Source organism: Streptomyces sp. NPDC059994 (assembly GCF_042737755.1).
GTDB lineage: Bacteria > Actinomycetota > Actinomycetes > Streptomycetales > Streptomycetaceae > Streptomyces.
The window spans coordinates 56,265-104,078 of record NZ_JBHWUR010000019.1 but is presented as its reverse complement, the minus strand read 5'-3'; the positions used below and the strand labels follow the sequence as shown (position 1 = coordinate 104,078).

Sequence of the window (47,814 nt, the reverse complement as noted above, 5' to 3'; positions counted from 1 at the left end):
CCGTGGAGGTCTTCGCGGCCGGGCGTTCCGGCGTGCTGTTCCGGCTCAGGCCGAGCGGGCTCCGCTGTGGGCCAGCAGGTCGAGCGAGAGCAAGGGGGTGGTCTCCCTGGGAGCGTCGATCACCGGGTCGCAGGCCAGCACCGCCTGGTGGAGGCGGTTCATCCGGGGAGACGGTTCGAGCCCGAGCTCGTCGCCCAGCATCCTGCGCAGCCGCTGTACGACCTCCAGCGCCTGGGTGCGCCGGCCCGAACGGCTCAGCGCCAGCATGAACTGGGCGTGCAGATTCTCATGGGTGGGATACGAAGCGCACAGCGCGCTCAGTTCACCGAGAAGGTCATGGTGCCTGCCGAGCCTGAGATCGGCGTCGATGCGCTGTTCCTGGACACTGATCCGGGTTTCCTCCAGACCCGCCAGATGAATACGCAGAACGGGTCCCGCCTGGACGTCGGAGAGCGCCGATCCCTGCCACAACCCCAGTGCGGTCGACAGCAGTTCGGAAGCGTCGGCGTCATTTTTGCCGAGTTCGGACCTGCCCTGTCGTACGAGATCGTGAAAGAGAGTGACGTCGAGTTCGTCGGGGTGGACGGCGAGCAGATATCCGCCGTCCCTGGTCTGCAGCAATTCGCGCGCCGCCTTGAGGCTGCCGATGCGCGGCACCCGCTTCAGGATGCGCCTGAGCTGCAGAACGTACGACTGGAGCGTGGAAAGCCCGGTATCCGGGGGGCTTTCTCCCCACAGCTCCTCGATACAGGTGCCGACCGTGACGACTTGATTGGCGTTGAAGACGAGCAGCGCGAGGAGCTGGCGCTGTTTGGGCGCCGTGGGGGCGTAATCGTGACCGTTTTCACGCACACGCAGCGAACCGAGCACCGAGAATTCCATGACGACCTCTCGCTTGTTTCCCCGTAATAACGAAACCGGCGACGACCGACGGCTCCGTTGTTCAGCGAGACTATCCCCGGGGCCCGGGCAGCTCTCCCAGGAGAGTTCAGGATCCGTCAACTCGCTCCATCGCGGCCCCCCATCGGGAGTTCAGTCAGCCTCCCTCGGGATTCCGTAACGTCGGCCCCCGTCGACACGATCCCCGAGGAGGCACACGTGCGACTCGCAGGGAAGGTCGCCATCGTCACCGGTGGCACCAAAGGCCTGGGGTACGCGATCGCCCAGGCATACGCCAAAGAAGGGTGCCGCGTCGTCTGCGCCGCCCGCGAGCCCGACGAAGGACGCGAACTGCCGCCGGTGGGCGAGGGCGACCTCGCCTACCATCCCGTCGACGTCCGCGACCCGGACTCGGTGGAAGCGCTGATGCGCGGCACATACGAGGCATACGGCCGCCTGGACGTCCTGGTGGCCGGCGCGGGCGTCAGCCGGGCCGGTCCGGCCGAACGGCTGGACGCCGCCCACTGGGCGGACGTCATCTCCACCAACCTCAACGGTACGTTTCTGTCCGTGCGTTCAGCGGTGCCTTACCTCTTGCGCGACGGCGGAGGCCGCGTCATCACCATGTCGTCGGCGCTGGCGACCCGAGTGGCCCCCGGCTCGTCGGCGTACGCGGCGTCGAAGGCCGGGATCGAGATGCTCACCCGGGTCGTCGCCGTCGAGCTGGCAGGACAGCCCATCACGGTGAACTGCCTGAGCCCCGGCTTCATCGACGAGGGCATGGGGCGCCAGCTGGCCCGCAACGAAGCCGTCTGGGACTACTACCGCGGCAAGATCGCGGCCGGGCGCGCCGGGCGGGCCGAGGAGATCGCCGATGCCGCGCTCTTCCTGGCCGACGACGGCTCCGACTACGTCAACGGCCATGTCCTGGAGGTCAACGGCGGGCTGAGGTGGTGACCGACGACCACCCCGGCCCGGACCTCACAGGCACTGCCGACCAGCAGCCCTCGTGACTTTCGCAACCACCCTCGTAACCTTCCGACAAGGAGATCCACAACCATGTCCCCATGGACCAAAGCGACTTCGGCGGAGGCCTCGTGAAGGCACTGGTGTCCGGTGACTCCGGACTGCGCCTCGACTCGGTCGCCGAGCCCGAGCCGCGCCCCGACCAGGCGCTCGTGGAGGTGCACGCGATCGCCGTCAACCGCGGTGAGCTCGCACTGATGGGGCAGCTCCCCCCGGGGTCCCGGCTCGGCTGGGACGTGGCGGGCACGGTCCTGCGCGCCGCCGCCGACGGGACCGGGCCCGTGGCCGGCACCCGCGTCACCGCGCTCGCCGAACGCGACGGCTGGGCCGAGCGGATAGCCCTGTCGCCGACCCGGCTGACCCCTGTGCCCAGCGGCATGGACTGGCCCGCCGCCGCGGCCCTGCCGGTGGCCGGACTGACCGCGCTGTACGCACTGGAGTACGCGGGACCGCTGCTCGGCAGGTCCGTGGTGATCACCGGCGCGGGCGGCGGAGTGGGCCGGATGCTGGTGCAGCTCGCCGCCGCGGCCGGCGCCGAGGTGATCGCCCAGGTCGGCTCCCCGGACCGCGCGGAGGGACTGCGGTCCCTGGGCGCCCACACCGTCGGGACGTACGAGGAGGGCGACGCCGCCGGCGGTCCGGTGGACGTCCTCGTCGACAGCGTCGGCGGGCAGGTGCTCGCCGGTGCCTTCGGGCGCGTACGGCCGGGAGGCACGGTCGTCTGCTACGGCAACACCGTGCGCGAGGAACTGCGGCTGCCGCTGGACTGGGGCCACGCGCGCCCCGGACTGCGGATCAGCTATCTCCACCTCTTCGACGAGGTGACCCGCCGCAGCGTCGCCCGGGACCTCGCCTCGCTGGTGCGTCTGGTGGCCGAGGGGCGGCTCACTCCCGAGGTCGCGGCCGTCGGGTCCTGGAGCGATCCCGAGCCCGCGCTCGACGCGCTGCGGCAGCGGCGGGCCAACGGCAAGGTCGTCCTCACCCTCTGAGACCTTCCTCCCCGGGGCCCGGCGGTTTGTGCGGACCGCCGGGCCCCACCCCTGCCGTGACGCGGCCCGGGTCCCTCCAGCCGCCGGTCATCGGCGCACCTTCTGTCCTCCAGGAGGTCCGGCCACCGTGGAACGCATGAGCCTGCCATCCACAACGCCCTCCGACACCCACCTCGCCCAGGTCCCGCCGCCCCGCGTGGAGGAGGTGGCCGACCGGATCTTCGCGTACGTCCAGCCCGACGGGGGCTGGTGCCTGAACAACGCCGGGATCCTCGCCGGCCCCCACTCGGTGGCGCTCGTCGACACCGCGGCCACCGAGGCCAGGGCCCGCGCCCTGCGCGGCGCCGCCCTCGAACTCGGCGGCGCCGAGCCGCGGACCGTGCTCAACACCCATCACCACGGCGACCACACCTTCGGCAACGCCGTCGCCGCCCCGCACGCCACCGTCATCGCGCACGCGCACACCCGCGCCGAGATGGCCGAGAAGGGCGAGGGCCTCAAACACGTGTGGCCCGGCACCGACTGGGGCGACCTCGGCGACCTCGGCCGGTCCCTGCCGATGGTGACCTTCGAGGACCGGCTGACGGTGTACGTCGACGAGCTGGCGGTCGAGCTGCTGTACGTGGGCCCGGCCCACTCCAGCAACGACGTCGTGGTGTGGGTGCCCGAGCGCCGGGTGCTGTTCGCGGGCGACGTCCTGATGCCCGGCTGCACACCGTTCCTCCTCGGGGGGTCGATCCTCGGCACCCTGGAGGCGATCGCGCGGCTGCGGGCCCTTGAGCCCCGTACGGTCGTCGGCGGGCACGGGCCGGTGGCCGGGCCCGGGGCCCTCGACGAGGCCGAGGCGTATCTGCGCTGGCTGCAGAAGGCCGCCACACAGGGGATCGACGCGGGACTCACCCCGTTCGAGGCGGCCCGGGACACCCCGCTCGGCGCGTACGCGGAGCTGCGCGACCCGGAGCGGCTGGTGGCCAATCTGCACCGCGCCTACTCCGAGGCGCTGGGCGAACCCCTGGACACCCAGATCCGCTCGGCCCCGGTGATGGCCGAGATGGCCCGCCTCAACGGCGGGAGCGCCCTGGCCTGTCTGGCCTGAGCACACGCGCATGACATCGCCCCGCCGGTTCGACCGGCGGGGCGATGTCACGTGCAGCTAGGCGCGCTCGGACGACGCCCCGGAGGAGGGTGCGACGGTGTGCAGGGCGCCCCGGTGGAAGACCAGCGGCGGGCGCGCGGCGTCCACCCCGAGACCCACCACCTCGGCGACGGCGAAGAAGTGGTCGCCGAGCCGCTGGACCTGGCGCACCAGACAGTCCAGCCAGGCGGTGGTGCCCGGCAGCACCGGGTTGCCGTGCGGCGACTCCCACCACGTAAGACCGGCGAACTTGCCCGCGGTGTCGCCCGGTCCGCCGCTCTTGGCGAAGCGCGCGCACAGTTCCTGCTGGTCATGGGCGAGGATATTGACGGTGAAGGACCCCGCCTCGCTCATCGGCGGCCAGCTCACCGATTTCTCGTCGATGAAGATACCGACGAGCGGCGGCTCCAGCGACACCGACACGAACGACCCCACCACAAGCCCGGCGGGCCCGGCCGCCGTCGCCGCGGTGACCACGGTGACGGGGCTCGGGACGTGGCCGAGTATGTGCCGGAACAGCTGCGGCTCCACAAACGCACCCACAGGCGGTGCCCAGGACATGTCGACCTCCCAAATGGTGTTCTCCGGTCAACAGCCATGCTGGCGCAGGTGGTTGGGGAACCGGTCGGAGGCGGATGCAGAGCCGCCGATGAGCGCGTCGCGCGCCCCCGGCGTCGCCTTTCATCCTCCATCCGTCCCCTATCGGCCACCTCGACCATGGGGACACCCGTATATGGATGGAGGAGCCGGCCATGCCCGTGCCCCAGCAACGTGATCCCGAACTCACCCGGAAACATCTGACGACCTGGCTCGGCGAACGGCTGCCGGAGGCGGCGGACCTGCGCGTCCGTGTCGAGGTGCCCGAGGGCCTCGGCTTCTCCAACGAGACGCTGCTCGTGGACACCAAGTGGGGGCGGGCGGGCGCCGAGCACCACCGCCGACTCGTCGTCCGGGTCGCCCCCACCCGCTACCGGGTGATGCCGGGCTCCCGGCTCGACGAGGAGTACCGCGTCCTCGACGCCCTGCGGGACACCGATGTGCCGGTGCCCGGTGTCCTCGGCTTCGAGCCCGACCCCGGACTGCTCGGCGCGCCCTTCTACGCCATGGACCGCGTCGAGGGCTGGGTCCCGCCGGACCTGCCCTCGTACCACCGCGACGGCGGACCGGTGGCCGCGCTCGACGAGGGCGGCCGCGCGGCGGTGTGGTGGGGCGGTGTGGAGGCGCTGCACCGCATCCACCGCCTCGACGTCACCTCTCTCGGCCTCGACGGCCTGCGCCTCTCGGCCCACGGCCCGTACGGGCTCGGCGCCCAACTCGGCTACTACGAAGCCCATATGGACCACTTCGGCGGCGCGGACCCGGTCCCGGTCCGCGAGGCGCTGGCGCTGCTGCGGGACGGGCTGCCGCCGGAGCCGGAGCGGCCGAGCCTGCTGTGGGGGGACGCGCGCCTGGGCAACCTGATGTTCTCCGGTGTGGCGCCCGTGGCCGTACTGGACTGGGAGATGACCTTCCTGGGACCTGGCGAGGCCGACCTCGGCTGGTACCTCTACCTAGACCGGCACCTCAGCGAGGGCGTCGGCGCACCCCGGCTGGCCGGGCTTCCCGGGCGCGCCGAGACGATACGGCGCTACGAGGAGCTGGCGGGGCGGCCCGTCGCGGCACACATGGACTGGTACGAGGTGTTCGCGGGCTTCCGGTTCGCCCTGATCGCCTCCCGGGTGGGGCGGCTCCTGGTGGAGCACGGCCTGGTCGCCGCGGAGGCCGACGTCCCGCTGGCGCGCAACGCCGCCAACCTGCTCGCCCGCACGCTGGAACCGCTGGGCTGAGTCCCATGTCCCCGCTTCCCCCCACGCAACCAACTCACCCCACCTTTACGTATGTTCGGACCCGTTCAGAGAGGCCGTTCCATGGAAACCCATCAGCACCGCACCGACGCCCTGGTCGTCGGCAGCGGTTACGCCGGATCGATCGCGGCCCTGCGGCTCGCCGAGGCCGGGGTCGCCACGATCGTGCTTGAGCGCGGCCGCCGCTGGCAGGTCGGCGCCGAAGGCGACACCTTCGCCACCCAGCACCGGCCGGACGGCCGCGCGTCCTGGCTGAGCCCGAAGTCCCCGCTCACCGACCAGACGCTCGACATCTACCCCGGCGTCCTCGAATCCCTGGAGGGCGAGGGCCTGACGATGATCGCCGCGGCGGGCGTCGGCGGCGCCTCGCTGCTGAGCAACGGCACGATGGTCGAACCCTCGCCCGAGCTGTTCCGCCGGGCCTTCGGGGACTTCCTCGACCAGCGGGAGATGCACGACGTCTGGTACCCGCAGGCCCGGGAGCTGATCGGCTGCTCCCCGATACCGAAGGACGTCCTCGACTCGGACTTCTACCGCTCCTCGCGCGACTTCATGGACCAGCTGGAGCGGGCGGGCATCCCCTACGACCTGGTCGACCTGGCCGTCGACTGGGACGCGGTCCGCGAGGAGATGGCCGGCCGCCGGGCCGCCTCGCACATCGCCGGGCTCAACGTCTTCGGGGTGAACAGCGGCGCCCAGCGCAGCGTCGACCTCACCGTCCTTGCCCGCGCCGAGGCGACGGGCCGCGTCGAGGTGCGCCCGCTCAGCGTGGTCACCGGGATCCGTCCGCAGGGCGACGGCCACCTGGTCTCGTACGACGAACTGGACGAGCGCGGCACGCCGGTGGCCCGGCACCAGGTGCACACCACGCACCTGGTCCTGGCGGCGGGCACGCTGGGCACCACCCGGCTGCTGCTGCGCGCCAAGGCCGCGGGGTACCTGCCCGGCCTGGACGCCTCGGTGGGCACCAGGGTCGGCAACAGTGAGGTGATCACCGCCCGGACGGGGATGGCCCCCAACAACCCGGCGCAGGGCGGCCCGTGCTCGGTCATCGTCAAGGACTGGCGGGACAACCCGCACGCCCCGGTGACCCTCCTCAACTTCCCCTGGGTGGACGCCCCGTCCGACGAGGGGTGGATCACCACGATCGGCGCCTCGCCGACCGAACCGCTGGGCTCTTTCCGGTACGACGCGGGCAAGGACGACGTCGTCCTGAACTGGCCCGTGCAGGACCCGCGCGCGGTGCGGGCGACCCACGCGGTCCAGCACACCCTGGACCGGCTCAACGCGGCCACCCCGGGCAGCAGGACCGCCTTCAACCGCATCGGCACCACGGGCGGGAACGTGGTGGGCGGTGTGCCGCTCGGCCTCGCCACCGCCGCCGACGGCAGTGTGCACGGCGCGCGCAACCTGTACGTCGTCGACAGCTCGCTGCTGCACGGCTCGTCCGGCGCCGTACCGCCCGCGCTGACCATCTCGGCGGTCGCCGCGCGCGTGGCCTCGCTCCTGGTGGCCTCGGTCGCGGGCGCCTGACACACCGCGCCTGACACACCGCGCCTGACACACCGCGCCTGACACACCGCGCCTGACGCACCGGGTCCGCCGGCGGACATACGAGAGGGGCTCCCCCGATGGTTTCGGGGGAGCCCCTTCCTCGTGCCTCGCGGTGGTGCGAACCGCCATGTGCTTACCGGAAGTTCGGGATCACCTGCTCGGCGAAGAGCCGGGCGGTGCGGGCCGTCTCCTCGTAGGGCGGGTTGCCGGAGATCATCTGGAGGCTGATGGTGACGTCGCCGTACCACTCGCGGATGGTGCGCAGCCGCTCGGTGACCTCGTCGGGGGTGCCGACCAGCGTCTTGTTCTCGGCCACCGACTTGTCGAAGTCGGACTTCTTGATCTTGTCGACGATGGCTTCGTACCCGGCGTAGCCCTCGCTGCGGCGGGTGCCCCACGCGGCGACCGCGTCGACCATCACGGCGTTGGTGCGCTGCGAGTACTCACGGCCCTTGGCCATCGCCTCGGCGGAGTCCTCGCTCAGGTAGCAGCCGTAGCTCAGGTGCACCTCGTCGCCGCCCGGCGCGTGGCCCGCGTCGGCGTACGCCTTGCGGTACAGGGTGAGCATCTCCTGCACCTTCTCGCGCTTGGAGATGGACGGCACGAGCAGCAGCCCGTGGCCGTCGTGGCCGGCCTGCTCGCACGACGAGGGCGTGATGGCCGCGGCCACCAGGATCCTCGGGTGCGGGCGCTGGTAGGGCCGGGGGAGCAGGGTGACCGGGCCGAACTTGTGGAACTCGCTGTCCCAGACCACGTTCTCCTCGGACCACAGCTTCTGGCAGGCGCGCAGGCCGTCCAGGAAGCGGGGCCGGCTCTCGTCCATGGCCAGCTCGAAGGCGTCGAACTCGTCGGGCAGGAAGGCCCGGCCGAAGCCCACCTGGAGGCGGCCGTGCGAGATGTTGTCCAGCATGGCGAGCTTGCCCGCCAGCTTCAGCGGGTGCGTGAAGGCCGGGATCACCGCGCCGGTGACCAGCTTGATCCGGCTGGTCCTGGCCGCCGCGGCGGCCAGGAACGTCACCGGGTCCGGGCTGTAACCGCCGTACTTGAAGAAGTAGTGCTCCACGGTCTTGATGTGGTCGTAGCCGAGCTCCTCGGCGAGCTCCACCAGCCGCAGGGCCTCGTCGAAGTACACGTCGGCGGGCTTCTCCTCCGGACCGACGGTGGGGAAGAAATTGATACCGAATTCCATTGCTACTCCGTGTCGTTGCAGACGTGCCGTTGCGGACGTCTCGTTGTGGACGTGTCGTTGGGCGGTGCGGTCAGAACACGACTCCGGCGCCGCCGTCCACCGGCAGCACGAGGCCGGTGGCGAAGGACGCCTCGGGGCGGGCGAGGTGGACCAGCCACCAGGCGATCTCCTCGGGCTGTCCGACCCGGCCGAGCGGCACCCGGGCGCGCTGCCGCTCGCGCATCCGCTCGACGCCCGCGGGGTCGAGCCCGGCGTGCTCGCCGATGGGCGTCTCCACGGGGCCGGGGGCCACGGCGGCGACCCGGATGCCGCGCGGTGCGAGTTCGAGCGCCCAGGTGCGGGTGAGGAAGTCGAGCGCCGCCTTGGTGGCGCCGTAGACGGAATGGCCGGGCCAGCCGCGCTGGTTGCCGGCGGTGGTGACGTTGAGGACGGTGCCCCTGGCCGCTTCCAGGTGGGGGAGCGCCTCCTGGGTGAGGAAGAGCGGCGCGAGCAGGTTGGTGGCGACCTGGCGGTGGGTGTCGTCCGCCTCGATGGTGCCGAGCGGGGCGGACCGCATGGTCACGGCGTTGTTCACCAGGACGTCGAGGCCGCCGAGTTCGCGGACGGCCGCCTCGACGACCAGCCGCGGTCCGTCCGGCGCCGAGACGTCGGCGGCGAACGGGTGGATGCCGGGGCGCCCGGCCGCGGTCTCGGCGAGCCGGGCGGCCCCGCGCCCCACCACCAGGACCCGGGCGCCCTCGTCGGCGAACGCGTGCGCCACCGCCCGCCCGATGCCGCTACCGGCCCCGGTGACGACGACGCACCGCCCGGCCAGGCCCGTGTCCGCGCCGGTGGCCGGGCCGGTCACAGCTCCGTGCGCTCTCCGTCGGTGCCGACCGGCGACCACCACAGGTTGCCGCGTGTGACACCGTCGGCGAACAGGGCGCTGCGGCCCTCGACGATCTTGCCGTTCTCCCAGCGCAGCATGTGTACGCCCTCGACCTGGAGCCGCTCGTACGGGGAGACGGTGCCCTCCTCGGCGTGCGCGCGGTAGCCGTCGAGCCGGTAGATGTCGACGGAGATGCCCTCCGCCTCGTTGATCAGGATGCTCAGCGTCTCGGCCTGGATGCGGCCGCCGCACGCCTCGCCCAGCTTGCCCATCTTCTGGAGATAGTCGTCCAGGCCGTTGAACCAGCCGGCGAACTGGTGGTTGCCGGGCATCTGGAAGCGAAGGTCCTCGGACCAGTATTCGGTGATCTTGTTCCGGTCGCCGGTCATGAGGGCCGCGTAGGCAGCCTCCACCCGCTCACGTGTCAGATCGGCCATGGTGTTCCTCCTGCTCGGTGCCGGTGTGCGAACCGGCCACGCTGTCATGGGAGTTGACCCGGTGCCGGACGAGCCAGCCGTCTTCGTGACGGACCAGCTCGTCCCGCCCGGTGGTGCTCAAGTGGAGCTCGCAGGGCCCGCCTCGCGGGGTCTGTACGAGCACCGCGTCGTAGCGGGTGTGCACGGCGCCGTCCGGGGCGGGACGCACGGTCAGCATCCCGATCAGATACCGCCGCACCCGCCCGTCCGCCCGGCGCTCACCGACCGCCCCGCGGGCCGCCGCCGCGATGGCCGCGCGCCCGGTGCGTACGGGCGGCGCGTTCCCGGCGAAGACCTTGTCCGCCGGGGCCTCCTGCTCGAAGACGGCGTCCTCGGTGAAGGTGAGCGCCCAGCGGTCCACGTCGCCCTCGCCGAGGAGGCGCACCTGGCGGGCGTAGAACCGCTGGATCTCGGCATAGAGGCGGCCGTCCGCGGTTTCCGGGAGCGGGGGCGCCATCGGTTCAGGACCCGTCGTGGGCGATGTCGCGGTGCTTGATCAGCCACCGGCCGGACCGCCGCACCAGCACGTCCTCGCCGGTGGTGCTCAGATACACCGAGGCCTTGCCGCCGTGCGGGGTCTCGAAGACCACCGCGTAGTACTGGGTGCGGACCGCCTCCTCGTCCCCCGTCCCGGCGCTCTCGGGGACCGCGACCACCATGGAGAACCAGTGGCGGCGCTGGACGCCGCGCCCGGCGAGGCGGTCGACACCGCGCCGCATCGAGGTGGCGATGTGCGAACGGCCCTTCCACGGCTCGGGCTTGACGTTCTGCGCGAACACCCCGTCCTCGGTGAAACCCTCCGCCCACTCCTCCGCGGAGCCCGCGTCGAGCAGCTGCATATGGCGGGCGTAGAACTGGAGGATCTGGGCGTACGTGTCCGCCGAGACGGCGGGCACATGGGTGCCGGCGGACGCCATGACCGCGGCGACGTCGGGGGTCACCGGGCCGCTCCGGCCTCGCGGGCGACGCCCTCGACCACGACGTCGCTCAGGTGCGGCTCGCCCTTGATGACGGTGCCCAGGGCCTTGAGGCGGGCCCGGAACTCGGGCTCGGCCAGCGCCGTGTCGAAGGACTCCTTGCTGTCCCACTCGGCCACGTTGAAGTAGATGCCCGGCTCCTTCTGCGAGCGGATCAGCTGGTAGCGGATCAGACCGGGCTGCACCTCCATGAACTCGGCGACGTGCGCGTAGATCCGCTCCAACTCCTCGGGCTTGCCGATGAGCGTCAGCTTGTTGACGAAGACGACCACGAAGACTCCTCGTTAGGGCGAACGGTGACACCCGGCCACCGGCGCGGGCCGGAAGGCTCCGGATCGCGGGGTGGTGGCCCCGGGGACGCTCTCCACACTCCGCTCCGCCGCTGATGCCTGGTTGGTGACTCGGTGGTGGACGACGGCGCCGTACGCCACGAGCGGGCCCCCAGCCCGTCGGCATCGCGCCCCGATCCGGTCACCGTCCCGGCTGCCGATGCTGAAGGCACCGTCTTGTCCACCGAACCCGGGAGTGTCCGTGTCCGAGGCATCCGTGCCCGTCCTCATCGCCGGCGGCGGTCTGTCAGGCCTGTCCACCGCGCTCTTCCTCGGCCTGCACGGCGTCCGGCCGCTGCTGGTCGAGAAACACCCCGGCACCTCCGTCGTGATGAAGGCGCGCGGGCAGTACCCGCACACGATGGAGGCGCTGCGCATCGGCGGCGTGGCCGACCGGATCACCACCGCCTCGCCGGGCGGCACCGGTGACTTCTACATGGCGCTCGCCGAGACGCTCTCCGGCCCGGTGCTGCGCGGCATCATGACCCAGGGCGAGATGAGCATGGGCCATGTCTCGCCCGAGGACTGGGCCATGGCCAGCCAGGAGCACACCGAGGTCATCCTCGCCGAGCGCGCCCGCGAGCTCGGCGCCGAGCTCGCCTTCGGCACCGAGCTGGTCTCCTTCACCCAGGACGCCGACGGGGTCACCGCGCTCCTGCGCGACGTGGCCACCGGCGCCGAACGCACCGTGCGCGCCGGCCACATGGTGGCGGCGGACGGCCGCAAGAGCCCGGCCCGCCGGGCCCTGGGCGTCGGCATCCACGGGCGCGGGCGCCTGGGCGAGGTCTTCCGGGTCTTCTTCGACGCGGACATGAGCGGCCCCCTGGAGGGGCTGGCGGGCGGGGTGACCGAGGGCCGCAGGTTCGCCCTGTTCCACCTCCTGCAGCCGGTGCCGGGCGTCTTCTACACCACGGACATCCCGGGCCGCTACGGCTACATCCACGGCATGACCAAGGACCAGCCCGACTTCCGCGGCTACACCGAGGAGCAGTGCGCCGCCCTCGTACGGACCGGTCTGGGGATGCCGGACCTGGAGCTGACGGTGGCCGGCTCGGGCCGCACCGAGATCGTGTGCGAGGTCGCGGACCGGTTCTCGGTGGGGCGGGTCCACCTCGTGGGCGACGCGGCGAAGGTGGTGCCGGCGCCCGGCGGGCTCGGCGGCAACACGGCCGTCATGGACGGCTTCTACCTCGCCTGGAAGCTGGCCATGACCGTGCGGGGGCAGGCCGGCCCCGGGCTGCTCGCCAGCCACGACGCGGAGCGCAGGCCGGTCTCCGACATGATCGCGGAGCAGCAGTTCGCCAACACGGTGGAGCGGCTGGGCCCCGACCTCGACGACGGTACGGCGGCCGCGCCCATCGACCCGGTCGTCCAGGTCTTCGGCTACCGCTGCGCCCAGGGCGCCGTCGTCCTGGAGCCGGGCGACGAGGGCGAGCTCCTCGAAGACCCGACGGCCCCCACCGGACGCCCCGGCTCGCGGGCGCCCTACGTACAACTCGGCGACGGCGGCTCCACCACCGCCCTGTTCGGCCGGTCCTTCGTCCTGCTCGCCGGGGCCGACGCCACGGGGTGGGAGAAGGCGGCGAAGAGCGCGGCCGAGCGGCTCGGCATCGAGATCGCCGTGCACCGGGCGAGCGGCTGGGAGAAGAGCTACGGCGTGACGCCCACGGGCGCCTCGCTGGTGCGCCCCGACCGCTTCATCGCCTGGCGTGCGGCGGACGACTCGGGGGCGGCGGGCCTGGAGGACGCCCTGCGCACGGTCCTGGACCGCCCCGTCAACTGACCACCGCACCTTCCCAACCAGCTGAATCGGAGACACCCATGACCATTTTGGTGACCGGGGCGACCGGCAACGTCGGCGGCAAGGTGCTGGCGCGCCTGCACGCGGCGGGTTATTCCGTGCGGGCCCTGACGCGCGATCCCGCCCGCGCCCGACTGCCCGCCGGGATCGAGGTGGTGGGCGCCGACCTGGGTCTGCCCGACACGCTGCCGGACGTGCTCGACGGCGTACGCAAGGTCTTCCTCATGTCGCTCGGGCACAACAAGCGCACCCACGACGCGAATCTGGTGGCCGTGGCGCGGAAGACGGGCGTCGAGCACATCGTGCAGTTGTCCACGCTCGGCGTCGCGGAGGTCGAGGAGGAGAACGACACCCCGCTGGGCCTGTGGCACCGCCAGGCCGAGAAGGCGCTCACGGAGTCGGGCCTGGCCTGGACGATCCTGCGGCCCAACGGCTTTATGACGCACGCCCTCGGCTGGGCGGACGCGGCGCGCGGGGACGGTGTGGTGCGCAGCCCCGTCGCCGATCTGCCCGAGGCGCTGGTGGACCCGGAGGACATCGCCGACGTCGCGGTGCGCGCGCTGACCGAGCCGGGCCACGAGGGCCGCACCTACGCGCTGACCGGACCCGAGGCGCTGACGGCCCGTCAGCAGGTGGCGGTGCTCGGGTCGGTGCTCGGCCGGAAGCTGCGCTTCGAGCAGATCTCGATCGAGGAGCACCGCGCGGTCATGGCGGGGCTGTACGGGGAGGCGACCGCCGACGGCGTGGTGGCGGCGCTGCGGAAGGCCCTCGAATCCGGCGACGACTTCCGTGGGCGGCTGTTCCCGGATGTGCAGGGCGTGCTGGGCCGCCGGGCCCGCAGCTTCCGGGACTGGGCCGAGGCGCACACGGCCGACTTCGCCTGAGCCCCGGTCCCGGCCACCGGTTGGGTTCGACTGACCGGCAGACCCGTTACGGCGCGGTGCCCGGCGTCCATCCGATGGACGCCGGGCACCGTCGTGCTCGCCGGATGGGGGCAGGCCGCGCCGGGTGTCAGGCGGCGGCCTGGGAGAAGGCGCGGGTGCGCTTCTGGTAGCGCGGACGCCATACGGCCCGGTAGAGGAAGCGCACCGGGGGCGGCACCACGCCGAGCGCGGTGTGCTGCGTCTCCTCGGAGGCGCCGTCGAGCACCCAGGGGAAGTACAGGGCGCCGCCCTTGACCCCCAGCATCCGCCGCTGCTCGGCGCCGAACGTGTCGTACTCCGGGGCGCTGAGCACCGACTGGGCGACGGGCAGCGCCGCCTGCTCCTCGTGGTCGAGGTGGTGGACCAGCGTCTCGGCCACCGTGGCGATCAGGCCGGGCAGCCGCTCCGCCTGCTGCTGGGCCAGTACGTCCTCGACGGCGTCCAGCAACGGGTCGAGGGCCTCGTGCTCGGCATCCATCTCGTCGAGCAGCCTCAACCGCTCCGGGTCGTCGGCGAGCTTGGCGCGCATCAGCGGCCACAGCACCTTGTCCTCGGCGGTGTGGTGGATCGTCAGGAAGGTCTGGAAGGTCTCCCAGCCGGTCCTGAAGGCCGAGCCGGGCGCGGTGCCGTTGCCCCGGGCGGCCGCGGCCAGCAGACCCAGGTCGCGCCGGAAGGCGTCGTGGGTCGCGTACATCAGCGTCAGGTCGGGCTGGTCGCGGCCCTCGGTGGCGTTCATGGCAGGGGTCCTCTCAAAAGCGGGGTCGGGTGTCGCTGCTGCGGTCGTTGCGGCGGCGGGGGAAGACGCCGGGCCGGCACTCAACGGTGCACGTTGTTCCGAACCTATGGAACAGCTTGCCCCACACCTCGCTGTGGGGCAAGCTGTTCCATAAGCTTTCCGGGGCGGACGGTTCGGCAGCGGGCCGTACGGCGGCCGGTGCGGCGGGGCGCGCGGTGGCGAGCCGCACCGCCGACCGGTGTGACCTGCGTATACGGCACGGAGAGGAGGCGCGGCCAGCCGGGCCGCACGACTTACACTCGTGCCACGACGACGACAGGACGGAGCCGGATGTCCGCGCCCACCGAGCCGAGCCGCACCTCCGACACGCCGGGCCGCGGGCCCGATCCGCGCGCCGAGCGCAGCCGGGCCGCCGCCCTGGCCGCCGCCCGCGACCTGCTCATCGAGCAGGGCTGGTCGGCCGTCACCCATGTCGCCGTCGCCGCCCGCAGCGGCGTGGGCCGCACCACCCTCTACCGCCACTGGCCCGACGCCTCGGGCCTGGTCCGGGACGTCATCGCCGAACGGATCTCCACCGCGCACACACCGCCGACGGGCGTCCTGCGCGACGACCTGATCCGTGAACTCGACGGGCTGCGGCGCCTGCTGCACGACCCGGTGAGCGACCGGGGGCTGCGCGCGGTCATCGAACGCGCCGGGGTCGACCCGGTCTTCGCCCAGCTCAAGGAGGCGCTCTACCGCGAGGGCTCCCGCGTCTTCCGTACCGTGCTCGACGCCGCGAAGGCCCGCGGCGAACTGGCCGCGGACCTCGACCCGGACCTCGCCGTCGATCAGCTGGCGGGCCCGCTGATGTACCGCCACCTGCTCGCCGGGCGCTCGGTCACCGCCGAGTACGTCGAGCGCGTCGTCGACGGCTTCCTCACGGCGCACGCCCCCGCCTGAACCGGGACCCGCCCCGGCACACGCTCCTGGGAGCCCGTACCGGGGCGGGCGCGGGGAGCCTCGTGGAGCGGGGTCAGCTCACGCCCTGCCCGGCCACCGCGTGGCCCCGCAGCGACGCGCTCACCTTGGACAGGCGCAGGGCGAGCTGGATCTCCAGGGCCGGCCCCGGCTGCTGCCACTCGGGGCCGAGGAGCTGCGAGACGCGCTCCAGACGCCGGGCCACCGTGTTGGTGTGCACCCGCAGCGCCTCAGCCGCGTACGTGGGACTGGCGCCCGCCGCGAAGTACGCCTCCAGGGTGGCGGCGAGATTGGTGGAGCGACGCTCGTCGTAGGTGAGGATCGGGCCGAGCGTCTGCTCGATGAACGCGCCGATGTCCCGGCTGCCGCCCAGCAGCATGCCGACGAAGCCGAGTTCGTCGGCCATCGCCGGAGTGTCCGCGCCCTCCTTGCCGAGGATCGTCAGGACGTCCAGACAGGCGGCGGCCTCCCGGTACGCGGCGAGGAGCTCCTCCGGGCCGCCGCCGGCCGAGGCCGCGCCCACCGCGACCGGCCGGCCGAGCGTCTTGGCCAGGCGCTGCTTCACATCGCGGGCCGCCTCACGCGCGTCGGAGTGCGGCAGCAGGATCACGAGATGGCCGTTGTGGACCGTTCTGGCGCCCCCGCGGAGCCAGACGAAGGTCGACGTCCAGTTCGAGAGCGCGTGTCCGTCGCCGACCGGCAGCCGGGTGACGATCACGGCGTGCCGACGGCTCAGATCGAGCCCGAGCCCCTTGAGGCGGCGCTGACAACGGCGGCTGAAGGGGACGCCGTTGAGCAGCCGGTCCAGCGCCTCGTCGCGGAACTTGCGGTCGGCGGACTCGGCGCCGCGGTTGAGCGTGACCAGGATCGCCGCCGCCTGGACCGCGTACCGGACCAGGTCCATGTCCGGCGTGCGGTCCGCCGGGCAGCGCAGGACGAACGCGCCCCGGTCCTCCTCGCCGGTGCGGACGGGCACCACCACGGTGCCGTCGTCCAGGTGGACCACGCGCTGCTCGGCGCGCGCGGTGAAGGTGGCGGCGGCCAGCTCCTCCTCGTCGTCCCACTGGCCGCTGGTGCGGGCCATGGTGTCGTCGTTCTCGTCGCGCAGCCAGACCGAGCCGTCGAGCGTCTGGCCCGCGGTGACGGTGAACGCCTTCACGTCGACTCCGCCGAGGGCGAGTTCCACGAGACGTTGACCGCTCTGCGCCGTCCGCCGCTGCGCCCGCTCCCTGGCGCGCAGCCGGTCGACCTCGGCGCTGAGAGCGGCGACCCGGCCGCGGGCGAGCTCCAGGGCCTGGACCGATTTCACGGCGGCGACGGCGTAGGTGGCGACGGTGGACATCGTCGCCACCTCGTCCGCGGTGTACGAGCGGGCGACCCGGTCGCCGCCGAAGAGCACGCCGACCACCTTGCCCGCGCTGCGCAGCGGTACCGCGAGCAGCGCCGTCAGCCCCTCTTCGAGGACGACGGCCTCGATGTGCTCGGAGCGCGGGACCGTGTCGTCCCGGTGGCAGTCGGAGGTCCACACGGGCGACTGCCCCACCGCGTTGATGGCGTTGAGGCCCTGCCGGACGGGGACGCGGGCGACCCCGCCGAGTACGGAGATCGCGCCGTCGGCGGCGCGGATGCACGAGCCGTCCTCGCCGTCGAGAAGCAGTACCCAGGCCATGTCCACGTGCAGAAGGAGCCGGGTGCGGCGTACGAGGGTCGTGAGCAGCGAGTCGAGGTCCTCCTGCTCCGCCAGGGCCCGGGTCGTGTCCATCAGCAGCGCGAGCTCGTTCTTGCGCCGCTCCAGGTCGGCCATCTGCTGCTCGACCCCGAGGGCGAGCTGCTCGGCCCGTTCGAGGTCGTCCACGACGTGGGGCGGAGCGCCTCCCCGCCGTGCCTGCAAGGCCGGTTGACTGAAGGCTCCGCGGGAGGACCGCATGGCCAGCAGTTCCAGATAGGTGACGGCACCGCTCAGGGTGGCCGTGTCTTCGGACATCTCACTCCGTACTGTGCGCAGGGGGACGCTCCGCCGACGGGTTGCGCCGACGCGGTTGAGCGACCGGGGGTGTTGGGGGGTGTCTCGTCTCCGCCGGTCCATCACGCGGCGGAAGGGCGCCCGGCGCCCGGGGGTGGGCCATGGCCGGCGGATCGCCCGGCAGCGCGGCAGTGACCGCTGACCTGCTCTTGAGTTCTCCGGCTGCATTCTTCGTCACCACGACAGGACCCCCCGCGGCCATTAGGACTTCATCACGATGGCGCGATCAAGTAATTTCCCGTGTTTTGGCCAGAACTATGCGCCGCTGCGGACATCGGCACTGATGGAGCTCCCAACGGTGTTCCGAAACTTGACATGCAAGTAAATGCTCGCGTGATGGAGGAATGAGCGATGAGACGGACAAGGTCTTGAAGGCCCTCGCCGACACCACCCGTCGGCGTCTGCCGGACCGGCTGTTCGAGGACAACGGGCAGACCCTCGGTGAGCTGGCCCTGCCGATGTGGACCTACCCGGGCAGTGAGGACCGACGCACGCCGCCAATCCATTCGCGCCCCGAGCCGCACCTCCGTAGCCTGCGGGTATGCAGATCGCGATCCACGAACTGACCGCGGCCGACCGTGAACTCATCGACTTCGCCCGCGCCGTCGTCGACGCGAACACCGACGGCCAGGACGGCGTCCACACCATGGGCGCCGCCGTCCGCGCGGCCGACGGCACGATGTACGGCGGCATCAACCTCTACCACTTCACCGGCGGCCCCTGCGCGGAACTCGTCGCCCTCGGCCACGCGCGCGCCTCAGGCGCCCGGGAGCTCTCCACGATCGTCGCCGTCGGCAACATGGGCCGCGGCGTGCTCGGCCCGTGCGGCAGGGACCGTCAGGTGCTCTTCGACTACCACCCGGGCATCCGCGTGCTCCTCCCCACGACCGGGGGCGCCGTCGCCGCCGTACGGATCGAGGACCTGGTGCCGTTCGCGTACGCGTGGAGCCCTGACGGGGACTCGAAGGCATCCGAGGGAGAGCAGCCCGGCACGCCGTAACCGCCCTGTGGGAATGGTCGCGCCGGCGGCGTGCCGTTGACGCCTCCGCCAGCTCACCGTGCGGTCTCAGCGCCCCCCGTGCCGTGAAGGCCGGGGCCGTCGCATTCGCCGCCACACCGCCCAGATCCGGGACGAGCGGGGCCAACTGGCCCTCGGGGGAGGCCGGTACGTCCACCAGCGTCTCGCTCGTAGCCCGAGTGTTCCCGCACCCGTACCCCGGCGAGGGCGATTGCGGGTCCGCTGTCGTATCCGCGCGGACGCCCATTGCGCAGGACATGAGACATGTGCCGCTGCGGCGTGATCGCGAGATGGGCTTCCGGGGCGGGACGCGCGCCAGAACGGCCGACGCGCCGACGACCGGGCGAGAGGGTGCTGGCCCCCTCACGGAGAGCCTCTCCTTGACCTTGCCACTGGCGGCAGGGTTGAACGATGACCGGCATGAACACCACGACCACCAACACCACCACCGCAACGCGGACCACCTCGCGGACCACCGGGATCGTCGTCGTCACCGGGGCCGGTACCGGCACAGGCCGGGCCACCGCGCGTGCCTTCGCGGACGAGGGTGCCCATGTGCTGGCCATCGGGCGGCGGGCCGAACCGCTTCCCGAGACCGCCGCCGACCGGGGGCGGATCACGGCGCTGGTCGCCGAGATCACCGCCGAGGGCGGGCCGTCGACCCGGACGACTGGCGCGCCCAGGCCGACATGTGGACGCCGGACCGCAACTGCTACGACCACGCGTGGGGCACCGACGACTGGTACGGCGGACAGGACTGGGCCGCACCCCACACCGGCGGCGGGTCCGAGCCGGGCGAACGACGGTTCGTCGTCGTTCATGGCCCCCCCACGTGCCGGACTGGTGACTGCTCAGAATGCGGGTCATCGTGCCCGCCCGGCTGTCCCACAGCCGGGCGGTGCGGTCTCGGGAGGCTGTGGGACAAGGGTGGACCCCGGCGATCAGCGGATGTGCGTGACCGTGTCGCTGTGCGCGGGTTTTACCTGTCCCTGATGGCATGCTCTGGTCAAATCTGCCAGGCTTTCCGGCAGCCGTCGCCCCGGACCGCCCCGGGAGGCGCGCGACCGAAATCTCACCGCGGCCATCGCGCGAGCGATGCGCGCAGTCCGCGGCCGCCCTCCGGCGCACCCAAGCCGTCGGGTGGCCACCGAGCAGGCCGGAACCCCGGCCGCGTCAAAGGAGTTACGTGTGAGACCGACCCCCCACAAGGTCCTCGCCGCGGGCGCGCTCGCCGTCGCCGCGCTGGCCGGTTTCTCGCTGTCCGGCACCGCGGCGGCAGCCGCACCGCAGGCGGCACCCAAGGCCGCCGTGTGCACCCCGGCCCAGGTGGTCGCCAACGGCGGCTTCGAGAGCGGGACTTCGCCCTGGAGCCAGTCGCAGACCAGCGTGATCACCAGTCGCACCGGTCAGAGCGCCCACGGCGGCACCACCTTCGCCTGGCTGAACGGCGTCGGCAGCACCCACACCGACACCCTCTCCCAGAGCGTCACGATCCCCTCCGGGTGCAGCACCGCCACGCTCACCTTCTGGCTGCACATCGACACCACCGAGACCACGTCGTCCACCGCGTACGACAAGCTCACGGCGAAGATCGGCAGTACGACCCTGGCGACGTACTCGAACCTGAACAAGAACACCGGGTACATACAGAAGTCGTTCGACGTGTCGGCCTTCGCGGGCCAGACCGTGAACGTCGCCTTCACCGGAACCGAGGACTCCAGCCTCCAGACGAGCTTCGTCATCGACGATGTCGCCGTCAACACATCCGGCGACACGACTCCGCCGGGTGACTCCACCCGTACGCCGGCCTCGCCCTCGTACACCGTCAACCTCAGCAGCAACACCAGCGGCACCGTCTGGACCGGTCACGAGAGCGCGACCTTCACCAACGCCTCCGCCACCGCGCTCAGCGAGGTGTATCTGAGGCTGTGGGACAACTACCACGGCACCTGCTCCGCGATGCCGATCACGGTCACCAACGTCACCGGCGGCACCGCGGGTTCCCTGTCGGTCGGCTGCACCGCCCTGCAGATCGCCCTGCCGACCCCGCTCGCGCAGGGCCAGAGCGCCACCATCGGCTTCGACCTGGGCATCACCGTCCCCAGCGGCGCCGACCGGTTCGGCCACGACGGGGCCTTCAACAACATCGGCAACGCCCTGCCCGTCCTCGCGGTCAAGGACGGCTCCGGCTGGCACCTGGACCCGTACACCAACAACGGCGAGTCGTTCTACTCCCTGGCCGCCGACTTCAAGGTGACCCTCGACCACCCGGCCTCCCTGCTGGTGCCCGCCACCGGCACCTCCGTCGACACCCCCGGCTCCAGCGGCCGTACGGTCACCACCGCCACCGCCTCCAAGGTCCGTGACTTCGCCTGGGCGGCGGGCCCCTTCGCCAAGATCTCCGGCACCTCGGCGGCCGGGACGGCGATCAACATCTACTCCGTCTCGGGCATCAGCTCCTCCGACGCCCAGTCGATGCTGAGCACCGCCAAGTCCGCCGTGGACACCCACGCGGCGCGCTTCGGCGCCTACCCGTACGGCGAGCTGGACGCGGTGATCGACAACAACTACTGGTTCGGCGGAATGGAGTACCCCGGTTTCGTCCTCGACCTGGTCAGCACCACCGCGCTCACCCATGAGATCGGCCACCAGTGGTTCTACGGGATCGTCGGCGACGACGAGTACAACAGCCCCTGGCTGGACGAGTCGTTCACCGACTACGCCACCGACCTGGCGCTGAACAAGACGGGCAGCGGCTGCTGGAACAGCGTCTCCTGGGCGTCGTCGGCCGAGAAGATCACCAACTCGATGGCCTACTGGGACGCCCATTCCTCGCGCTACTCCACCGTCGTCTACGGCTACGGCAAGTGCGCCCTGCACGACCTGCGGCGCGTCCTCGGTGACACCGTGATGGCCAAGCTCCTGAAGGACTACGCCACTTCGCACTGGTACGGCGTCTCGACGACGGCCGAGTTCAAGGCCGCCGCCCAGGCCGCCACGACCACGGACCTGACGTCGTTCTGGACCCAGCACCGCATCGACGGCTGACGCCCCCTCGCCCGTCACGGCAGCGGCTGTGGCGGGCGAGGGCCGGTGTAGTGGGCGCTGGGGCGCATACGGAGCGGGCGTTCCTCGTACTCCTCCAGGGCGTGCGCGATCCAGCCCGCCGTGCGGGCCACCGCGAACACCGCCTCGCCCGCCTCGGCGGGCATACCGCACGCCACGCTGAACACGGCGAGCGCGAGATCGACGTTGGCGTGCAGCTCGGTGTGCCGGGCCGTCGTGGCGATCACGTCATGGGCCGCGGCGAGCGCCTCCTCGGCCTGCGGCAGGTCCGCGAGCAGCTTGAACAGGGCCTGGGCGCGCGGGTCTTCGCCCGGGTAGAGGCGGTGGCCGAGGCCGGGTACCCGGCTGCCCGAGCGCAGATGGGCGGCGACCACGGGGGCCGCGCCGCCGCGCTCCAGGACGTCGGCGAGCATCCGGTGCGCGAGCCCGCTGGCGGCTCCGTGCAGAGGCCCGTCCAGCGCGCCGAGACCCGCCGAGACGACCGCGTACGGATGGGCGCGCGCCGAGGCCGCGACCCGGGCGGCGAGTGTGGACGCGGCCAGGTCATGGTCGATCAACAGGGCGAGGGCCGTGTCCAGTACGTTGATCGACGCCTCATCGGGGAGCCTTGGCGTGAGGCGGTGCCACAGCTGCCAGGCGAGCCGCTCCGCGCCGCGGTGCCGCTTGCCCGCCGTCGGCAGCGCCCCGACCAGGGTCGGGATCAGCATCCGGGCGCAGCCGAGCACCGCCGCCGGCTCCAGGTCGAAGCGGAGCGGATCGGCGGCCGAGACGGCGACCGCGGCGACCCGCAGCCGGTCCATGGTGCCGCTGTGCGCGGGCAGCGCGCCGACCGCGAGCCGCGCCGCGTCGAGGAACTGCTGGGGCGCGGTGAACCGGGCGCCGCGCGGCAGTGTGCCGGTCCACACCCACTCAGCGACCTCCTCGAAGCCGTACGCCCCGGCGAGCTCGACCGCGTCGACCCCTCGGAAGTAGTAGCGGTCCTTGTCGATGAGCGTCAGTCCGGTGCGGAAGTTCAGCTCGCCGCCGCGTGTGACGGGTTCGCGGCGGGCGCTGCGCCGGGCCAGCGCGTCGACCTCCTTGGCGTCGAAGGTCGAGCCCCGCCCGCCGGGCGCCCGCTCGCTGCTCAGCTGGCCGCGGCTGACATACGCGTACACCGTCTCCGGCTTCACGCCGAGCCGTTCGGCCGCCTCGCGGGTGGTGAGTCGCGACTGATCCGTCATGGGGTCACCGTATCCAAGATCGATCAATGTTGATTCAATCAATATTGACAGCCATCTCGTCAATCATAGACAGTCGAATCAACATTGAGGGAGGAAGAGACATGTCGACCACCACCACGGCAGTACCCCGCGGACTCGCGGGTGTCGTCGTCACGGACACCGCACTCGGGGACGTCCGCGGCCGCGAGGGCTACTACCACTACCGCCAGTACTCGGCCGTCGAGCTCGCGCAGACCCGCGGCTTCGAGGACGTGTGGCACCTGATGTTCCACGGCGAACTGCCCGACGCCGCCGCCCTCGCGGATTTCACCGCCCGCACCGCGGCCCTGCGCCGTCTGCCCCGCGAAGTGAGCGACGCGCTGCCCGGCATCGCCGCGGCGGGCGCCGCCTCCGGACCGCTCGCCGGACTGCGCACCGCCCTCTCCCTGCTCGGCGCCGCCCAGGGGTTCCGGCCGGTCTACGACCTCGACGCCGACCGGCGCCGCGAGGACGCGCTCGCCGCCTGCGCCGCCGTCCCCACCCTGCTGACCGCGCTCTACCGGCTGGGACAGGGGCTCGACCCCGTCGAGCCGCGCGAGGACCTGTCGTACGCCGCCAACTACCTCTACATGATGACCGGTTCGCTGCCCGAGCCCGACCGCGTCCGGGCGATCGAGCGGTACCTCATCTCCACCGTCGACCACGGCTTCAACGCCTCCACGTTCACCGCGCGCGTCGTCGCCTCCACCGGCGCGGACACGGCGGCGTCCCTGGTCGCGGCCGTCGGGGCGCTCTCCGGCCCGCTGCACGGCGGCGCCCCCAGCCGCGCCCTGGACACCCTCGACGCCATCGGCTCCCCGGAGCGCATCGATACATGGGTGCGCGAGCGTGTCCTGGCGGGCGACCGGATCATGGGCTTCGGCCACCCCGTCTACCGCACCGAGGACCCGCGCTCGCGCATGCTGCGCGGCATCGCCGAGGACATCGGCGGCCCGTTGGTCGCGTTCGCCGTCCAGGTGGAGAGGCAGGTGGAGGCGATCCTCGCCGAGCTGAAGCCCGGCCGGGAGCTGCACACCAACGTGGAGTTCTACGCGGGCGTGGTCATGGAGCTGTGCGGGGTGCCGCGCGAGATGTTCACCCCGACGTTCTGCGCGGCCCGGGTGGTCGGCTGGAGCGCCAACATCCTGGAGCAGGCGGCGGACTCGAAGATCATCCGCCCGGCGGCCCGCTATGTGGGCCCGCCCACGCCGCAGCCCGTGCCCGCGCTCTGAGGGGCCCTGCCCCACCCCGTTCGGGCGTGCGGCGCCCGGCACTCGGCGCTTCCCGGAGCCGTCGAACAACGGATGTACCGCTCCCGCGCCGCGCCCCTACGCTCAGCGCGTGAACCCGGTCGTCCTCGCCTGCGCCGTACTGCCCGTGACAGCCGTGCTGTACGCGGCACTCGGTCTGCGCCGCCGCAAGGAGCGCCGGTGGTACCGGGCGGCGGTCGCGCACTGCGCCGCGATCGAGCTCGACCCGTACCACGCCGTCCGCGACGAGTGGTGGCCCGAGGACGACATCCAGGCGGCAGCCGCCCGGCTGCTGCTCGACGGGCTCGTCACCGTCAGCCACCGCGGCAACCTGAGCCTCACCGTCGCCGGTGCCGACCCGGCACGCGACGGCGGGCACCCGCTTCCGGACGCCCTGCTCGCCGCCCTGCTCGCCGCCCTGCTCGCCGCGCTGCGCCGCCGCACCGCGCCCGCCACGCTCGGCAACGTGGTGCTCCGCGACGCCGTTTTCGACGAAGTCCGGACGGAGTTCCACACCGCCTGCCACGACCATCTGATGTCGCGGCGACCGGCTCCGCCGCGTGAGCTCGGCTGTCTCGGCTGCACCGGCCTGATGCTGCTCCTGGGGCAGTTCGCGTTCGCCACCGCCGGGCTGTCGACCAAGTACCCCACGGGCCGCTCCAGTGGGCCGGGGCCTTCGCCACGGGCCTCGCGCTGTTCGCGCAGTTCGCCTGGATCGGCGCTCTGCGCACTCCGGCCGAACTGCCCGACCCCTTCGCCGAACGGCCGGCCCGGCTGGGTCCGCACCCGGCGCTCGCGGAGCTGGCCGCGCGGAATCCGGAGGCCGAGGCCTGGCTGCGGGCCGGCCGGTTCCGCACGCGCCGGGGCCGGAACCGGGGGTGGCCCCGGCGCCGCGGCACTCCCGCCGACGCGGGGACCGGGGCCCGAGCGGGAGTGCCGGGTGACGCTGCGCAGGCGTGACCGCCCGGCGGACCGGCCTCAGCGCCAGATCGTCTGGACCGAGTCGAACTGGACCCAGGTGATCGGGTTGCCCGTGTTGGCGCCGTAGATGGTCACGGAACCGGCGGTGTTCACCTCGAAGCGGCAGGCGTTGATGCCCTGGCTGTTGTTGCGGGGCGCGGTGGCGCGGATGTACGAGGTCGGCCGGGCCATGGCGGCGGGCAGCGTGGCGATCTTGGTGTCGGCGGAGAAGCTGCCGGTGACGATGCCGCGGGCCTGCAGGAAGGTGGTGCCCGCGATGGTGACGAGGCGGACCTGCGGGGTCGAGCCGGTCTGCGCGGTGATGCCGGGCTCCAGGACCAGGTCGGCCCAGTCGCCGGCCTCCACGCCGGCGGCAGCCGCGGGGGAGGCGGTGGCGATGCTGGCGACGGCCACGGCGGCGGGTACGGCGAAGGCGGCACCGAGGATGCTGCGGCGGTTGTAGGACATGGTGGTTGGTCTCCTTGACGAGGCCTTGTGCGAGATGACGGAGAAGTCTGTGGGCGCGGTCAGCGCCAGACGGCGCTGAAGCTGTCGAGCTGGGCCCAGGTGATGGCGTTGGTGTCACGTCCGCCGAACAGACGCAGCGCGCGGTCGGTGCCGGCCTCGACCCGGGCGACGCAGTAGCCGCCGTTGTTGTTGCGCGGCACGTTGGCGCGGGCCTCGACGCTGGGAGTCAGCGTGTCGGGCAGCGTGCCGATGACCGCGTCGCCGTCGAAGGTGCCCTTGACCCCACCGCTGAGCTGCAGCGTCGTGGTGCCGGCGACGCTGATGAGCCGGCCCTGGGGCGGGTTCAGGTCGGCGGTGACGCCCGAGGCGAGCGCGATCGGCTGCCAGTCGGTGATCACCTTGACGCCGTCGACCTCGGGGGTGTCGGGGAGCGTCACGATGGTGCAGGTGCGCGGCCCGGGGTCCTCGCAGGCGAAGCCGAAGTGGAGGTTGGTGACGCCGTTCCGTACGTCCACGTGCAGGCCCTCGGGCTCGCGCCACTCCAGCCCCGGCGCGGCGGTGATGAACTGCCGGGTCAGGACCGTTCCGGTCGCCCACTCCATGGCGGTGATGTAGGTGTTGCCCGGCGACGGATTCCTGGTGCTCGTGCTGGACTCGCCGCTGAGCAGGTACAGCACGCCCTTGTGGGAGGCGTATCCCTGGAACACGCCCAGGTCCGTGGGCAGCTCGATGCGCTGGAGCGGCTCGAAGACGCCCGCCGAGGCCTTGGCCAGGTCGTACCGCTCGACGTGCGTCCCGCCGTCGTAGAACCGCACCACGAGCTCGTTGGCGCTGCGGTCGATGGTGGGGGTGGCGAAGAGCGCGCCCGGCGTGGGGCGGTACGGCGTGGCGTGCAGCGAGGAACCGTAGTCCAGGACCGTCCCCGACCGGAAGTCGAAGTTGGTGATGGAGGTGCCGAAGCCCTCGTTCTTGCTGTTGGGCTGCGACGCCGTCTCGGTCCACAGGCGGATCACGCCGCCCCGGTTCTCGACGCCGAGGTTGACACCGTGGCCGAAGCCGCGCAGATACATGTATCCGGTGATCGCGCCCGACCGGTTGAGGCGGGTCACGCACATGTCGCCGTGCTTGTTACGGGTGTCGTAGTCGACCGGCGCGGACTCCCCGCTGAGGGTCAGGCCGCCCTGCATCAGCTGGAGTACGAAGAGGTCGCCGGACACCGGCTCGGTGCTGAACGACTGCATCACGGTGCTGTTCTTGAGCGGGCGCCGGTGCAGCAGCTTGCCCACCGGTCCCGCGAGGTCTATCTGTCCATCAATGGTGACGCTCAACGACGCCGCTCCTTCATACACGTTCCGGTGCTGCCGTGATCGGATCGGCGACAGTTTCGCACGGGCGTTCCCGCGAGGGGAGCCGCGGTGCGCCGATGAAGGCCCGAGCCCCGAACGGCGCACCAGCAAGCCCGACACGTCAGGAAAGGCCGCGGCCTCCGCCCGTCTCAGCCGCTCGATGCCGGCCGCTCGTTGTCAGCCGGTCAGGGTAGCCCTGGAGCGCATCGCGAGGAAGTTGCTCCGGTAGGCGTCGTGGGTCGCGGCGCCCTCGACGCGCAGCAGCGCCTCGTCGTTCTCCCGAAGGGAGGATACGTCCAGGTTGTGGGATCCGGTGAAGGTCCACTTGGTGTCCGGGTGCCCCGCGTAGTTGCCCTCGACCAGCAGGTACTTGGAGTGCACGAACAGGTCGTCCGCCTCGCTGTCGGGCGTGCCGTTGTCGAGGTGGAGCTTGTACGGCTTGATCCGCGCGTGGTTGCCGAGGGCCGCGAGCTGGCTCGTCTCGTTGTAGACGACCTCGATCCAGCAGTCCTGGTCGGCCAGCTGCCTCAGCTTGTTGGCGACCTCGGCGCGGGTGAAGGCGTAGGCGGCGACGCGGACGACCGTCTTGTGGGAGGCGGATCCGACCGTCGTGTTGCCCGTGCACGACACGTTGTTCAGCACGTCGACCATGAGGTCGCCGGTCTGCTGCGGGAAGAAGTAGTACTTCTCGCCGCCGGACGTGGTGCCCTGCCGGTAGTAGTCGGCGTTGCGTTTCTCGGCGGCGAGGTCGTTGAAGTACGCCGTGTACGCGGTGTAGAGGTCGGTGTTGCCCACGGAGGTGTAGGCGTTGTTCCAGAACCGGGAGGTGTTCGCCGCGGTCTGGTTGGCGGACGTCTGGATCACCACGTCCTCGGCGACGCCGGCGTCTCCCACCCGGGAGAAGAGGAAGAACTTGTTGTGGTTGATGTGGTTCTTGCTCGGGTCGAGTGTGGTGTCCGCGATGCACGCCCGGTCCTTCGGGCATACGTGCACCCAGGACGGCTGGGTCATGTCCTTGCCGAGGGCGGCCACCAGTTGGGTGGCGGCCGTGGAGGTGGAGAACGCGTAGTCCAGGACGACCCGGACCTGCACGCCCCGGTCGTGGGCACGCGTCAGCGCGTCGCTGTAGCCGGTGTCGGTCAGGGCGTACATGGCGGCGCGCAGCGTACGCCCGCTCTGGGTGTTGTCGATCGCCCCGACGATGTGGTCCTTGATCGCGTTCTGCTCGGCCACGGTGCCCTGCGGGTCGTTGAAGACCGCGCCCGTCGTGGGCATCGGCGCCGGGTCCGCCACGGCGGCCGGGGACGGGACGAGCAACGCGGCCAGGAGGGACCCGGCGAGCAACGCCGCGGCACATATACGTCTGATGTCTCTCACTCCTCGACAAAAGGTCGTTGACAACCGCGCTGACAAAAGTCGTTGACGGAGGTCGTCGGCAAAGATCGTTCCTGCTGTGAGCAGGTGCACGATAGCCCGCCGGGCCAGGCCCCCCGACGGCGCCTGCCGAAATCGGTTGCCTCGCACATCGTGTGTCTTGCGTCACATGAGGCACTGGCGTCGCGTTGCTTGCGGTTTGCGCAATCCTGCGCGTACGCACTGCGCCGATCGCTCGAACGGCTGGTCAGGACCCCGGTGTCGGATGGGACGGATCCACGCCACCGCTGCTTTCGGGAGGCGAGCGCAGCGCTGCAAACACACGTTCGCCTCCGGAACGCAAGTGCCCCGTGACCTTTCACGGTCCGCGGTTGCACATTCCGGTGCCGACGCGCGTCATCTGTTCGAAGGCGCGCACCAGCGCCTTCCGGGGCCGTCGGGGGGCGGGACGGGCGGGCCCAGTGGTGCACCAGGAAGGAGCCGAAAGTCTCGTGACGATCGATCGGGTAGGCGATGTGGTCCTGGCAGTTCTCGCGATGCGGGTGTTCGGCCGCGACGCGGCCCTGTTATTGCGGCGCGCGGCCGCCGCGGGCGTACGGACGGGTGTGAGCGAGTTGCTGCGTACGGACGGAGAGGGAGACCGGTGAGCCAGGACTTCACGTACCGCGCGCCGGGCAGACCCGCGATGACGAACCAGCAACTTCCGGTGGACTTCAGCGCGTTCCACCATATGCACCGGCCCGTCTATCTGCGCTGGGCGCAGACCATCCTCCACCACCGCGCGGACGCCGAGGAAGCCGTCGACGCCGCCTTCGAACAGCTCCTGATGATCTGGACCGTCGTCCTGTCGAAGGAGAACCCCGCCGCGTACGCCTGGAGCGTGCTGCGCAGTCGCACCCTCGACCTGGCCCGCGCCCGCAAACGGCGCCCGGCCCTGCTGGAGGCGGCCGCCTTCGAGACCGTCGCGCTGGCTCACACCGCCGACCCCATCGGCCAGTTGGAGGAGAGCCTCGCCCTCTTCCACGCGGTACGCCAGCTCCCGCCGCGCCAGATGGACGTCATGCTCCTGCTCCACCTCCACGGTCTGACCCCCGCACAGGTCGGCGACCACCTCGGCATCACCGCGGCAGCCGTCCGCTCCACCGCCCGCCACGCCAAGCGCCGCCTGCGCCACACCCTCGGCCTCGCGGCCCAGCAGACCGAGGAGGGACACGCTGATGACATCGCCCATTGACGGAGTGCTCGCCCGTGCCCGCCTGTCCCACCAGCCCTGCACCGAGGCCGACGTCGACGCCGCCGAGCAGCGGCTCGCCGCCCGCGTCGCCGCTCCGCCGCCCACTCTTCCGGCCCGGGCGGGCCGCACCCGGCTGTCCGCCTGGCGGGCGCTCCTTTCCGAGCCGGGACCGCCGCTGGACGAGGTGTGCGCGGCCCAGGACCTCACCGTCGTCTGCGAGATGTTCGTCATCCACCCCGACGCCCTCGACGACCTCAAGCTCTTCTTCGCCCGCGCGCTGCCCGAGCCGGCCGGCGCCCGCATCCTGGGCTGCATGCTGCATCTGACCGGCCGTCCCGAATCCGCCCGCTTCTGGTGGCAGTACGCGGCCGGCGCGGGCGACGCGGCCGCCACGTTCTGCCTCGGCCTGCACCACCGCGCTCTGGGCGAACACCCCGAGGCCGAGTGGTGGCACACCCAGGCCGACACCCTCAGCGCCCACGGCGCGACCGTCGCGAACGTCGACCTGACCACCACGCTGCGCATCCTGCGCGCCCTGCGCACCGGCCCGCTGCCGGTGCCCGACCTGGTCCACGCCGTCCTCGACTACATACCCGCCGCGCTCTCGTACGTCGACGACGACCTCGACCTGCCGCTGCCCGACCCCGACTTCGCCGACCACATCACCGCCCTGACCACTCACGCGGCCACCACCCGCTCCCCCCGCACGCCGCCCGGCCGCGCCCCGGACCCCCTGCCGGAACGCCCGACCCACGCTCGCCCGGCGTCCTTCACGACGGGACGGCGGGTGAACACGGGCGAGGCATGGCCGCCCGGCCCTTCGGACAGTCCCTAGCCGACGCCGTCGAGGAAGGCGAGCACGCGCTTCGTGAGCAGCGCGGCCGCCTCCTCGGTGTACGAGGGCAGGCTGTTGTCGGCGAACAGGTGCTGCTTGCCGGGGTAGACGAACAGCTCCGCGTCCGGAGCCGACTCCACCAGGGCCCGGGCCGCCTCGATGTCACCCTCCTCCACGAAGAACTCGTCCCCGTCCATGCCGTGGATCTGGACCGGAACCCCCTGCGGCCAGGCGTCACCGAACTCCGTGACCGGGACGCAGGAGTGGAACAGCAGCGCACCCTTCGCCCCGGGGCGGGTCTGGGCGAGGGACTGCGCGGGCAGCACGCCGAGGGAGAAGCCCGCGTAGACCAGTGCGGCCGGCAGCGCTTCGGCGGCCGCCCGCCCCCGCTCGATGAGCGAGCCGAACCCCGTCTCCTGCGCGTGGGCCACACCGTCCTCCAGGTCGTCGAAGACCCGCCCCTCGTACAGATCCGGGACATGAACGGTATGGCCCGCCGCCCTCAGCGCCTCCGCGAAGGCATGGACGCCGGAGGTCAGGCCCTGGGCGTGGTGGAACAGCAATACCTCGGCCATGTCTGTCCTTTCGTGCACGGAACCGGGGCGGCTCCACGGCTTCGAGTATTGCCGGAGGCACTGACATCCGCCTTGGCCGGCTCAGCCGACGGTCACCTCAGCCGACGGGCTGGGGCCGCAGGGACGGCTGGGGCAGCCGGGGCACGAGAGGCGCCGGAGCGGTCAGGCGGTCGGCTCCCGCCGGGACCGGGACCGCGGCGAAGATCGCGTCCTGCTGAGCCTGGAGCTCCACGGCCCGCTCGGGGGTCGTGCCGGGGAGGCGCTGCTCCTCGTACAGCTTGTGCGTGGCCTCCTGGGCGTACTTGCTCGCCGGCGTGTGGAACTGCACCTCGAAGAGGTGCTCCGAACGAGGAGCCCGCCAAGCGGAGTTGATGGCCTTGTAGCCCTTGGCGCGGCCCCAGGTGTTGGACCACTTGGTGTTGTCGTTGCGCCAGGTGGACAGCACGGAGGCGGCGATCGTGACGCCCTCGGTGTAGTGGCCCTCGGGCCACTGGAGGGTGTAGCGCACCGAATCGCTGATACCGGCCAGCGCGTCGTTCACGTGCCTCCCCGGGTGCTCCAGCAAGGAGGTGGCGACCTTGCGCTTGAGCGAGTCGGCCGACTTGAGGCGGTGGTCGAACCCGATCAGCTCGGCGCCGCTGAGCAGCGCGGCCGCCCTCACCTGGGGGCTGATGGAACGCTCGGCCTTCTTGGCCCGGTCGATGAAGGCGTCGACCTTGGCGTTGTCGGCGGCATTGAGCGACAGCCCGTCGCCTCTCCAACTGCCGTCGTCCAGCGGCTCCTTGAATACGGGGGCGAATACGGGGACGTTGACCGTACGGGCGGTTCCCGCACGCTGGACCGGGGGAGCCGAGGTCGCGCTCTGGATCGCGCCCACGCTCAGCGCCGCGGCCAGTGCGGCGGCGGTCGCGGCCCGCGAGACGGTACGACTGATGTTCATCGGTGCCTGGTGTTCCTCTCTCGGCGGCAATCGTCCGTTGCCGGGGGGAGCCCCGGGCAACGGACGGTCTCTGACGAGAGACCCAACAGGAGGAAGCGGCGGCGAGTTGTCGTCTGGGCCCCAACTGGGCGAATGCTGTCCTGATCACACCGCACGACGGCGTGTCCCCACAGGCGCGCCCTGTTGCCGGACTCAGCAGCCGAGAGCGGCGAGGTGCTGGTAGAGCGCCTCGTGCCCATCCGCTGCCGGGTGCAGGCCGTCGACGAGCAGGTCGGTCTTCTCGTACAGGGGCTCCCACATGTCGAGGTAGTCGATGTGGTTCTCCTGGCACCAGACCCGTATCGCCTCGCGCAGGGCCAGCGCCCGGGCCTTGGTGAAGCGCAGGCCTCCGTAGTCCCGGGTGCGTTCTTCGTCGAGCCACGTCGGTCCCACGACGACGAGTCGCGCGTGGTGATCGAGGGCAGCGGCAGCGAGTGAGCCGAGACTGTCCGCGATGTGCGCGAGCCCGTCGAGCTCCGGGGCGGAAAGAGGCACGGCGGAGTCGTTGATCCCGGCGGCGACGATGAGGGTGTCGGGCAGACGAGGCGCCAGCAGCGCCGGTGTCTGCTCGCTGACCTCGGCCAGGGTGCTGCCCGGGATGGCCAGCTGGAAGACCCGGTGTTCGGCCTCGTTCCCGGCGATGTGGGTGGCCGCCAGGCGGGCCGCCCATCCTCCCTGCGGATCGCAGCGCCCGTACGCGATGCTGTCGCCCACGATCACGATGCGCGCCGCCGGGCGCAGCGGTTTCGCGTCCAGATAGGCCCAGGCGCGCTCTCCGGAGGAGAGGAGGACCCGCCGGCGGACGTAGTCGTCGACTTCGTAGGCGTCGGCCGCGGCGAGGTCCTGGTCGGTGAGGCGCAGTACGACGCCTTCGACGACGGCGCCGTACTCGCGCTCCAGCGTCAGATGTACGTCCAGACCGCTGGCGGCGATCACGGACGGGTCGGTGATCGCCAGGGGCCTGGTCGTGCAGCCGGTGAGCGACGCCGGAGAAGTGGGCACGGCCTGGCCGAAGAGGGTGGTCTGGACCCGCTCGTCCATCAGCGTGCCGAAGGAGAACAGGGCGTGAGGGCGTGAGGCGGTCACTTTGGGGTGCGGGGCCTTTCTTGAAGGGTTGATCAAGATCACCCTAACGGGCGCCGTTGCCCTCGGGTCCGGAGCTCCCGGGCCGCCTGCGCCCGGCTCACCTGGCGAGGTGGGTCTCGATGCGGGCGATCGTGCACGTGTTGTCTTCGAAGAGGTGCCCGTACATCCCGGCTTCCTGGGCAGCCTCGATGTTGGGTACGAAGTCGTCGATGAAGAGGCAGTCCTGCGGTCGCGCCTCCAGGCGGGTGCACGCCAGCTCGAAGGCGCGCGGGTCGGGCTTGCCGACGCCGATCTCGTGGGAGTAGACGATCTGCTCCACCAACTCGTCGAAGCGGTACAGCCGAGTCTCCCGCTCACGCGCGCCGACGAAGCTGTTGCTCAGGATGGCCGGGCGGCAGCGTCGGCGCGGCGTGCGCACGTACGCGATCAGTTCCTCGTTCGGCGTGCCCAGGTATTCGGCCCAGAGGTCGGCCATGAAGGCCTCCGTCGACGGCGCATCCAGGCGCAGGCGGTGTGCGATCTGCTCGTGCACCTCGCGCTCGTCGATGGTCCCCGTGCTTCCCGCCTGCCAGACGTCTCCCAGGCGCTCCTCCACCGTGCCCGCAGGCAGCCCCAGCCGCTCTTCCCAGCGTGGCACCCACCCCGTATCCGGAGTGGTCTCCAGGACGCCACCGATGTCGAGGATGACGCAGCGCGAGTCCATCAGGGTTCCCCCTCATCCGTCCCATGGCCGAGGCGTAGGCACGTCCTCAGTCCTCTCACATGACCTGTACACCCACTCTCCGTCCTCGCCCCTGGGCCGCGTCGAGCAACCCGACGGCCTGTGACAGTCCTGTCGACAGCGGAGGCCCTTCGTGCGCCGGCACCCCACCCTGCTTTCACCCCCACGTCGGTATTCCTTCACGTGCCGGTCTCCCGAGCGGCGGCATAGGGGGCACACACTGAGCCACATCCCGCGCGCGACGGTGGCGACGACCGTCCACCGTGCCGTCGACCGGGGCTTGTCACTTTCCCCGCCCCTTCGCTCAAGGACGCAAGGCCCGTGCCCGAACTCGTCACCCTCCGCGGCCGTACTCTCCGGCTGGAGCCGCTCGCCGAACCTCATGTCGAGGCGCTGGCCCGAGCCGCCGCCGAGGACCGCAGCAGCTATGCCTTCACGCCCGTGCCCTGTGGGGTGGAGGCGATGGAGCGGTATGTCGCCGACGCGGTGGCGGCTCGGGCGGCAGGACGGGCCTTGCCCTTCGCCACAGTGCGGATCGCGGACGGCCGGGTCGTGGGCTCGACGCGCTTCTGCGAGCTGGACTACTGGCAGGGGCCGGTGCCCTGGCCGCCGGCACCGCGCGGCCCGCTGGGTCCCGTACCCACCGCGATCCCGGACGCGGCGGAGATCGGCGGCACCTGGCTCTCCGCGTGCGCCCAGGGCACGGGCATCAACACCGAGGCCAAGCTGTTGATGCTGCGGCACGCCTTCGAGACCTGGGGCGTCCGACGTGTGTCCCTGCGCGCAGACGCCCGCAACCTGCGCTCCCGCGCCGCGATCGAACGCCTCGGCGCGGCCCTCGACGGCGTCCACCGGGCCCACTCCCGCGGTCTGGACGGCATGGTCCGCGGTACGGCCTTCTACTCGATCCTCGACGAGGAGTGGCCACAGGTGCGGGAACAGCTCGAACAGAGGGTTGGTGCGCGCCCGAAGGCGACAGGTATGCGCTCGCTCGTCCCGGCGTGAGGGGAAGCGTGGGGAAAAAGTGTTTGACGCCCACCGCCGTCCGGCGGTCGGATGGTGGCCCATGAGCACAGGGCAGATGCACCCCGGCCTGCACCTCATCGACGACGCACTCGTACGGCGGTTGATCGCTGGGCAGTTCCCTCAGTGGGCGGGGTTGCCGGTGGTGCGGTTTCCGTCCGGCGGGACGGTCAACGCCATGTACCGGCTGGGCGACAGCATGGTCGTACGGCTGCCGCTGGTGGAGGGCGGGGTCGAGGACGTGTCGACGGAGCAGGAGTGGCTGCCCCGCCTCGCGTCACTGCTGCCCACGCCCGTCCCCGAGGTGCTCGGAAGAGGGGGGCCGGCCGAGGGGTATCCGTGGGCCTGGTCGGTGTACCGGTGGCTGGCGGGGGAGAACCCCGAGGCGGGAGCGCTGAGCGAACCCGTGCCGATGGCCAGGGATCTGGCCGGGTTCGTGGCGGCGATGCGGAGCATCACCCTGCCGGGGGCGCCGTCTGCCTACCGCGGCGGCCCGGTCGCCTCGCTCGACGAGTCGACCCGGGCGGCGATCGAGCAACTGCGCGCGATCCCGCAGGAGGGCGTGGACTGCGATGGCGCGGTCGCCGTGTGGGAGGACGCGCTACGGGCCCCGGCCTGGGACGGGCCGCCGGTGTGGCTGCACGCCGATCTGATGCCGGGCAATCTGCTCGTGGACGGCGGCAGACTGACCTCGGTGATCGACTTCGGGTGCATGGGGGTGGGCGATCCCGCCTGTGACCTCTTCCCCGCCTGGAACCTGCTGCCCGCCGATGCGCGGGAGGTGTTCCGCGGTGCGCTCGGCGTGGACGACGCGACCTGGATCCGCGGCCGGGGACGGACGCTCTCGCAGGCGCTGATCGCGCTGCCCTACTACCGGAAGACCAACCCGGCGATGGCGAACAACGCCCGGCACGTGATCCGGGCGGTGCTGGGAGGGGGCTGAGCGCCTCACCCGGCCGGGCGGCCCCAAGACTCCCCGGAGCTTCGACTCTCCGGCGCAGAAGGTGTGTGGGCGGATGCTCCGCTCCGGTGTGCCAGGCGGTCCGCCGCGCGTCGGCCCCGGCTTTCGAGCGGCAGCGCTCCGGTCGCCGCGGCCGGTCCGAAGGGCGGTATGTCCGCGTAGATCGACTCGTACGACTCCTCGGGCACGATGTACGCCTCGTGCCACAACTGGGCAGCCTCTCTCCCGACCACCGTGCGCTGGTGGTCGCGGTGGCCACGCTGGGGCGGCTCGGCCATCCCTGGGACGCCGGCCTCATGGAACCGTACGCCGAACTGATCCAGCAAGTGGCCGTCCACGACATGGACTTCGTGGAGCCCCAGTCCTCGGCTGCCGAGAAGGTCGAGACCGCCGTGGCGGCCACGGGCCCTTCGAGCCGGTGCTGTGGGCGCTCCACCGGCTGGCCCAGGAGGAGGAGTCGGCCCGGCGGTACGGGTCGCAGAGCCGCCGCGTGCGTCACGCGGGCCGATGGGTGGAGTTCCCCGCGATGTCAGGTGGTCCGATTCGAGGGGGAGTTCATGACTGATGTGCGGATTCGTGTCTCCGCTTACGCGCTCGCGCTTAAGGAGGGGCGGTTGCTGCTGGCCCGGCTGTCGGAGTCGTCACCGGTCTTCGCTCCGGGGCTTTGGCACCTGCCGGGCGGCGGGATCGCCCCGGGCGAGCAGCCGGTGGAGGCCCTCGCGCGTGAACTCCGCGAGGAGACCGGACGCGAGCTTGCCGGTGCGCGGCCGGTCGATGCGCGGACGTATGCGGTCAGCCGGGGTGGCGTGGACTGGCACTTGACCGGGCTGTTCTACGCCGTCGAGCTCAGGACGGACGGCGCGTCGGAGGTCATCGAGATCGACGGCTCCACCGACGCGGTGAGCTGGATCGCGCTGTCGGAGCTGCGGGACCCGATGCTCTCCCCGGCTGCCGTCGACGGGCTGCGTATGCTCGGCGACCGAGGCGTGTGAGCGCCTCGGGCACGGTGTCCCTTGGACGGGATGGGGCAACCGGTCCTGCCCCACCCCGATTCCGTCAGCGCAGCACCGACGAGAAGTTGTCGAGCTGGACCCAGGTGACCGGGTCCGTGGTCTGCGGGCCGTAGACCGTCACGCGGCCCGCCGTGTCGGCCTCGACGCGGGTGGCGTTGACGCCGAGGTGGTTGTTGCGCGGGCAGACACCGCGCGTCGTCTTCGGCGGGCGGATGGTCGCCGGGAGGGTGCCCAGCTGCGAGTCGCCGGAGAAGTTGCAGGTGATCACGCCGCGCAGCTGGAGGAACTCGGTGCCCGCGATGCTCACCACACGGGCCTGCGCGGGCGTGTCCGCGCCCGCGGAGACGCCCGTGGCCAGCGCGATGGCCGTCCAGTCCACGACGACCTGGACTCCGGTCGGGGCAGCGGCGGCGGGCGAGGCGGTGAGCAGTGGCACACCGACGGCCGCGGTGGGTACCGCGAGGGCCGTGGCGAGCAGGGAGCGGCGGCTGGTGGTGCGCGAGGGCATGGTCGATCCTCCGGATCGCGAGAGGTGGTGGGGGTGTCCGGGGTCCGGCGCCGTCATCGCCAGGCGGCCGAGACGCAGTCGAGGTCGATCCAGGAGATGGTGTTGTCCGCGGTGGCGCCGAACGCCCACAGTTCGCCGAGCTTGTTCGCCTCGACCCGGCACACTCCCACCCCGTAGTACATGTTGCGCGGCGTGTTCTGCCGCACGGGCCGCGTGGGGTAGAGCCGCTGCGGCAGCGTGGCGATGAGGGTGTCGGCGGTGAGGTTGCAGGTGAGCGTGCCGCGCAGCTGGAGATACGTGGTGTCGGCGAGGGCGACCAGTCGGCCTCGCGGAGCCTCGGCGCCCGCCTTGACCCCGGCGGCGAGGGTGAGGTTCTCCCAGTCGGACAGCACCTTCACTCCGTCGACCGCCGGCTGCGTCGGGTACCAGCCGATGGTGACGTTGCGCCGCCCGGTGGTTCCCGGGACGGTGTCGCTGAAGCCGAACAGCAGCCGGGTCTCACCGGTCTTGGGGTCCACCTCGACGGCCAGCCCCTCCGGCTCGCGCCGTTCGAGACCGTCGGCGCCGGTGACCACCTGCGAGTCGAGCTTCGTCTTCGAGTCCAGGGAGTACGAAGTGATGTACGCGGTCCCCGGGTAGGTCGTGACCGGGTCCTTCTTCCACTGGAAGAGGTACAGGACGCCGTTGAGGGCGGTGTAACCCTGGAAGGTGAGTCCCGATTCCGCGCCCGCCGGCAGCTCGAAGGTGCTGCCCACCTCCACCCACTCGCCCTGCGCCGCCTTGGCCAGGTCATAGCGGGTGAAACACCGCACACTGCCCTTGAAGTAGACGATCGTCAGGATGTTGTTGGCGAGGTCCACCGACGGGCCGGTGCTCCGTCCGCCCGGCGGGCAGAACTTCTTCGAAGCGGGCACGTCGGCCTGGTCCAGCGTGGCCCCGTCGACGAAGGGGAACCGGGTGACGGCCGTACCGAAGGCGTTGCTGACACCGTCATTGGGGGAAACCGGTCCGACCTCGGTCCACAGACAGGTGTCGGTCCCGACCGGCTCGGCCCCCATCGAGATCCCGTGCCCGAAGCCCGTGAGGTACATGCTGCCCGTCAGCCGGCCGGTGTTCCGGTCGATGCGGTTGAGATACATGTTCCCGAGCGGCGTCTTGGCGGCGCTCTCCATCTGGAGCACGAAGACGTGCCCGTTGACCGGGTCGGAAGCGAACGCCTGCGGAGCGGGATTCTTCGTCAACGGCACGGTCTGGATGAGCTTGCCGGTCACCCCGGACAGGTTGATCCCGTTTATATCGGTCATGGCCATGGATTCCCCTTCTGTGGGGCGCGATCCGGCCCCACCGACCGAGATCGTACGCATGTGCCATACCGGGAATTCGCCAGAGCCGCCGCGCTGCCGTAGGGCATACGACAGCGCGCGCCGCCCGGGTGGGGAGCGGGCCGTTCCGGCCGGTCACTCCGTCATCTGGCCGCGGGCGCCAGCGGGGCCCGCCCTTCCCGCCCTTGTCGGGCTCTCCGCGCCGGTTGGTGAGCTTGACGGTGACGCCCCTGGACGTGTTGGCGGCGGTCACCTCGTGGGGGGCCGTTGTGGACGGGCGGGTAGCCGTCGCAGGGCAGTTGCCCCGGCACGCATGGGCCGAGCCCGCCGGGCAGCGGTCTGGCGGCCAGGGCGGCCCCGGGGGACGCCTGCTCCCCGCCGGGCAGGGCCATTGCCGTCGCGGGGAGAGCGGGGCCACGGACAGTACGGCCGCGGTCAGCGGGGGCCTGAGGGACCTCGCGCCGGGACGGGCCAGGGAGAGAGGGAACACCGGAACAACCAGCTCCTCGAAAGTGGGAAGCCCCCCTCGGGCCCAGGCTCACACCCCCCTGTCGCCGCAGAACCACCCGGCGGGTGTCGCGGGCGAAGACCACCGCAAAGGACCACCGCCACCACTGTCCGGCCGGTCACGGGGCCTGCTGCACGTCGTCCCAGGCCACCGAGCTCATCTTCCAGCCGGCAGGTGTGCGGACGAACTGGGTGGTCTTGTGACCGGAGCCCTCGAACCACTCGCCGTTGAGGGAACCGGACTTGCGGTACTCGCTGAACCGGTGGGCGATCGAACCGAAGATCTCGGTCCGCTCGGCCACCTCCCATTCGGAGAACTCCGTCAGAGTCCCGTCGGTGAGGATCTTCTCCCGGGCTCGATGAACGCGTCGAGGTCGTAGATCACGAGCTTGTCCCCGACGTTGCTGATGATCATCCCCTGGGGGATGAACACCTCGCGGATGACGTCGACGTCGGGCCGGGTGCCTCCGGTGTTGGTGAACGCACCGAGGAAGGTATGTATCAACTGGTCGAGCTCGGCTTTGACGTCGGACACGACTGTCCCTCCCGCGAGTGAACGCTTGGCACTTGATCGTCGCCTACGGCTGGTGTGTCGGCAAGCCTCCCGCGGGACGGCCCGGTGAAACGACTCCCCTCGGGGTGAAGCTGCCCGCGATCCGGTTGGATGCCGTCCCGGCCTATACGATCTTGGATGTACGAGTGCTACGAAGGCCGGGGCACTGACCAAGTCACCGGGGAACAGGGGTACTTCTCATATGGCTGGAATCACGATCGCGCGTTCGGTGACCACACTCACCGCCACCGTGGCGCTCATGGCCGGGAGCGCCGTGGGCGCGTCCGCCGTGCAGAGCCCGGCCGAGCCGGATGTGTCGGGGGTGCGCGCCGCTCTGCAGCGCGTCGTGGACGCGGGGGCGCCGGGAGCGTTCGCGGTGATCCGCGACCACGGCAACCCCGAGCGGGGCCGGACGCTGACCGTCGGCAAGGCCGACCTCGGCGGCAGGCCGATGAACGCGGCCCTGCGGTTCCGTGTGGGCAGCAACTCCAAGATGTTCACCTCGGTCCTGGTGATGCGCCTCGCCGAGCAGGGCCGCATCGACCTGGACAAGCCGCTGCGCGAGTACCTGCCCGCCGGGACGCTTCCCGAGAGCTGGACGATCACCGCGCGCCAGGTCATGGAGCACCGCGCCGGTGTGTACGACCACACCAACGACCTCCTCGAACAGAACGGGGAGGAGACCACCGCCGCCTTCGAGAAGCGCATCCGGAACAACGTATACGAGCCCAAGGACCTCGTGGCGATGTCGGTGAAGCACGGTCTGCAGTACACCCCGGGGACGGCGTACGCGTATTCGAACACCGACTTCGTGCTGATGGGTCTTGCCGCCGAGCACCTCACCGGGCGCCCCTACGCCGAGCTGCTGCGCGAGCAGATCTTCGAGCCGCTGAAGCTGCGTCAGACGACCTTCGCCGTGCCCGAGAAGACCATCGCCGGGCCGCACGTCACCGGCTATCTGACCAACGACGACCGCACCAAGCCGCTCCTCGACTCGACCGAGCAGACCGCGTCGTGGGTCTGGAGCGCGGGAGGTGTGGTCTCCTCCGCCCCCGATCTCGACCGTTTCATGACCGCTCTGCTCGCCGGAAGCTCCGGCGGGCTGGTCTCCGACGAGTCGCTGCGGCAGATGACGAGCGTGCTCCCCACCAGCACGGCGAAGATCAGCTATGGCCTGGGGATCAGGGAGATCGCGCTCTCCTGCGGCAAGGTGCTCGGCCATGGCGGAATCGTCCAGGGCTACCAGACGCAGACGTTCTCCACCCCGGACGGGAAGCGCACGGTCGTCCTCTTCGCGAACGCCTCCAACAACGGCGCGGTCACCAGCGGTTTGACGAACACCCTGGAGCCCGCGTTCTGCGGCAAGGCACCCACCGCCCCCGCACCGCGCCGCTCGATCACCGGAAACGGCAACGCGGACAGGGACGACAGCCGCCGGATCCCGGCCGTCGAGGACACCCGCATCTGACCTGACCCACGCGCAGAAGAGTGCCCGCCGCCGGTGACGGCGGCGGGCACCCGCGCTCGGGAAGCGCGCACCTGCCCCGTGCCCACTACCGTACGAAGTTCTTGTCGATCAGGAGCTGCAGCACGTTGGTGCACCCTCCCCAGGTGCCACAACTGCCCCTTGATCCGGGACGCGTGCTCAGGCCGCCGGGAGCTGGTCGTACGTCTTGAAGGTGTAGTACGCCGTGTACGTAAGCCTGCTCTCTCCGGTTTTGGCGGGCAGGCCGAAGCGGTGGTTCACCATGGTGGTGAGCGGGCCGCAGTCGGTGGCGGCCGGGACGGTCAGGGTCTCGTCGTACGCGCTGAAGCGGACCAGCGGCGGATTCTGCGACAGCCAGGTGCTGGGGCCGTCCTTCCGGAGGTGGAGCGCGACCGGGTGCGCGTCCGTGCCGATGGTGCACCGCTCGCCGAGCAGCGGCGAGAGGAGCCGGAACTTCATGTCCAGGGCGCCCTTGTCGGTGCCGGTGCCCAGGAAGTCCGCGTAACCGCCGTACTCGGGCCGGATGGCCAGGCCGAGGAGCGGGTTGCGGCCGGCCGGGTCCCCGGCCCGGCCCAGCAGGCCGCCGGGCACCGGGGTCGCCTCGGCCCGCAGCGTCCCGAAGACCTGCCCGAACGTGCCGTCCGGCAGCGGCCCTTCGGCGTGCGTCAAGGTGATCGGCTTCGTGTCCGGGACGACGATCCCGCCGAGCTTGAAGTGCGAGTAGCCGACGGTCACCTCACAGCGCCACTTGTTCCGGTCGACGCCGGCGGGGAGGTCGGTGGGGCAGTCTCCGTAGGCGACGTGCGAGAACACGTCCGAGGCGGGGTCTGCCGAGCCCTGGGCGAGGGCCGGGGCCTGAGCGGCCGTGGCGAGGAGGGCGACGGCGGCGGCCACGGTCCCGACTCCCGCTGCGGCGCGGCCCGTTCGGCGGCTCCGGGCCACGGTCTTCATCTTGTTCGTCTTCATACCGTTGATCCTGGTGGCCGACCGGCCCCCGATCATCGGGGACGACCCTGACTCGGCCCGAAGGCGCCCCTGAGGAGTCGTCAGGGGCTTCGCTCGCGCGTCGCCAGGGCCACCTGTCCAGGTCTCCAGGTCTCCGCGTCTCCACGTCTCCACGTCCCCAGGTCTCCAGGTTTCGCGCGGGCCAACGGCAGTGCTCTCAGCGGTTGCTGTCGATCGTCTTCCGGATCCAGTCCGCGTACGCGGGCACGCTGCTGTAGAGGCCCGGGCCGTCCGAGCAGGCCACGCCCGGGGTTTGCCCGGACCCGAGGTGGTGCCGATGAGCTCCCAGCGGCCGTCCCGGCCGCCCCGCTCGCGCGTTCCGCCGGGTCGCCCATGGCCATGAACCGCAGGCGCCCGGCGCTGAGGGCGGTGAGGTCCAGGGCGCAGGGACCGGGTGTGTCCTCGTGGATGCGGCACAGGAGGGGCGAGACGACCAGCAGGGGTGCGTCGGGGTGGCCTTCGCGGATGGTGTCCAGGAAGCCGTGGACGGCCGGGGTGTCAACCAGCCGTACGCCGGAGGGCTGGTACTCGGCCGTGGCCAGCTGCCCGTCGGTGTTCTGGGCGCGGGCCAGGGCCCGGGCGGGGAGCCGGTGCGGCAGCACGCCGTGCTCGGTGCGCTCCGCGTCGAGGGCGCCACGCAGGAGGCCGGCGGTGACGGGTGTCGTGATCCAGTCCTGCTGGGTGTGCATGGCCCCTGCCCGGTCTTCGGAGTGGCTGGGCTGTTCGGTTCGGGAACGCGCCGCTCGGGCGGTCTGCGGCTGGGTACGGGGTGGGGTCACTGCGCGGGCCAGTTCCGCAGCAGGGCGTCCAGGGCGTCCAGGATCCGGGTCCAGGTCTGCTGTGTGTCGGGGGCACTGTGGCTGAAGCCCCCGCCGAGTTCGAGGGTGATGTAGCCGTGGAAGACGCTGCCGAGCAGCCGGACCGCGTGCGTCTGGTCGGGTTCGCTCAGGTCGTAGCCGCGCAGGATGGCCCGTGTCATCTGGGCGTGTCTGCCGCCCGCGCCGGCGGCCGCCGCTTCCGGGGTGAGCCTCAGCTGGGCCGCGGCGTAGCGGCCGGGGTGTTCGCGCGCGTAGTCACGGTAGACGTTCGCCAGAGCGGCCAGGGCGTCCTTGCCCGCTCGCCCGGCCAGCGCGGCGGCGCCCCGGTCGGCGAGCTCCTCCAGGGCCAGCAGGGCGATCCGGGTCCTGAGGTCCTGGGAGTTCTTGACGTGCGAGTACAGGCTCGCGACCTTCACATCGAACTGCCGGGCGAGCGCCGAGACGGTCACCTGCTCGAAGCCGACCTCGTCGGCCAGTTCCGCCCCGGCCCGGGTCAGGCGTTCCGTGCTCAGCCCTACTCGTCCCATCGTCTCCCTCTCGCTCGCCTGAAACAATTATGTGTTTGCCTAACACCTTTAGGCAAACTAGCCTCACTCATATGAAGCAGCTGACTGAGACAGAGATCCGTGCCGCGTTCGTGAACTGCAGCAAGGGCGAGGCGAAGCGCCTGTCCGTGCCGCGCGACCTGGCCGACCACCCCTGGGACGACCTGGACTACTTCGGCTGGCGAGATCCACAGGCCCCGGGCCGGGCCTGTCTGGTCACCGAGCTGGAGGGCACCGTCAGTGCCCTCGTGCTGCGGAGCCCCGGGCACACCTCCGGGCAGGCCCGCCGCAGCATGTGCTCGATATGCCTGACGACCCACGACGGCGGCGTCTCCCTGATGGTCGCGCCGAAGGCGGGAAAGGCGGGACAGCAGGGGAACTCGGTGGGCATCTACGTCTGCAGCGACCTCGCGTGTTCGCTGTACGTACGCGGCAAGAAGGACGTGGGCGCCGGTGCGCGGCTCCACGAGACGATCACTCTGGAGGAGAAGATCCAGCGGACCGTGGCGAACCTCGCCGCGTTCGCCGCCAAGGTGACGGCGGTCTGACCGGCGGGCGTCGGGATCAGGCCGCCCGTTGGGGCCGGAACGTGCGCCGGTACCCGTGAGGTCCCCCTTCGGGCGATGCCCCGGACAACGCGTCACGGTGAGGGCGGGGCCGGGGCGTCTCCGTCGGCTTCAGGCCGCGCCGGGTGGGGCTGACGGCGTCCGGGGCGCGCGTGTTGCGTCGGTGTGTGCCGTGTGGCGGCGCACGGAATGACGCGATGCGTACGGCAACCGACCGGGTGAGCGGGTGAAAGGGACGCGATTGTCACCCGCCCCGACGGCATTTGTCGCCGGATTTCCGGAACGTTGAACGGGCGGAAGTAGCCACAGTGTGGGAAATCAATCGGTGCGCATCCGACGCGGTGGCCGCCGTCGGGCGGGGCCGCTTAGGATCACCGACGCGGACCGTGCACCGACGCACAGCCCGCGTGTTGCCCGAGGGCGACAGGAGAACCGCGGGGGAAGCATGGGGAGTGGGAATGGTGACGCGGGAGCGAGCATGCGTCAATTCTTTATCGCCTTCGCCCATCGGCGAGATACGGCATCTGCACACCCTGGGCCCGACCGGCACCAATCTGGAGGCCGCGGCCCATGAGTGGTTCCGTCGGCAAGGCCTTGGGAGCGAGGGGCGGGTGACCCTGCACGCGACCCTCGAATACGCGATGGAGACCGTGCCCAGAAACGGTGAGCACGCGCTGGTCGCCTGCGCCGTCTATCCGGAGCTGCACACGCTGGTCTTCGGCAACTTGCGGGTTTGCCGCATGGTGGACTCCTTCGTGTGGCCCACCCACGAAATGGTGCTCGCCGTCGCGCAGGGCGGGCACGCCGAGCCGCGTACCGTGGCCACCCATCCGGCGCCGGCCGGTCTCGTACCACCGGCGAGCGAACGGCAGTTGGTGACCAGCAACGCGCAGGCGGCCATCGACTGCGCCGATGGCAAGGCCGAGGGGTGCGTCACCACGGTCGTGGCGGCGAAGGCCCACGGCCTGCGGGTCCTGCGCAGCTTCGGCGAGGTGCCGATGGTGTACACCGTGCACCATGTGCGGGAGGCCGCTCCGTGACCGGAAGGCCCGGCCCCCGGCGCCCCCAGGACGAGATGCTCGGCGAGGCGGAACGGCTCGGCCGGGGGCTCCTGCCGCGGATCGACGCCTTCCGCGCCCGCCAGCGCGACGACGGCACGGTCCCGGAGCCGGGCGAGGAGGACCGGCGCAGCCTGCTGGCCATCAAGGACGAGGCCGTGCGCTGGTTCGCCGGGCACGGCAGGACGGGCCAGGCCGACACGCTGGCCGCCGACATCGACGGCTGGCTGGCCGCCGGACTCGACACGCCACCGCACTTCGCCCGCTGCCGCGACGCCCTGACCGCCCCGGCCGACGGCGACTGGGCGGCGTTCCTCGCCCCCGTACAGACCACCAACAGCGTCCCGCCGGTCGGCAGGCGGCTGGAGTTCTTCCTCGTCCGCCGCAAGGAGCCCGACGCGCTGCCCGAGCTGGCCGACCGCTATCCGCACCCCAAGAACAACTGCCAGGCCACCGTGCTGCTCGCGGGAAGCGAAGGGCTGGCGAAGGGCAACTGCATCGTCTTCTTCCCGGAGAATGTCGCGGCCCACGACAAGGTGGCCGAACAGGGTTACGCCATCTTCTTCTTCAGTAAATTCCGCAGAATCCACGAGACGTACGCGGTGCCGTCCGCGCGATCCGTACTCACCCCGGATTCCGTACCGCGCGCCTCGACCGGAATGGATCCGGAGGTCTGCTATCAGGCCCGTTCCCTCTGGGGCTATCTGCACGACTACTTCCACCACCAGGGGCAGTGGCCGCTCGACCGGCACATCAAACTCAAGATGAACTGGTTCATCGGCCTGCTCGAAGAGCTGAAGGTCGACGCCAAGACCGTGCTCGCCTGCCACGACGACGACGCCGTTCCGTACGCCGACGAACAGATCGCCATGATCCTTCTGGAGCGGATGTTCCGCTATCCGCTCGACGCCCGCGCGGTCCGCAACTTCGACGCGGGCACCGGGGTGTTCCTCTACTCGTGGCTGCGCGAACGCGGTGCCCTCGCCGACCACGGCGGGCGGCTGGCGCTGTCGTACGACCGCGTCCTCGACGGACTGCGTGAACTGGTGGACACGATAGAGGCCATGGAAGCCGCGGCCGGCACGCCCGAGGAGTACCGCGCTGCGGCCAGGGAACTGGTACGAACGCAACTGCGCGAGGGGGCCGAGGGCGACCGCTACGCGTTCACGGACGATCAGCTGACGCTCGTGCGCGCACGGGGCCGGCTGGCGTCCCTGCCACCCCTGCACTTCGCGCCGGCCGAGGTGTGAGCAAGCCATCGAGAGCTGAGGAGACGAGCGACATGGACACCGACGCCACGGGGGACGAGGGCCGCGCGGACGGCCGGGCGCTGGACCGGGCCGCCATGGAAGCCGCGGTGCGGCTGTATTTCGAGGCGTGCAACAAGGTCGACCGCGGCCTTTTCGCCCAGTGCCTCTCCGAGCACGTCGTGCACTACCTGGCCGCGGGGATGTCCGGCCCCATCGAGGGCATCGACCCGGTGGTGGAGCGCTGGGGCGCCGATGTGCGGGCCAACGACTCCCACTGGGCCGTGGACGCCGTGTACGCGGACGAGCACAGCCGCACCGCCGTCTGCGAGTGGACCGCCTTCAAGCCGCGCCTGGGCAAGGTGCTGCGCGGAGCGGAGGTCTACCGCTTCGACGACTCGGGCCTGATCGACGAGGTCCGCATCTACTACGCGTCCCGGCGCGACGACACCGTCCCGGTCAACGAACTGGAGGGCTTCCCCTACGCGGAACGGGGCTTCGCCACGTGAGCGAGGCCCAGGCCGGCACCGTGCCGCCGCTCGACGACCGGGACGGCTCCATCTGGCTCGACGGACAGCTCGTGCCCTGGCGCGAGGCCCGTCTGCACGTCCTCAGCCACGGGCTGCACTACGGCGGCAGCGTCTTCGAAGGCGAGCGCGTCTACGGCGGCCGGGTCTTCGAACTCCACGAGCACAGCCTCCGCCTGGTCGCCTCGGCTCGCGAGATGGGCTTCGTACTGCCCTGGAACGCCGAGGAACTGGACACCGCCACCCGCGAGGTCGTGGCCGTCGCGGGCCTCACCGAGGGCTATGTCCGCCCGGTCGCCTGGCGCGGCAGCGACAGCCTGCGCCTCGTCGCGCCGGACACCTCGGTCCATGTGGCGATCGCGGCCTGGCCCTGGCCGCAGGTCTTCGCCTCCGGACCGCGCGGGATCCGGCTGCGCACCTCGCGCTGGCGGCGCCCCGCGCCCGACACCGCGCCGGTACGCGCCAAGACCGCGGCCCTGTACGCCCTCGGCTCCCTCGCCGGGCAGGAGGCGGAGGAGGCCGGCCGCGACGACGCGCTGCTCCTCGACCACCGGGGCCGCCTCGCCGAGGCCACCGGCGCCAATCTGTTCCTGGTGATCGACGGCGCCCTGTACACCCCGCCGCCGGAGTGCGTACTGGACGGCATCACCCGCCGTACCGTCATCGCGCTCGCCCACGAGCTCGGCCTGAAGGTCGTCGAACGGCACCTGGACCCGGCCGAACTGGCCCGCGCCGACGAGGTGTTCCTGACCGGCACGGCGTACGAGGTCCAGCCGGTCACCGCCGTCGACGCGCTGGAGTACCCGGTCGGCGACG

The 47,814-nt window shown here is 71.4% G+C and carries 49 protein-coding genes and 3 pseudogenes (1 of these 52 cut by a window edge); 26 read left to right on the top strand and 26 right to left on the bottom strand.

What is annotated here, in order from left to right; genetic code table 11:
- Positions 1 to 45: 45 nt before the first annotated feature.
- The gene (locus tag ACFWA7_RS13435) at positions 46 to 882 is read right to left on the bottom strand and encodes a BTAD domain-containing putative transcriptional regulator (protein WP_385540731.1); all 837 of its coding nucleotides are present in this window, start codon (positions 880 to 882) and stop codon (positions 46 to 48) included.
- 216 nt (positions 883 to 1,098) lie between these two features.
- On the opposite strand from ACFWA7_RS13435, the gene ACFWA7_RS13430 reads away from it, so the two are divergent.
- The 3 genes from ACFWA7_RS13430 to ACFWA7_RS13420 all read left to right on the top strand — a co-directional run bounded on the left by ACFWA7_RS13430 (position 1,099) and on the right by ACFWA7_RS13420 (position 3,990).
- Positions 1,099 to 1,836, top strand: coding sequence for an SDR family NAD(P)-dependent oxidoreductase (locus tag ACFWA7_RS13430; RefSeq protein ID WP_385540733.1), 738 nt, complete (start codon positions 1,099 to 1,101; stop codon positions 1,834 to 1,836).
- Positions 1,837 to 1,946: 110 nt separating this feature from the next.
- A complete protein-coding gene (locus ACFWA7_RS13425) occupies positions 1,947 to 2,894 on the top strand; it encodes a zinc-binding dehydrogenase (RefSeq protein WP_385822883.1) in 948 nt (315 codons plus the stop codon).
- 136 nt (positions 2,895 to 3,030) lie between these two features.
- Entirely contained in the window at positions 3,031 to 3,990 is a 960-nt protein-coding gene (locus tag ACFWA7_RS13420; RefSeq protein ID WP_385822881.1) for an MBL fold metallo-hydrolase, read from the top strand.
- Positions 3,991 to 4,047: 57 nt separating this feature from the next.
- On the opposite strand, the gene ACFWA7_RS13415 is transcribed toward ACFWA7_RS13420, so the two are convergent.
- Positions 4,048 to 4,590: a flavin reductase family protein gene (locus ACFWA7_RS13415; protein ID WP_385540739.1), complete on the bottom strand. Its 543-nt coding sequence runs from the start codon at positions 4,588 to 4,590 to the stop codon at positions 4,048 to 4,050.
- A gap of 191 nt (positions 4,591 to 4,781) precedes the next feature.
- Between ACFWA7_RS13415 and ACFWA7_RS13410 the strand changes: the two genes are divergently transcribed.
- A complete protein-coding gene (locus ACFWA7_RS13410) occupies positions 4,782 to 5,855 on the top strand; it encodes a phosphotransferase family protein (RefSeq protein WP_385822878.1) in 1,074 nt (357 codons plus the stop codon).
- Between the two features lie 81 nt (positions 5,856 to 5,936).
- The gene (locus ACFWA7_RS13405; RefSeq protein ID WP_385540743.1) at positions 5,937 to 7,406 is read left to right on the top strand and encodes an FAD-binding protein; all 1,470 of its coding nucleotides are present in this window, start codon (positions 5,937 to 5,939) and stop codon (positions 7,404 to 7,406) included.
- Between the two features lie 154 nt (positions 7,407 to 7,560).
- Here the strand turns inward: ACFWA7_RS13405 and ACFWA7_RS13400 are convergent, their stop codons facing one another.
- The 6 genes from ACFWA7_RS13400 to ACFWA7_RS13375 all read right to left on the bottom strand — a co-directional run bounded on the left by ACFWA7_RS13400 (position 7,561) and on the right by ACFWA7_RS13375 (position 11,209).
- Positions 7,561 to 8,616, bottom strand: coding sequence for an LLM class flavin-dependent oxidoreductase (locus ACFWA7_RS13400; protein WP_385540745.1), 1,056 nt, complete (start codon positions 8,614 to 8,616; stop codon positions 7,561 to 7,563).
- A 70-nt stretch (positions 8,617 to 8,686) separates the two neighbouring features.
- The gene (locus tag ACFWA7_RS13395) at positions 8,687 to 9,463 is read right to left on the bottom strand and encodes an SDR family NAD(P)-dependent oxidoreductase (protein WP_385822876.1); all 777 of its coding nucleotides are present in this window, start codon (positions 9,461 to 9,463) and stop codon (positions 8,687 to 8,689) included.
- A complete protein-coding gene (locus ACFWA7_RS13390) occupies positions 9,460 to 9,921 on the bottom strand; it encodes a nuclear transport factor 2 family protein (protein ID WP_385540748.1) in 462 nt (153 codons plus the stop codon). Before ACFWA7_RS13390 ends, ACFWA7_RS13395 begins: the two co-directional genes overlap by 4 nt.
- On the bottom strand, positions 9,902 to 10,417 hold the full coding sequence (locus ACFWA7_RS13385; RefSeq protein WP_385822874.1) for a nuclear transport factor 2 family protein: 516 nt from the start codon (positions 10,415 to 10,417) through the stop codon (positions 9,902 to 9,904). Before ACFWA7_RS13385 ends, ACFWA7_RS13390 begins: the two co-directional genes overlap by 20 nt.
- Positions 10,418 to 10,421: 4 nt before the next feature.
- Positions 10,422 to 10,901 carry a nuclear transport factor 2 family protein gene (locus ACFWA7_RS13380; protein WP_385540752.1) on the bottom strand — a complete coding sequence of 160 codons (480 nt, stop codon included), beginning with the start codon at positions 10,899 to 10,901 and terminating at the stop codon, positions 10,422 to 10,424.
- The gene (locus ACFWA7_RS13375; protein ID WP_283145080.1) at positions 10,898 to 11,209 is read right to left on the bottom strand and encodes an antibiotic biosynthesis monooxygenase; all 312 of its coding nucleotides are present in this window, start codon (positions 11,207 to 11,209) and stop codon (positions 10,898 to 10,900) included. The genes ACFWA7_RS13380 and ACFWA7_RS13375 overlap by 4 nt, the downstream gene beginning before the upstream one ends.
- Positions 11,210 to 11,468: 259 nt before the next feature.
- Between ACFWA7_RS13375 and ACFWA7_RS13370 the strand changes: the two genes are divergently transcribed.
- Positions 11,469 to 13,049: an FAD-dependent monooxygenase gene (locus tag ACFWA7_RS13370; protein WP_385822872.1), complete on the top strand. Its 1,581-nt coding sequence runs from the start codon at positions 11,469 to 11,471 to the stop codon at positions 13,047 to 13,049.
- A gap of 38 nt (positions 13,050 to 13,087) precedes the next feature.
- Positions 13,088 to 13,951, top strand: coding sequence for an NAD(P)H-binding protein (locus ACFWA7_RS13365; protein WP_385822870.1), 864 nt, complete (start codon positions 13,088 to 13,090; stop codon positions 13,949 to 13,951).
- Positions 13,952 to 14,078: 127 nt separating this feature from the next.
- On the opposite strand, the gene ACFWA7_RS13360 is transcribed toward ACFWA7_RS13365, so the two are convergent.
- Entirely contained in the window at positions 14,079 to 14,726 is a 648-nt protein-coding gene (locus ACFWA7_RS13360; protein WP_385822868.1) for a hemerythrin domain-containing protein, read from the bottom strand.
- Between the two features lie 330 nt (positions 14,727 to 15,056).
- Between ACFWA7_RS13360 and ACFWA7_RS13355 the strand changes: the two genes are divergently transcribed.
- Positions 15,057 to 15,668: a TetR/AcrR family transcriptional regulator gene (locus tag ACFWA7_RS13355; protein WP_385822866.1), complete on the top strand. Its 612-nt coding sequence runs from the start codon at positions 15,057 to 15,059 to the stop codon at positions 15,666 to 15,668.
- 73 nt (positions 15,669 to 15,741) lie between these two features.
- Here the strand turns inward: ACFWA7_RS13355 and ACFWA7_RS13350 are convergent, their stop codons facing one another.
- Entirely contained in the window at positions 15,742 to 17,670 is a 1,929-nt protein-coding gene (locus ACFWA7_RS13350) for a helix-turn-helix domain-containing protein (RefSeq protein WP_385822864.1), read from the bottom strand.
- 383 nt (positions 17,671 to 18,053) lie between these two features.
- Between ACFWA7_RS13350 and ACFWA7_RS13345 the strand changes: the two are divergent.
- The 4 genes and pseudogenes from ACFWA7_RS13345 to ACFWA7_RS13330 all read left to right on the top strand — a co-directional run.
- Positions 18,054 to 18,158: pseudogene (locus ACFWA7_RS13345) on the top strand (ArsR family transcriptional regulator); the annotation flags it as partial.
- 92 nt (positions 18,159 to 18,250) lie between these two features.
- On the top strand, positions 18,251 to 18,709 hold the full coding sequence (locus tag ACFWA7_RS13340; RefSeq protein ID WP_385540764.1) for a cytidine deaminase family protein: 459 nt from the start codon (positions 18,251 to 18,253) through the stop codon (positions 18,707 to 18,709).
- 429 nt (positions 18,710 to 19,138) lie between these two features.
- Positions 19,139 to 19,390, top strand: a pseudogene (locus tag ACFWA7_RS13335) (SDR family NAD(P)-dependent oxidoreductase); the annotation flags it as partial.
- 525 nt (positions 19,391 to 19,915) lie between these two features.
- Complete coding sequence (locus tag ACFWA7_RS13330) at positions 19,916 to 21,775, top strand: M1 family aminopeptidase (RefSeq protein WP_385822862.1); 1,860 nt, start codon at positions 19,916 to 19,918, stop codon at positions 21,773 to 21,775.
- Positions 21,776 to 21,789: 14 nt separating this feature from the next.
- On the opposite strand, the gene ACFWA7_RS13325 is transcribed toward ACFWA7_RS13330, so the two are convergent.
- Entirely contained in the window at positions 21,790 to 23,013 is a 1,224-nt protein-coding gene (locus tag ACFWA7_RS13325; protein WP_385822860.1) for a citrate/2-methylcitrate synthase, read from the bottom strand.
- A gap of 101 nt (positions 23,014 to 23,114) precedes the next feature.
- On the opposite strand from ACFWA7_RS13325, the gene ACFWA7_RS13320 reads away from it, so the two are divergent.
- Positions 23,115 to 24,263, top strand: a complete 1,149-nt coding sequence (locus ACFWA7_RS13320; protein ID WP_385822858.1) for a citrate synthase — start codon at positions 23,115 to 23,117, stop codon at positions 24,261 to 24,263.
- Between the two features lie 109 nt (positions 24,264 to 24,372).
- Positions 24,373 to 25,329, top strand: coding sequence for a hypothetical protein (locus ACFWA7_RS13315; protein ID WP_385822856.1), 957 nt, complete (start codon positions 24,373 to 24,375; stop codon positions 25,327 to 25,329).
- On the opposite strand, the gene ACFWA7_RS13310 is transcribed toward ACFWA7_RS13315, so the two are convergent.
- From ACFWA7_RS13310 to ACFWA7_RS13300, 3 genes are all read right to left on the bottom strand, one after another.
- Positions 25,260 to 25,709 (bottom strand): hypothetical protein, encoded by a 450-nt coding sequence (locus ACFWA7_RS13310; protein WP_385540776.1) that lies wholly within the window; start codon positions 25,707 to 25,709, stop codon positions 25,260 to 25,262. The genes ACFWA7_RS13315 and ACFWA7_RS13310 overlap by 70 nt on opposite strands.
- A gap of 59 nt (positions 25,710 to 25,768) precedes the next feature.
- Positions 25,769 to 27,037, bottom strand: a complete 1,269-nt coding sequence (locus tag ACFWA7_RS13305) for a hypothetical protein (protein ID WP_385822854.1) — start codon at positions 27,035 to 27,037, stop codon at positions 25,769 to 25,771.
- A 195-nt stretch (positions 27,038 to 27,232) separates the two neighbouring features.
- Complete coding sequence (locus ACFWA7_RS13300) at positions 27,233 to 28,399, bottom strand: phosphatidylserine/phosphatidylglycerophosphate/cardiolipin synthase family protein (RefSeq protein ID WP_385822852.1); 1,167 nt, start codon at positions 28,397 to 28,399, stop codon at positions 27,233 to 27,235.
- Between the two features lie 521 nt (positions 28,400 to 28,920).
- On the opposite strand from ACFWA7_RS13300, the gene ACFWA7_RS13295 reads away from it, so the two are divergent.
- The 3 genes from ACFWA7_RS13295 to ACFWA7_RS13285 are packed head-to-tail and all read left to right on the top strand — an operon-like array spanning position 28,921 to position 30,498.
- Entirely contained in the window at positions 28,921 to 29,076 is a 156-nt protein-coding gene (locus ACFWA7_RS13295; protein WP_371649695.1) for a hypothetical protein, read from the top strand.
- Positions 29,073 to 29,663, top strand: a complete 591-nt coding sequence (locus ACFWA7_RS13290; protein ID WP_385822849.1) for an RNA polymerase sigma factor — start codon at positions 29,073 to 29,075, stop codon at positions 29,661 to 29,663. The genes ACFWA7_RS13295 and ACFWA7_RS13290 overlap by 4 nt, the downstream gene beginning before the upstream one ends.
- Positions 29,647 to 30,498 carry a hypothetical protein gene (locus tag ACFWA7_RS13285; protein WP_385540786.1) on the top strand — a complete coding sequence of 284 codons (852 nt, stop codon included), beginning with the start codon at positions 29,647 to 29,649 and terminating at the stop codon, positions 30,496 to 30,498. The genes ACFWA7_RS13290 and ACFWA7_RS13285 overlap by 17 nt, the downstream gene beginning before the upstream one ends.
- Here the strand turns inward: ACFWA7_RS13285 and ACFWA7_RS13280 are convergent.
- The 4 genes from ACFWA7_RS13280 to ACFWA7_RS13265 form a co-directional block, all read right to left on the bottom strand.
- A complete protein-coding gene (locus ACFWA7_RS13280; RefSeq protein ID WP_385822847.1) occupies positions 30,495 to 31,073 on the bottom strand; it encodes a dienelactone hydrolase family protein in 579 nt (192 codons plus the stop codon). The two genes, ACFWA7_RS13285 and ACFWA7_RS13280, sit on opposite strands and share 4 nt — an antisense overlap.
- A gap of 97 nt (positions 31,074 to 31,170) precedes the next feature.
- On the bottom strand, positions 31,171 to 32,013 hold the full coding sequence (locus ACFWA7_RS13275; protein ID WP_385822845.1) for an ATP nucleotide 3'-pyrophosphokinase: 843 nt from the start codon (positions 32,011 to 32,013) through the stop codon (positions 31,171 to 31,173).
- A 192-nt stretch (positions 32,014 to 32,205) separates the two neighbouring features.
- Positions 32,206 to 33,138 carry a GDSL-type esterase/lipase family protein gene (locus ACFWA7_RS13270; RefSeq protein WP_385822843.1) on the bottom strand — a complete coding sequence of 311 codons (933 nt, stop codon included), beginning with the start codon at positions 33,136 to 33,138 and terminating at the stop codon, positions 32,206 to 32,208.
- A gap of 97 nt (positions 33,139 to 33,235) precedes the next feature.
- Positions 33,236 to 33,841 (bottom strand): HAD family hydrolase, encoded by a 606-nt coding sequence (locus tag ACFWA7_RS13265; protein WP_385822841.1) that lies wholly within the window; start codon positions 33,839 to 33,841, stop codon positions 33,236 to 33,238.
- 339 nt (positions 33,842 to 34,180) lie between these two features.
- On the opposite strand from ACFWA7_RS13265, the gene ACFWA7_RS13260 reads away from it, so the two are divergent.
- Together ACFWA7_RS13260 and ACFWA7_RS13255 are read left to right on the top strand one after the other, a co-directional pair.
- The gene (locus ACFWA7_RS13260) at positions 34,181 to 34,864 is read left to right on the top strand and encodes a GNAT family N-acetyltransferase (RefSeq protein WP_385540796.1); all 684 of its coding nucleotides are present in this window, start codon (positions 34,181 to 34,183) and stop codon (positions 34,862 to 34,864) included.
- Positions 34,865 to 34,925: 61 nt separating this feature from the next.
- Entirely contained in the window at positions 34,926 to 35,825 is a 900-nt protein-coding gene (locus ACFWA7_RS13255; RefSeq protein WP_385540798.1) for an aminoglycoside phosphotransferase family protein, read from the top strand.
- 5 nt (positions 35,826 to 35,830) lie between these two features.
- Here the strand turns inward: ACFWA7_RS13255 and ACFWA7_RS13250 are convergent.
- Positions 35,831 to 36,058, bottom strand: a pseudogene (locus ACFWA7_RS13250) (monooxygenase family protein); the annotation flags it as partial.
- Between the two features lie 342 nt (positions 36,059 to 36,400).
- On the opposite strand from ACFWA7_RS13250, the gene ACFWA7_RS13245 reads away from it, so the two are divergent.
- Positions 36,401 to 36,835 carry an NUDIX domain-containing protein gene (locus ACFWA7_RS13245; protein WP_385822839.1) on the top strand — a complete coding sequence of 145 codons (435 nt, stop codon included), beginning with the start codon at positions 36,401 to 36,403 and terminating at the stop codon, positions 36,833 to 36,835.
- 64 nt (positions 36,836 to 36,899) lie between these two features.
- Here ACFWA7_RS13245 and ACFWA7_RS13240 read toward each other — a convergent pair whose 3' ends face one another.
- The 4 genes from ACFWA7_RS13240 to ACFWA7_RS13225 all read right to left on the bottom strand — a co-directional run bounded on the left by ACFWA7_RS13240 (position 36,900) and on the right by ACFWA7_RS13225 (position 39,728).
- Complete coding sequence (locus tag ACFWA7_RS13240; RefSeq protein ID WP_385540802.1) at positions 36,900 to 37,364, bottom strand: hypothetical protein; 465 nt, start codon at positions 37,362 to 37,364, stop codon at positions 36,900 to 36,902.
- Positions 37,365 to 37,417: 53 nt separating this feature from the next.
- Complete coding sequence (locus tag ACFWA7_RS13235; protein WP_385822837.1) at positions 37,418 to 38,668, bottom strand: hypothetical protein; 1,251 nt, start codon at positions 38,666 to 38,668, stop codon at positions 37,418 to 37,420.
- 644 nt (positions 38,669 to 39,312) lie between these two features.
- On the bottom strand, positions 39,313 to 39,495 hold the full coding sequence (locus tag ACFWA7_RS13230; RefSeq protein ID WP_385822835.1) for a hypothetical protein: 183 nt from the start codon (positions 39,493 to 39,495) through the stop codon (positions 39,313 to 39,315).
- A 20-nt stretch (positions 39,496 to 39,515) separates the two neighbouring features.
- Positions 39,516 to 39,728 carry a hypothetical protein gene (locus tag ACFWA7_RS13225; protein WP_385822833.1) on the bottom strand — a complete coding sequence of 71 codons (213 nt, stop codon included), beginning with the start codon at positions 39,726 to 39,728 and terminating at the stop codon, positions 39,516 to 39,518.
- Positions 39,729 to 39,948: 220 nt separating this feature from the next.
- Here ACFWA7_RS13225 and ACFWA7_RS13220 point away from each other — a divergent pair, with 220 nt between their 5' ends.
- On the top strand, positions 39,949 to 41,214 hold the full coding sequence (locus ACFWA7_RS13220; RefSeq protein WP_385822831.1) for a serine hydrolase domain-containing protein: 1,266 nt from the start codon (positions 39,949 to 39,951) through the stop codon (positions 41,212 to 41,214).
- A gap of 177 nt (positions 41,215 to 41,391) precedes the next feature.
- Here the strand turns inward: ACFWA7_RS13220 and ACFWA7_RS13215 are convergent, their stop codons facing one another.
- From ACFWA7_RS13215 to ACFWA7_RS13205, 3 genes are all read right to left on the bottom strand, one after another.
- Complete coding sequence (locus tag ACFWA7_RS13215) at positions 41,392 to 42,198, bottom strand: hypothetical protein (protein ID WP_385822828.1); 807 nt, start codon at positions 42,196 to 42,198, stop codon at positions 41,392 to 41,394.
- Between the two features lie 80 nt (positions 42,199 to 42,278).
- The gene (locus ACFWA7_RS13210) at positions 42,279 to 42,926 is read right to left on the bottom strand and encodes a hypothetical protein (protein ID WP_385822826.1); all 648 of its coding nucleotides are present in this window, start codon (positions 42,924 to 42,926) and stop codon (positions 42,279 to 42,281) included.
- An 86-nt stretch (positions 42,927 to 43,012) separates the two neighbouring features.
- Positions 43,013 to 43,582 carry a TetR/AcrR family transcriptional regulator gene (locus tag ACFWA7_RS13205; RefSeq protein WP_385540812.1) on the bottom strand — a complete coding sequence of 190 codons (570 nt, stop codon included), beginning with the start codon at positions 43,580 to 43,582 and terminating at the stop codon, positions 43,013 to 43,015.
- A 71-nt stretch (positions 43,583 to 43,653) separates the two neighbouring features.
- Between ACFWA7_RS13205 and ACFWA7_RS13200 the strand changes: the two genes are divergently transcribed.
- The 5 genes from ACFWA7_RS13200 to ACFWA7_RS13180 form a co-directional block, all read left to right on the top strand.
- The gene (locus ACFWA7_RS13200; protein ID WP_385540814.1) at positions 43,654 to 44,148 is read left to right on the top strand and encodes an FBP domain-containing protein; all 495 of its coding nucleotides are present in this window, start codon (positions 43,654 to 43,656) and stop codon (positions 44,146 to 44,148) included.
- Positions 44,149 to 44,624: 476 nt separating this feature from the next.
- The gene (locus tag ACFWA7_RS13195) at positions 44,625 to 45,206 is read left to right on the top strand and encodes a bacilysin biosynthesis protein BacA (RefSeq protein WP_385540816.1); all 582 of its coding nucleotides are present in this window, start codon (positions 44,625 to 44,627) and stop codon (positions 45,204 to 45,206) included.
- Positions 45,203 to 46,474: a DUF6421 family protein gene (locus tag ACFWA7_RS13190; RefSeq protein WP_385540817.1), complete on the top strand. Its 1,272-nt coding sequence runs from the start codon at positions 45,203 to 45,205 to the stop codon at positions 46,472 to 46,474. The genes ACFWA7_RS13195 and ACFWA7_RS13190 overlap by 4 nt, the downstream gene beginning before the upstream one ends.
- Before the next feature lie 32 nt (positions 46,475 to 46,506).
- Positions 46,507 to 46,980, top strand: coding sequence for a nuclear transport factor 2 family protein (locus tag ACFWA7_RS13185; protein ID WP_385540819.1), 474 nt, complete (start codon positions 46,507 to 46,509; stop codon positions 46,978 to 46,980).
- On the top strand, positions 46,977 to 47,814 hold the 5' portion of the coding sequence (locus tag ACFWA7_RS13180; protein ID WP_385822823.1) for a branched-chain amino acid transaminase. It continues 107 nt past the right edge of the window; the window shows 838 of its 945 coding nt (coding positions 1-838); its start codon is at positions 46,977 to 46,979; the stop codon falls past the right edge of the window. The genes ACFWA7_RS13185 and ACFWA7_RS13180 overlap by 4 nt, the downstream gene beginning before the upstream one ends.

What these genes read in the sequence shown, in the direction of transcription:
- ACFWA7_RS13185 (WP_385540819.1), top strand. Translation starts at nt 46,507, where the DNA reads ATGGACACCGACGCCACGGGGGACGAGGGCCGCGCGGACGGCCGGGCG.
- ACFWA7_RS13310 (WP_385540776.1), bottom strand. Translation starts at nt 25,709, where the DNA reads ATGTCCTACAACCGCCGCAGCATCCTCGGTGCCGCCTTCGCCGTACCC.
- ACFWA7_RS13320 (WP_385822858.1), top strand. Translation starts at nt 23,115, where the DNA reads ATGTCGACCACCACCACGGCAGTACCCCGCGGACTCGCGGGTGTCGTC.
- ACFWA7_RS13350 (WP_385822864.1), bottom strand. Translation starts at nt 17,670, where the DNA reads ATGTCCGAAGACACGGCCACCCTGAGCGGTGCCGTCACCTATCTGGAA.
- ACFWA7_RS13325 (WP_385822860.1), bottom strand. Translation starts at nt 23,013, where the DNA reads ATGACGGATCAGTCGCGACTCACCACCCGCGAGGCGGCCGAACGGCTC.
- ACFWA7_RS13420 (WP_385822881.1), top strand. Translation starts at nt 3,031, where the DNA reads ATGAGCCTGCCATCCACAACGCCCTCCGACACCCACCTCGCCCAGGTC.
- ACFWA7_RS13255 (WP_385540798.1), top strand. Translation starts at nt 34,926, where the DNA reads ATGAGCACAGGGCAGATGCACCCCGGCCTGCACCTCATCGACGACGCA.
- ACFWA7_RS13415 (WP_385540739.1), bottom strand. Translation starts at nt 4,590, where the DNA reads ATGTCCTGGGCACCGCCTGTGGGTGCGTTTGTGGAGCCGCAGCTGTTC.
- ACFWA7_RS13360 (WP_385822868.1), bottom strand. Translation starts at nt 14,726, where the DNA reads ATGAACGCCACCGAGGGCCGCGACCAGCCCGACCTGACGCTGATGTAC.
- ACFWA7_RS13235 (WP_385822837.1), bottom strand. Translation starts at nt 38,668, where the DNA reads ATGACCGATATAAACGGGATCAACCTGTCCGGGGTGACCGGCAAGCTC.
- ACFWA7_RS13340 (WP_385540764.1), top strand. Translation starts at nt 18,251, where the DNA reads ATGCAGATCGCGATCCACGAACTGACCGCGGCCGACCGTGAACTCATC.
- ACFWA7_RS13205 (WP_385540812.1), bottom strand. Translation starts at nt 43,582, where the DNA reads ATGGGACGAGTAGGGCTGAGCACGGAACGCCTGACCCGGGCCGGGGCG.
- ACFWA7_RS13245 (WP_385822839.1), top strand. Translation starts at nt 36,401, where the DNA reads ATGACTGATGTGCGGATTCGTGTCTCCGCTTACGCGCTCGCGCTTAAG.
- ACFWA7_RS13215 (WP_385822828.1), bottom strand. Translation starts at nt 42,198, where the DNA reads ATGAAGACGAACAAGATGAAGACCGTGGCCCGGAGCCGCCGAACGGGC.
- ACFWA7_RS13410 (WP_385822878.1), top strand. Translation starts at nt 4,782, where the DNA reads ATGCCCGTGCCCCAGCAACGTGATCCCGAACTCACCCGGAAACATCTG.
- ACFWA7_RS13265 (WP_385822841.1), bottom strand. Translation starts at nt 33,841, where the DNA reads ATGGACTCGCGCTGCGTCATCCTCGACATCGGTGGCGTCCTGGAGACC.
- ACFWA7_RS13210 (WP_385822826.1), bottom strand. Translation starts at nt 42,926, where the DNA reads ATGCACACCCAGCAGGACTGGATCACGACACCCGTCACCGCCGGCCTC.
- ACFWA7_RS13240 (WP_385540802.1), bottom strand. Translation starts at nt 37,364, where the DNA reads ATGCCCTCGCGCACCACCAGCCGCCGCTCCCTGCTCGCCACGGCCCTC.
- ACFWA7_RS13390 (WP_385540748.1), bottom strand. Translation starts at nt 9,921, where the DNA reads ATGGCCGATCTGACACGTGAGCGGGTGGAGGCTGCCTACGCGGCCCTC.
- ACFWA7_RS13400 (WP_385540745.1), bottom strand. Translation starts at nt 8,616, where the DNA reads ATGGAATTCGGTATCAATTTCTTCCCCACCGTCGGTCCGGAGGAGAAG.
- ACFWA7_RS13285 (WP_385540786.1), top strand. Translation starts at nt 29,647, where the DNA reads ATGACATCGCCCATTGACGGAGTGCTCGCCCGTGCCCGCCTGTCCCAC.
- ACFWA7_RS13435 (WP_385540731.1), bottom strand. Translation starts at nt 882, where the DNA reads ATGGAATTCTCGGTGCTCGGTTCGCTGCGTGTGCGTGAAAACGGTCAC.
- ACFWA7_RS13280 (WP_385822847.1), bottom strand. Translation starts at nt 31,073, where the DNA reads ATGGCCGAGGTATTGCTGTTCCACCACGCCCAGGGCCTGACCTCCGGC.
- ACFWA7_RS13385 (WP_385822874.1), bottom strand. Translation starts at nt 10,417, where the DNA reads ATGGCGCCCCCGCTCCCGGAAACCGCGGACGGCCGCCTCTATGCCGAG.
- ACFWA7_RS13220 (WP_385822831.1), top strand. Translation starts at nt 39,949, where the DNA reads ATGGCTGGAATCACGATCGCGCGTTCGGTGACCACACTCACCGCCACC.
- ACFWA7_RS13365 (WP_385822870.1), top strand. Translation starts at nt 13,088, where the DNA reads ATGACCATTTTGGTGACCGGGGCGACCGGCAACGTCGGCGGCAAGGTG.
- ACFWA7_RS13275 (WP_385822845.1), bottom strand. Translation starts at nt 32,013, where the DNA reads ATGAACATCAGTCGTACCGTCTCGCGGGCCGCGACCGCCGCCGCACTG.
- ACFWA7_RS13200 (WP_385540814.1), top strand. Translation starts at nt 43,654, where the DNA reads ATGAAGCAGCTGACTGAGACAGAGATCCGTGCCGCGTTCGTGAACTGC.
- ACFWA7_RS13195 (WP_385540816.1), top strand. Translation starts at nt 44,625, where the DNA reads ATGGTGACGCGGGAGCGAGCATGCGTCAATTCTTTATCGCCTTCGCCC.
- ACFWA7_RS13405 (WP_385540743.1), top strand. Translation starts at nt 5,937, where the DNA reads ATGGAAACCCATCAGCACCGCACCGACGCCCTGGTCGTCGGCAGCGGT.
- ACFWA7_RS13355 (WP_385822866.1), top strand. Translation starts at nt 15,057, where the DNA reads ATGTCCGCGCCCACCGAGCCGAGCCGCACCTCCGACACGCCGGGCCGC.
- ACFWA7_RS13425 (WP_385822883.1), top strand. Translation starts at nt 1,947, where the DNA reads ATGGACCAAAGCGACTTCGGCGGAGGCCTCGTGAAGGCACTGGTGTCC.